This window comes from Vibrio sp. L5-1, assembly GCF_021728315.1.
Classification (GTDB): Bacteria; Pseudomonadota; Gammaproteobacteria; order Enterobacterales; family Vibrionaceae; genus Vibrio; species Vibrio splendidus_K.
Genome location: NZ_JAKKCQ010000002.1, coordinates 746,610 through 803,943, shown reverse-complemented (window position 1 = coordinate 803,943; position 57,334 = coordinate 746,610). Strand labels below are relative to the sequence as shown.

58 protein-coding genes and 1 other RNA gene (2 of these 59 only partly in view) are annotated in these 57,334 nt (G+C 44.1%); 33 read left to right on the top strand and 26 right to left on the bottom strand.

Annotated elements, in window-relative coordinates:
* A protein-coding gene (locus L3V35_RS10450) for a hypothetical protein (RefSeq protein WP_017073556.1) crosses the window boundary here: on the top strand, nt 1-293 show its final stretch. The gene continues 451 nt to the left of window position 1, outside the view; the window shows 293 of its 744 coding nt (coding positions 452-744); the start codon falls outside the window, past its left edge; it ends in the stop codon at nt 291-293.
* 197 nt (nt 294-490) lie between these two features.
* An RNA gene (gene ffs, locus L3V35_RS10445) (signal recognition particle sRNA small type) lies at nt 491-587 on the top strand.
* Nucleotides 588-695: 108 nt separating this feature from the next.
* Here the strand turns inward: ffs and L3V35_RS10440 are convergent.
* Nucleotides 696-1,760, bottom strand: a complete 1,065-nt coding sequence (locus tag L3V35_RS10440; RefSeq protein WP_237299600.1) for a methylated-DNA--[protein]-cysteine S-methyltransferase — start codon at nt 1,758-1,760, stop codon at nt 696-698.
* A 216-nt stretch (nt 1,761-1,976) separates the two neighbouring features.
* On the opposite strand from L3V35_RS10440, the gene L3V35_RS10435 reads away from it, so the two are divergent.
* Nucleotides 1,977-2,900 carry a DMT family transporter gene (locus L3V35_RS10435; protein WP_237299598.1) on the top strand — a complete coding sequence of 308 codons (924 nt, stop codon included), beginning with the start codon at nt 1,977-1,979 and terminating at the stop codon, nt 2,898-2,900.
* A 51-nt stretch (nt 2,901-2,951) separates the two neighbouring features.
* Here L3V35_RS10435 and L3V35_RS10430 read toward each other — a convergent pair whose 3' ends face one another.
* A complete protein-coding gene (locus L3V35_RS10430) occupies nt 2,952-3,290 on the bottom strand; it encodes a hypothetical protein (protein ID WP_081008974.1) in 339 nt (112 codons plus the stop codon).
* A gap of 237 nt (nt 3,291-3,527) precedes the next feature.
* On the opposite strand from L3V35_RS10430, the gene L3V35_RS10425 reads away from it, so the two are divergent.
* The 5 genes from L3V35_RS10425 to L3V35_RS10405 all read left to right on the top strand — a co-directional run bounded on the left by L3V35_RS10425 (nt 3,528) and on the right by L3V35_RS10405 (nt 6,740).
* Nucleotides 3,528-4,361 carry an AraC family transcriptional regulator gene (locus L3V35_RS10425; RefSeq protein WP_237299596.1) on the top strand — a complete coding sequence of 278 codons (834 nt, stop codon included), beginning with the start codon at nt 3,528-3,530 and terminating at the stop codon, nt 4,359-4,361.
* Nucleotides 4,362-4,468: 107 nt separating this feature from the next.
* Entirely contained in the window at nt 4,469-5,203 is a 735-nt protein-coding gene (locus tag L3V35_RS10420) for an AzlC family ABC transporter permease (protein ID WP_237299595.1), read from the top strand.
* A complete protein-coding gene (locus tag L3V35_RS10415) occupies nt 5,200-5,529 on the top strand; it encodes an AzlD domain-containing protein (protein ID WP_016785726.1) in 330 nt (109 codons plus the stop codon). Before L3V35_RS10420 ends, L3V35_RS10415 begins: the two co-directional genes overlap by 4 nt.
* A 50-nt stretch (nt 5,530-5,579) precedes the next feature.
* Entirely contained in the window at nt 5,580-5,885 is a 306-nt protein-coding gene (locus L3V35_RS10410; RefSeq protein ID WP_237299593.1) for an NIPSNAP family protein, read from the top strand.
* An 81-nt stretch (nt 5,886-5,966) separates the two neighbouring features.
* Entirely contained in the window at nt 5,967-6,740 is a 774-nt protein-coding gene (locus L3V35_RS10405; protein WP_017073550.1) for a ribonuclease H family protein, read from the top strand.
* A 180-nt stretch (nt 6,741-6,920) separates the two neighbouring features.
* Here the strand turns inward: L3V35_RS10405 and L3V35_RS10400 are convergent, their stop codons facing one another.
* Nucleotides 6,921-8,066, bottom strand: coding sequence for a glycosyltransferase (locus L3V35_RS10400; protein ID WP_146457155.1), 1,146 nt, complete (start codon nt 8,064-8,066; stop codon nt 6,921-6,923).
* Between the two features lie 293 nt (nt 8,067-8,359).
* Between L3V35_RS10400 and L3V35_RS10395 the strand changes: the two genes are divergently transcribed.
* From L3V35_RS10395 to L3V35_RS10370, 6 genes are all read left to right on the top strand, one after another.
* Nucleotides 8,360-9,286 (top strand): glycosyltransferase, encoded by a 927-nt coding sequence (locus L3V35_RS10395; RefSeq protein WP_237299591.1) that lies wholly within the window; start codon nt 8,360-8,362, stop codon nt 9,284-9,286.
* Nucleotides 9,287-9,302: 16 nt separating this feature from the next.
* Nucleotides 9,303-10,739, top strand: coding sequence for an oligosaccharide flippase family protein (locus L3V35_RS10390; protein ID WP_171314676.1), 1,437 nt, complete (start codon nt 9,303-9,305; stop codon nt 10,737-10,739).
* 139 nt (nt 10,740-10,878) lie between these two features.
* Nucleotides 10,879-11,196, top strand: a complete 318-nt coding sequence (locus tag L3V35_RS10385; protein WP_016768495.1) for a hypothetical protein — start codon at nt 10,879-10,881, stop codon at nt 11,194-11,196.
* A 131-nt stretch (nt 11,197-11,327) separates the two neighbouring features.
* Nucleotides 11,328-11,942 (top strand): LysE family translocator, encoded by a 615-nt coding sequence (locus tag L3V35_RS10380; protein WP_065205630.1) that lies wholly within the window; start codon nt 11,328-11,330, stop codon nt 11,940-11,942.
* Between the two features lie 37 nt (nt 11,943-11,979).
* Complete coding sequence (locus tag L3V35_RS10375; RefSeq protein ID WP_237299589.1) at nt 11,980-12,756, top strand: phosphotransferase; 777 nt, start codon at nt 11,980-11,982, stop codon at nt 12,754-12,756.
* Nucleotides 12,757-12,794: 38 nt separating this feature from the next.
* Nucleotides 12,795-13,229 (top strand): N-acetyltransferase, encoded by a 435-nt coding sequence (locus tag L3V35_RS10370; RefSeq protein ID WP_017073544.1) that lies wholly within the window; start codon nt 12,795-12,797, stop codon nt 13,227-13,229.
* Nucleotides 13,230-13,285: 56 nt separating this feature from the next.
* Here the strand turns inward: L3V35_RS10370 and L3V35_RS10365 are convergent, their stop codons facing one another.
* From L3V35_RS10365 to L3V35_RS10350, 4 genes are all read right to left on the bottom strand, one after another.
* On the bottom strand, nt 13,286-13,753 hold the full coding sequence (locus L3V35_RS10365) for a DUF3429 domain-containing protein (protein WP_237299587.1): 468 nt from the start codon (nt 13,751-13,753) through the stop codon (nt 13,286-13,288).
* Entirely contained in the window at nt 13,750-14,295 is a 546-nt protein-coding gene (locus L3V35_RS10360) for a glutathione peroxidase (protein WP_145563530.1), read from the bottom strand. The genes L3V35_RS10365 and L3V35_RS10360 overlap by 4 nt, the downstream gene beginning before the upstream one ends.
* A 97-nt stretch (nt 14,296-14,392) precedes the next feature.
* Complete coding sequence (locus L3V35_RS10355; RefSeq protein ID WP_237299585.1) at nt 14,393-15,715, bottom strand: AarF/ABC1/UbiB kinase family protein; 1,323 nt, start codon at nt 15,713-15,715, stop codon at nt 14,393-14,395.
* 222 nt (nt 15,716-15,937) lie between these two features.
* Nucleotides 15,938-16,324, bottom strand: a complete 387-nt coding sequence (locus L3V35_RS10350; protein ID WP_237299583.1) for a DUF393 domain-containing protein — start codon at nt 16,322-16,324, stop codon at nt 15,938-15,940.
* 400 nt (nt 16,325-16,724) lie between these two features.
* Here L3V35_RS10350 and L3V35_RS10345 point away from each other — a divergent pair, with 400 nt between their 5' ends.
* Nucleotides 16,725-18,515, top strand: coding sequence for a hypothetical protein (locus L3V35_RS10345; protein WP_054546749.1), 1,791 nt, complete (start codon nt 16,725-16,727; stop codon nt 18,513-18,515).
* A gap of 118 nt (nt 18,516-18,633) precedes the next feature.
* On the opposite strand, the gene L3V35_RS10340 is transcribed toward L3V35_RS10345, so the two are convergent.
* Nucleotides 18,634-19,977, bottom strand: coding sequence for a sigma-54 dependent transcriptional regulator (locus tag L3V35_RS10340; RefSeq protein WP_237299582.1), 1,344 nt, complete (start codon nt 19,975-19,977; stop codon nt 18,634-18,636).
* A gap of 286 nt (nt 19,978-20,263) precedes the next feature.
* On the opposite strand from L3V35_RS10340, the gene L3V35_RS10335 reads away from it, so the two are divergent.
* The 4 genes from L3V35_RS10335 (at nt 20,264) to soxR (ending at nt 24,062) form a co-directional block, all read left to right on the top strand.
* Nucleotides 20,264-20,821 (top strand): DUF1439 domain-containing protein, encoded by a 558-nt coding sequence (locus tag L3V35_RS10335; protein ID WP_237299928.1) that lies wholly within the window; start codon nt 20,264-20,266, stop codon nt 20,819-20,821.
* A gap of 226 nt (nt 20,822-21,047) precedes the next feature.
* Nucleotides 21,048-22,610 (top strand): glutamate synthase-related protein, encoded by a 1,563-nt coding sequence (locus tag L3V35_RS10330; RefSeq protein WP_237299580.1) that lies wholly within the window; start codon nt 21,048-21,050, stop codon nt 22,608-22,610.
* 325 nt (nt 22,611-22,935) lie between these two features.
* Nucleotides 22,936-23,457: an NAD(P)H-dependent oxidoreductase gene (locus tag L3V35_RS10325; RefSeq protein ID WP_237299578.1), complete on the top strand. Its 522-nt coding sequence runs from the start codon at nt 22,936-22,938 to the stop codon at nt 23,455-23,457.
* A gap of 164 nt (nt 23,458-23,621) precedes the next feature.
* Complete coding sequence (gene soxR, locus L3V35_RS10320) at nt 23,622-24,062, top strand: redox-sensitive transcriptional activator SoxR (RefSeq protein WP_004736387.1); 441 nt, start codon at nt 23,622-23,624, stop codon at nt 24,060-24,062.
* A gap of 17 nt (nt 24,063-24,079) precedes the next feature.
* On the opposite strand, the gene L3V35_RS10315 is transcribed toward soxR, so the two are convergent.
* Complete coding sequence (locus L3V35_RS10315) at nt 24,080-24,844, bottom strand: carbohydrate deacetylase (protein ID WP_171329268.1); 765 nt, start codon at nt 24,842-24,844, stop codon at nt 24,080-24,082.
* Between the two features lie 76 nt (nt 24,845-24,920).
* Nucleotides 24,921-26,261, bottom strand: a complete 1,341-nt coding sequence (locus L3V35_RS10310; RefSeq protein WP_237299577.1) for a 6-phospho-beta-glucosidase — start codon at nt 26,259-26,261, stop codon at nt 24,921-24,923.
* A 102-nt stretch (nt 26,262-26,363) separates the two neighbouring features.
* Here L3V35_RS10310 and L3V35_RS10305 point away from each other — a divergent pair, with 102 nt between their 5' ends.
* The 3 genes from L3V35_RS10305 to L3V35_RS10295 all read left to right on the top strand — a co-directional run bounded on the left by L3V35_RS10305 (nt 26,364) and on the right by L3V35_RS10295 (nt 28,265).
* Nucleotides 26,364-27,248 carry a LysR substrate-binding domain-containing protein gene (locus L3V35_RS10305; protein ID WP_237299575.1) on the top strand — a complete coding sequence of 295 codons (885 nt, stop codon included), beginning with the start codon at nt 26,364-26,366 and terminating at the stop codon, nt 27,246-27,248.
* Between the two features lie 77 nt (nt 27,249-27,325).
* A complete protein-coding gene (locus tag L3V35_RS10300; RefSeq protein WP_016768512.1) occupies nt 27,326-27,706 on the top strand; it encodes a VOC family protein in 381 nt (126 codons plus the stop codon).
* Nucleotides 27,707-27,860: 154 nt separating this feature from the next.
* Nucleotides 27,861-28,265 (top strand): globin, encoded by a 405-nt coding sequence (locus tag L3V35_RS10295; RefSeq protein WP_010439685.1) that lies wholly within the window; start codon nt 27,861-27,863, stop codon nt 28,263-28,265.
* A 102-nt stretch (nt 28,266-28,367) separates the two neighbouring features.
* On the opposite strand, the gene L3V35_RS10290 is transcribed toward L3V35_RS10295, so the two are convergent.
* Together L3V35_RS10290 and L3V35_RS10285 are read right to left on the bottom strand one after the other, a co-directional pair.
* Nucleotides 28,368-28,949, bottom strand: coding sequence for a hypothetical protein (locus L3V35_RS10290; RefSeq protein WP_016785703.1), 582 nt, complete (start codon nt 28,947-28,949; stop codon nt 28,368-28,370).
* A 366-nt stretch (nt 28,950-29,315) separates the two neighbouring features.
* The gene (locus tag L3V35_RS10285) at nt 29,316-30,086 is read right to left on the bottom strand and encodes a DUF481 domain-containing protein (RefSeq protein WP_016785702.1); all 771 of its coding nucleotides are present in this window, start codon (nt 30,084-30,086) and stop codon (nt 29,316-29,318) included.
* Between the two features lie 136 nt (nt 30,087-30,222).
* Between L3V35_RS10285 and L3V35_RS10280 the strand changes: the two genes are divergently transcribed.
* The gene (locus tag L3V35_RS10280) at nt 30,223-30,612 is read left to right on the top strand and encodes a DUF4345 domain-containing protein (RefSeq protein ID WP_065103910.1); all 390 of its coding nucleotides are present in this window, start codon (nt 30,223-30,225) and stop codon (nt 30,610-30,612) included.
* A 9-nt stretch (nt 30,613-30,621) separates the two neighbouring features.
* Nucleotides 30,622-32,124: an arylsulfatase gene (locus tag L3V35_RS10275; protein WP_237299573.1), complete on the top strand. Its 1,503-nt coding sequence runs from the start codon at nt 30,622-30,624 to the stop codon at nt 32,122-32,124.
* Nucleotides 32,125-32,257: 133 nt separating this feature from the next.
* On the opposite strand, the gene L3V35_RS10270 is transcribed toward L3V35_RS10275, so the two are convergent.
* The 4 genes from L3V35_RS10270 to L3V35_RS10255 form a co-directional block, all read right to left on the bottom strand.
* A complete protein-coding gene (locus tag L3V35_RS10270; protein WP_237299571.1) occupies nt 32,258-33,289 on the bottom strand; it encodes a LacI family DNA-binding transcriptional regulator in 1,032 nt (343 codons plus the stop codon).
* Nucleotides 33,290-33,488: 199 nt separating this feature from the next.
* Nucleotides 33,489-34,565, bottom strand: coding sequence for a porin (locus L3V35_RS10265; RefSeq protein ID WP_237299570.1), 1,077 nt, complete (start codon nt 34,563-34,565; stop codon nt 33,489-33,491).
* A gap of 306 nt (nt 34,566-34,871) precedes the next feature.
* The gene (locus L3V35_RS10260; RefSeq protein WP_004736372.1) at nt 34,872-35,888 is read right to left on the bottom strand and encodes a nuclear transport factor 2 family protein; all 1,017 of its coding nucleotides are present in this window, start codon (nt 35,886-35,888) and stop codon (nt 34,872-34,874) included.
* Between the two features lie 145 nt (nt 35,889-36,033).
* Nucleotides 36,034-37,329, bottom strand: coding sequence for an MFS transporter (locus L3V35_RS10255; RefSeq protein ID WP_016768520.1), 1,296 nt, complete (start codon nt 37,327-37,329; stop codon nt 36,034-36,036).
* 348 nt (nt 37,330-37,677) lie between these two features.
* Here L3V35_RS10255 and L3V35_RS10250 point away from each other — a divergent pair, with 348 nt between their 5' ends.
* Both L3V35_RS10250 and L3V35_RS10245 read left to right on the top strand, forming a co-directional pair.
* The gene (locus L3V35_RS10250) at nt 37,678-39,219 is read left to right on the top strand and encodes a sodium/solute symporter (RefSeq protein ID WP_237299569.1); all 1,542 of its coding nucleotides are present in this window, start codon (nt 37,678-37,680) and stop codon (nt 39,217-39,219) included.
* 43 nt (nt 39,220-39,262) lie between these two features.
* Nucleotides 39,263-40,633, top strand: coding sequence for an L-serine ammonia-lyase (locus L3V35_RS10245; protein ID WP_237299567.1), 1,371 nt, complete (start codon nt 39,263-39,265; stop codon nt 40,631-40,633).
* Between the two features lie 122 nt (nt 40,634-40,755).
* Here L3V35_RS10245 and L3V35_RS10240 read toward each other — a convergent pair whose 3' ends face one another.
* Nucleotides 40,756-41,241, bottom strand: a complete 486-nt coding sequence (locus tag L3V35_RS10240; RefSeq protein WP_237299565.1) for an Lrp/AsnC family transcriptional regulator — start codon at nt 41,239-41,241, stop codon at nt 40,756-40,758.
* A 122-nt stretch (nt 41,242-41,363) separates the two neighbouring features.
* On the opposite strand from L3V35_RS10240, the gene L3V35_RS10235 reads away from it, so the two are divergent.
* A complete protein-coding gene (locus L3V35_RS10235) occupies nt 41,364-41,963 on the top strand; it encodes a LysE family translocator (protein ID WP_054546734.1) in 600 nt (199 codons plus the stop codon).
* 141 nt (nt 41,964-42,104) lie between these two features.
* Here L3V35_RS10235 and ahpF read toward each other — a convergent pair whose 3' ends face one another.
* Nucleotides 42,105-43,697, bottom strand: coding sequence for an alkyl hydroperoxide reductase subunit F (gene ahpF, locus L3V35_RS10230; RefSeq protein ID WP_237299563.1), 1,593 nt, complete (start codon nt 43,695-43,697; stop codon nt 42,105-42,107).
* 229 nt (nt 43,698-43,926) lie between these two features.
* Nucleotides 43,927-44,484 carry an alkyl hydroperoxide reductase subunit C gene (gene ahpC / locus L3V35_RS10225; protein ID WP_017073520.1) on the bottom strand — a complete coding sequence of 186 codons (558 nt, stop codon included), beginning with the start codon at nt 44,482-44,484 and terminating at the stop codon, nt 43,927-43,929.
* 495 nt (nt 44,485-44,979) lie between these two features.
* Between ahpC and L3V35_RS10220 the strand changes: the two genes are divergently transcribed.
* Both L3V35_RS10220 and L3V35_RS10215 read left to right on the top strand, forming a co-directional pair.
* The gene (locus L3V35_RS10220; RefSeq protein ID WP_029406249.1) at nt 44,980-45,471 is read left to right on the top strand and encodes a VOC family protein; all 492 of its coding nucleotides are present in this window, start codon (nt 44,980-44,982) and stop codon (nt 45,469-45,471) included.
* A 280-nt stretch (nt 45,472-45,751) separates the two neighbouring features.
* Nucleotides 45,752-47,128, top strand: a complete 1,377-nt coding sequence (locus L3V35_RS10215; protein ID WP_237299561.1) for a nucleobase:cation symporter-2 family protein — start codon at nt 45,752-45,754, stop codon at nt 47,126-47,128.
* A gap of 192 nt (nt 47,129-47,320) precedes the next feature.
* Here L3V35_RS10215 and L3V35_RS10210 read toward each other — a convergent pair whose 3' ends face one another.
* Nucleotides 47,321-48,217, bottom strand: a complete 897-nt coding sequence (locus tag L3V35_RS10210) for a LysR family transcriptional regulator (protein ID WP_237299559.1) — start codon at nt 48,215-48,217, stop codon at nt 47,321-47,323.
* A gap of 219 nt (nt 48,218-48,436) precedes the next feature.
* On the opposite strand from L3V35_RS10210, the gene L3V35_RS10205 reads away from it, so the two are divergent.
* The 4 genes from L3V35_RS10205 (at nt 48,437) to L3V35_RS10190 (ending at nt 51,732) form a co-directional block, all read left to right on the top strand.
* Nucleotides 48,437-49,147, top strand: a complete 711-nt coding sequence (locus tag L3V35_RS10205) for an SDR family oxidoreductase (protein WP_237299558.1) — start codon at nt 48,437-48,439, stop codon at nt 49,145-49,147.
* 412 nt (nt 49,148-49,559) lie between these two features.
* Nucleotides 49,560-50,012 (top strand): septal ring lytic transglycosylase RlpA family protein, encoded by a 453-nt coding sequence (locus L3V35_RS10200; protein WP_237299556.1) that lies wholly within the window; start codon nt 49,560-49,562, stop codon nt 50,010-50,012.
* Nucleotides 50,013-50,216: 204 nt separating this feature from the next.
* Entirely contained in the window at nt 50,217-51,230 is a 1,014-nt protein-coding gene (locus tag L3V35_RS10195; protein WP_237299554.1) for a manganese-dependent inorganic pyrophosphatase, read from the top strand.
* 298 nt (nt 51,231-51,528) lie between these two features.
* Entirely contained in the window at nt 51,529-51,732 is a 204-nt protein-coding gene (locus L3V35_RS10190) for a hypothetical protein (RefSeq protein ID WP_004736343.1), read from the top strand.
* 329 nt (nt 51,733-52,061) lie between these two features.
* On the opposite strand, the gene L3V35_RS10185 is transcribed toward L3V35_RS10190, so the two are convergent.
* From L3V35_RS10185 to L3V35_RS10160, 6 genes are all read right to left on the bottom strand, one after another.
* Complete coding sequence (locus L3V35_RS10185) at nt 52,062-52,787, bottom strand: hypothetical protein (protein ID WP_146457207.1); 726 nt, start codon at nt 52,785-52,787, stop codon at nt 52,062-52,064.
* 708 nt (nt 52,788-53,495) lie between these two features.
* Nucleotides 53,496-54,002, bottom strand: a complete 507-nt coding sequence (locus tag L3V35_RS10180; protein WP_054546721.1) for a GNAT family N-acetyltransferase — start codon at nt 54,000-54,002, stop codon at nt 53,496-53,498.
* 113 nt (nt 54,003-54,115) lie between these two features.
* A complete protein-coding gene (locus L3V35_RS10175) occupies nt 54,116-54,601 on the bottom strand; it encodes a TetR/AcrR family transcriptional regulator (protein WP_318276419.1) in 486 nt (161 codons plus the stop codon).
* Nucleotides 54,602-54,895: 294 nt separating this feature from the next.
* The gene (locus L3V35_RS10170; RefSeq protein ID WP_054546719.1) at nt 54,896-55,915 is read right to left on the bottom strand and encodes a response regulator transcription factor; all 1,020 of its coding nucleotides are present in this window, start codon (nt 55,913-55,915) and stop codon (nt 54,896-54,898) included.
* 104 nt (nt 55,916-56,019) lie between these two features.
* Nucleotides 56,020-57,018, bottom strand: a complete 999-nt coding sequence (locus tag L3V35_RS10165; RefSeq protein ID WP_054546718.1) for a DUF2860 family protein — start codon at nt 57,016-57,018, stop codon at nt 56,020-56,022.
* 59 nt (nt 57,019-57,077) lie between these two features.
* On the bottom strand, nt 57,078-57,334 hold the end of the coding sequence (locus tag L3V35_RS10160; protein ID WP_237299552.1) for an amidase. Its footprint extends 1,315 nt past the window's final position; 257 of the gene's 1,572 nt are visible here — the last part of the coding sequence; its start codon lies off the right edge, out of view — the gene reads right to left on this strand; the stop codon is at nt 57,078-57,080.

Here is a 57,334-nt window from a genome sequence, read left to right as displayed (position 1 = left end):
CATTAGGTTTGATTCTTCCATTGTGGATAGCCGACTTACCTTATGCAGCTTTGGTTGCCTTGTGTGTTACAGGCATTATGGCATCGATGGAAACACTGACGCGTTTGAAAACCTTCCGATGGAATAAGCTATTGTGTTGGACATTACCAACGGTCGGTTTTGCTGCTCTGGTGATTACCCCAAGCATTGAGGTTCCAAGCCCGGTATTTGTGGTTTGGTTGTGCCTGTTAGGCACGGCATGGATGACAGATTACATCCTTCGCACCGAAGATAACGAAGACATCGATATCTAGCACCACAGAAACTCAAGCCCTTAGAACGCAGGTAAATGGTGAATTTACCTGCGATTCTCTAGTGGTTTGAATAAAGGATAAGCACTTAGACAGCAATTGTTCAAAAATAGGGTCGAAGAGCTTGCAATGGTTGCTGCGATGCTTAATAATCCAATCACTCTTTGAGGCAAGCCTCTTAGAAAAAGAATCTATGGAGGCTCTGGTCCTCCCGCAACACTAACTTGTGAACTCGGTCAGGCCTGGAAGGGAGCAGCCGCAGCAGGCGACGTGTGTGCCGGGATGTGGCTGGGGCTTCCACCCATATAAAAAGCCGCTCTTAACGAGCGGCTTTTTGCTATCTGAAGCTTTTTAATTGTAGTTTTAAATAACGTCTTCAAGTCTATTGATTCGCTACTCTAGCGCTTACTTGTCTCGTACTAATCGCTCTTTATCTAATAACGCGCGTTTACGTTCCAATCCCCAACGGTATCCACCTAGCTCCCCATTACTTCTCAGAACCCGATGGCAAGGTATCAGCACGCCAATCCGGTTTTTACCACAAGCTGATGCTACAGCTCGAACGGCTTTTGGTTTGTCGATCTCATCGGCTACTTCACTGTAGCTCACAATATCGCCTTCTTTGATGCTCAATAAAAACTGCCATACCTTAATCTGAAATGCAGTTCCTCGAATATCCAGTGGCAAATCAGGTCTTGGGGCGCCTTGACTGATGTGCTGATCGAGTGCTTCTATCCAGAAATCCAACTCGGGCGTATCTAGTGACGCAGAAATTGTCAGTTCGGCTTTTGGGAACTCGCTACTCAATTGCTCTAATAGTGCTTGTTCATTGTCACAAAATTGCACGAAACAGACGCCTTTATCGGTCGCGGCCATCATCATGAAACCGAGTGAGGTTTGGCGGCATGCATAATTGATTGTTTCGCCAGCGCCTCCTGCTCGATAGGCTTTTGGTGCCATACCGATGTTGCGAGTTGCTTCTCCATAGACACGACTAATTGAGCCAAAACCAGAGGCGTAGATGGCGTCGGTTACGCCGTCTCCTTGTTTTAGAGAGCTCTTAAAGTGACGCATTCGAACGGCATCTTGATACGCTTTAGGTGACACTCCGAATGCTTCTTTGAACAGCCTTTGTAATCGTGAGGGAGATAATTCCGCAATTTCACCTAAGCGAGAAAGTGTGAGTTTCTCATCAGCGTGCGCTTCAATGTGACGTGCAACTTCTACCAATTTTTCTACTCGAGAGTTTCCCGGAAAAGGGTGGCAGCGTTTGCATGGCCTGAAGCCTGCCAACATCGCCATTTCAATGCTTTCAAAGAACCTCAAGTTCTCAGGTTTTGCAGGCCTCGCAGAACACGATGACAAGCAATAAACACCCGTAGTGATAACACCATAGAAAAATTGCCCGTCGAAAGACTTGTCTCTGACGGCTATCGCTTTTCTCATTTCGAGTTCTGGTGGCATTGGCATGGCTTAATCTCTACTTAATTACTGGTCTATCACTATCTAACCGCATGTTCGGTGATGGTTCCATCCGTTTCTTGCTAACTAATTTTATTATAAGCACTTGAGGTTCAATCGCTCTTGGATTGAACAATATAGATATAACGCAAAAATCGGATGTTTTGTATTTCTGTGGGTCGCTAAGATTGATCATATACCAATTATTCAAGAGTGAACTGAACCATGACATCGACTATTAATATCTCAATGAATGCCCGTGTGTGGGCAATGCTGATTGTTCTTTCCATGCTATGGGGAGGATCGTTCTTCTTCGTTGGTGTTGTGGTTACTGATCTTCCTCCGTTAACCATAGTCGCGCTTAGAGTGGGAATTGCTGCCATCACTTTGTGGATTATTGCTTTGATGATAGGGCTTCGCCCGCCTAAAGAGTTGCGTGTTTGGGGGGCCTTTTTAGGAATGGGTTTACTTAATAATATCGTCCCGTTCGCGCTTATCGTATGGGGGCAAACTCAAATCGCGTCTGGGCTAGCGTCGATCCTTAACGCAGCGACACCGATCTTCGCGGTTGTGGTGGCAGGAATACTATTACCTGATGAGCGTGTAACACCGCTAAAACTCGTGGGTGTCGGCATTGGTTTTGTTGGTGTGGTTGTGATGATAGGGTTGCCTGCTCTGAGCGGAGGTGGCAGTTTTATTGCTCAGTTGGCAATCATCGCGGCTGCTTTGTCATACGCCTTTGCAGGCGTGTACGGTCGTCGATTCAAAGCTATGAAGATCAATCCGATTATCACAGCGGCAGGGCAAGTAACAGCATCAACGATTGTTTTAACCCCTGTTGCGTTAATGGTGGATGGCCCACTTGGTGTTGTAGCAATGAGTGGAGATACATGGGCGGCTATCGCTGGGCTTGCAGTTTTATCGACAGCGGTCGCTTATGTTCTGTACTTTAAAATTCTAGAACTGGCAGGGGCGACCAATGTTTTACTCGTTACCTTGTTAGTGCCTGTTTCCGCCATCTTGCTTGGTTCTCTGTTCCTCAATGAGTCGTTAGAAGTTATTCACTTTGTTGGCATGTTGTTGATCGCTATTGGCTTGTCGGCCATCGATGGAAGATTGTGGCGCCGTATTAAACTGGCAAAGGTTTGAGTGGTATATCGCCCCCAATCTTCATCACAAAGCCGTTTTTAGTAAACGGCGTTAATTCGCAGGCAACACAACAGCAGACGCTTCTTCGTCTGAATCTTCTTTGTCTTCTACTTGGTCAGCAACCCAATCAATTGTCTTTGTTAAGTAGAGCTTGTTGGTTTCTATATCACACCAACTTTTTGACAGCCCTCGGCGATTAAACTCACTGCCAATCGCTGCGAGTGTTTGGTTGCTTGAGCGCCCGTAATACAAGGTGTCGCACAGTTGCAGGTTCGACATCGATTGAGGATACGTATTGACTGACGAGGAGTTCATACTTAAAGCTTTGGATTGATTGTGTGTGCACCCAGTTAGGCTCAGGAAAAAGAAAAGGATTAGCGTATTTTTCATGGTGTATCAGGTCTGTTGCCGATGATTAGAAGAGAGTATTGCCATGATTGCCACACTAATTTGTCAATTTCTCGCCAACTAGTTATAGACCAAGACTTTCCTCCCAGTTAGAAAGCGTTATTAAGCCAACGACGAAAACGGTATTAACGACTTAATGCGCAATTTTGTACAAAAGTTGTGAGAGCCTATAGAGTAGACTGATAAGTCGCTCGATAATTAAAAGGCTTGGGGATGGTTATGGATAACAAAAAGCGTTCTAAAGAGAAAGCCGAATACAAGATCACAGAAGAACTCGGTGGCCTTGAAATCCTCAATGCAGAATATGAAAAGCAAAACTTCTCACGTCACAGCCATGAAGGTTACACTCTCGGTGTGATTGAGCAGGGTGCTCAGCGCTTCTATCGAACGGGAGGGCATCATGTCGCGCCTCAAGATGCCATCATTCTGGTTAACGCTGATGAAGTTCATAGCGGTCATTCTGCTACCGAAGGTGGTTGGGCGTATCGTGCAATGTATCCACTGCCAGAACAACTTGTCAAAATCACGCAGGAACTCAATCTGCCGAATTACGGGGCTCCTTACTTCCCTAGAGCGGTGGTTGAAGATCCTGAACTCGCCAATCAACTCAGATTAGTTTTCAACACGATTGATGAATCAGATAATCGCCTGCTAAGAGAAACCTTAATGTACGGGATGTTGGTTAAACTGATTAGCCGACATGGTAAATCGAGCCTTAAACCTCAATTAGATGGAAAAACTCAACGGCAACTTATTCTAGTGAAAGAGTTTTTAGACGATTTTCCACAAGCGGATGTGTCATTGGAAGAATTGTCGAAGCTTGCGGCTTTAAGCCCATTTCACTTGGTGCGCTCCTTTCAAAAAGAATTTGGTCTTCCGCCACATGCATATCAAATTCAATCCCGACTCAGGCTTTCGCGTAAGTTGCTAAAGCAAGGGCATTCGATCTCGGACACTGCTCAAGAGTGTGGCTTTCACGATCAAAGCCATTTTCATCGACATTTTAAGAAAGCCAACGGTTACACCCCAGGTCAGTATATTAAGATGCGTTGATCTGATTGCTTTTAACTTTGTGCTTTGGCGATAAAGCAAATTTGTACAATCGAATAAGTGAGTGCTCTTTTACAGTGGAAAACCAATGTAACGAGAACTAGGAAAATATGGATAACAACAAAATGGATAAACGTACGCAGTTATGGAAAGGCGTTATGGCAGCGATGCCGTTAAGTATTGCCGTCATACCGTGGGGCATATTAGCGGGCTCGTATGCGATAGATGCTGGACTGAATCAGCTTCAAGCTCAGGCTATGTCTGCCATTTTATTTGCGGGTTCAGCTCAGCTGGTGGCTGCGGGTATGTTTAAAGCGGGCATTGGTTTAGGGACTATGTTGTTAACCACGCTGTTTATTACGTCAAGACACTTTCTTTATAGTGTCTCTATGCGTGACAAAATTAGTCATCTGCCAGCTCGTTGGCGTTTACTGCTTGGTTTCTGGCTCACTGATGAGCTGTTCGCGATTTGCAGTGGGCAATCCCAACAAGAGTTTAATCGTTGGTATGCCGCAGGCGTGGGCGGCGGATTTTACCTCGTTTGGAATATTGCCAGCTTTGTCGGCATTGTCGCAGGTAGTCAAATTCCATCACTTAACGAGATTGGCCTCGATTTTGCGGTCGCCGCGACTTTCATTGCTTTGGTTTTTCCTTTGATTCGAACACTGCCAACGGTGGTGTGTGTTGTGGTGTCATTGGTGACCTCTGTGGCAATGGCGGTCAATCAGGTTGAAGGAGGGCTGATGATTGCTGCGATTTCAGGTATGTTGGCGGGCTTCATTAGTGAATCATTTGTTGAACGTAACAATGGTCAGAAACAAGCCAATGAAGGAGAGTCTGCATGATTTGGTTATCGATCGTACTCATGACAGCGATTGTTTTTTTCAGTCGATATGTGTTTCTAGAACCTACAATTCCTCTTCGACTAAATAGCACAGCGAGGCGTCTACTACGTTATTCAAGCCCTGCGGTATTAACGGCTATTTGGGGGCCGATTGTATTCGCTCCTGAGCAATCATTCTGGCCAAGCCTCGAGAATCCATATTTGATCGGTGCTCTTGTGACTGGGTTGTTGATATGGAAAACAGGAAATGTGCTGTTAACGATTGGAGTCAGTATGGCCGTGTTTTTGTTCTATAACCTAGTCGCGGTGGATTACCTTTTCTCTTGAGCTTCTACTTAGGTTTTATGTTTCTCCCATGATTTAAGGGCTGTATAGATATGATTACTTGTTATGTTCGATATGTGATTGATCCTAAGAAAACAAAGGAGTTCGAAACCTACGCTAAAATGTGGATTCCTTTGGTCGCTAAATTTGGTGGCCAACACAATGGTTATTTCTTGCCGTCGGAAGGGGCGAGCAATATTGCTTTGGCATTGTTTTCCTTTGAAAGTTTGGCGGCTTATGAAAAATATCGGATTAAGTCATTGAGTGATGCGGGATGTATTAAAGCATTTAAATTTGCAGATGAAGTTGATTGCATCGTGAGTTATGAGCGAAGCTTTTTTAGACCTGTTTTTGACTGATTGACCTTGCAACGTATGACATGGTGGCATCTAATGTACCGATTCACTGTTTGTGTTTTAAGGTTCTGGTAAGGAGTTAGTTTGGCTAAGAAATATTATGTGGTTTGGAAAGGTCGTACACCGGGTATTTTTACCACTTGGAATGAGTGTAAATCGCAAGTTGATGGTTTTGCTGGTGCGAGATACAAATCGTTTCCTACATTAGGCGAGGCTGAATCTGCTTTCGGTGGTAAAACGTCGTCTGCGTCAGGTTCTTCGGCTACAAAGCCAAGCTCTGCGGGTAAGGCGACTAAAGCGAAGGTTCCGCCTCTATCTCAACAACAAATCACTGATATGCCTTTTGATATCAAGATCTTTACTGATGGCGGTTGTGAGCCAAACCCAGGTGAAGCCGGTACAGGCTTAGCGGTGTACCTGAACAACGATTTAACTGAGTTGTGGTATGGTCTTTACCAACCAATGGGTACTAACAATACCGCAGAGCTACAAGGTTTGAAGCAAGCATTTATAATTGCAAAAGAGAAACTGCAAGCCGGCTTGTCTGTTGCAATTTATAGTGACTCAAAATACTCGATTGACTGTATTACTAAGTGGGCAACGGGCTGGGAGAAAAAAGGTTGGACGAAGTCGGGTGGTGAAATCAAAAACCTCGATATCATCAAGCCAGCTTATGCGATGTACCAAGAGCTCGCTTCTCAAATCACTATCCACCATGTTAACGGTCACGTTGGTATTGAAGGTAATGAACTTGCAGATCGAATGTCTATCGTTGCGATTGCTTCTAAAGAACAAGACCTGAATCGATATACAGAGACAGACGATCTTACTGAGATATTAGCGTTGCGAGCGGGTTAAGAAAGCTCGGCGAGCTGTTTTTTAATCACGGAAGCAAGTCTAGCCCAGCGTAGGGCTAGTTTTATCCAAACTCATACCATATTAAGCGTTACAGTGCGCATCAATGTAACGCTATGGTTTGTGTCTTTCTCTTCTAGTTTCAAATTCATTTCACATCTATTTGCGTGTTTTTAGATAGTCTTAAACTGGGTTTTCTATCCAATGAGACAGCTGTTGAGCTTGTTTAAGAGAGTTAAATCGCTTCTCTACTCTGGTTCTTGCCATCATCCCCATTTCTGTTTTGTCCTCGCTACTTAATTGCGCAAAACGCTCAATGCTTTCTCTTAACTCTTCGACGTTTTTTTCATTCACTAAAAATCCGGTATCAGGTGTGACAATTTCCTTACAGCCCATAATGTTGGTTGTAATCACGGGAGTCCCGACTGCCATGGCTTCTTTTAGTACTAACGGTCCAGTATCGACACAACCTGTTTCTGAAAAGCAGAAAGGAGCGACTAAACAATCGTAGCTCGGTAAGTGCTCTTTTACCCACCCATGAGGCTTTGAACCAAGAAAGCTGACATTTCGAGTTAGCCCTTGTTGTTCGACTTGCGCTTTTAACTGGGACTCTAGATCTCCAGTACCGACGATATCGAGATGAATGTCGAGAGGCTCGGCTATGGGTGCTAAGGCATCAATGAGAAAGTGGATACCTTTTTGTTCAACTAATCTTCCAAGGAAAACAAAGCGAAGCTGCTTGGTTTCGGTCTTTGGGTGTAGTTGAAATTGCTTGGTATTTACACCGCAATGCAGGAGCTTAATATTACCTTTTGCCATGTGATTAAAGTCGGTGAGCATGTCTTTACAGACCGCGACCACAAAATCGCTCGATGTAATCTTATGTTCAATATCGTAAGCGAACTCGTAAACATCATGGCCATGGGCGACAAACGAGCAAGTGATGTTGAGAAGCTTAGCGGCGACAATAGCGTGGGCAGTGGTGTGTTGGCAGAAGTGAGCATGGACATGGTTAACGTCTTTTTCTGCGAGTTGTAAAGCCAACTTAAATCCATAAGCGAAAAGTGACTTCTTCGGCATGCTAGTCTGCTTAGATACAAACGAAAGCGCTTTGACAAAACCCACCCAGTTGATGCTAGTTATCTTGCCCGCCCGAACATCCTTGCCAATCTTCACGATGTCATAGTCGAAAGCTTTTTCACTTTCTTCTACTTCGAATGCCATTACGCATACCTGATGCCCACACGCTTTCACGGAGTCGACTTCTGTCTGAATGAATGTCTCGCTCAGTACAGGGTAGGTAGGCGCTATAAATGCTACTTTTTTCATTTTTTGCTCCTTTTACTGGCCACTAAAATGGATTAAGCAAGATACGAACCAAGATGAAAGAGTATTTTTTCGGCGCTTCTTAATGGTTTTCTTGTGGTTATCGTTAGGTTGCTACTGGTTTTCTCAAAATGGCATTCAAATTGGAGATTTGAGTATTTCTGCAGGCAGCGCTTGGTCGTCATTTTGCGAACAAGCACGTAGGCTGCTGATATAAAGCCAGTTTAATAGTGAGGAATGCTCGGCACAGGATATGCAGAAGTAGCTGTACAACGTATAAATTTGAGAGCGTCACTATGGCTAAAGTTAGTATTGTTATTCCTACTTATAATTGTTTGGACTATCTGCCGAAGGCAATCGGCAGCGTACTCAAACAGACTCATCAAGATATCGAATTAATCATTATTGATGATAACAGCAATGATGGAACGTCAACTTATCTCGCATCCATACACGACGAACGCATAGTTAAAATAGCGACTCTGGGTGTAGGTGCACCTCAAGCCAGAAACCTAGGGATTGAAAAGGCGACCGGTGAATTCATCGCTTTTTTAGATGCCGACGATTTCTGGTATCCAGAGAAAATCGAGCAACAGATCGAGTTCCATCAACGAAACCCTGAGTTGGCGATGAGTTTTACCAATTACGAACATCTCACTGAAGACTACCAAGTGATTATCGACTGCTTTAGCTATTGGTCACAGTTCCAAGAGAAAGATGAGTTGTTCTTCAATATTGAAAAGCCACTAGAGTTCATTATTGAAAACAACGTGATTGGTACATCGACAGTGATGGTTAGAGCTGATGTGTTCTCTCAAACAGACAGTTTTAATGCTGATATAAAGTATGGGGAAGATTGGGAGTTGTGGCTTCGACTAAGTGAGAATCATCAGATTGGTGTGCTGAATTCAGTGCAGGTTGGTTATTTAATGAGGTCGAGTTCCGTCACTCAAACTGAAAGCTTCAAATTGAGGAATTTGCAGTCTATAGAGACTATTCTTCAGCGTTACCAAAATGGCAGTGAACGTTGGAACCTGCCTTCTTCTAGCTTTAAAATCGCAAAGGCGAGAATACTAGAAGGCTACGCTGACTATTATCGAAGTCTACACCACAACAAACAGGCGGTTGCTTATAGCTTTCGATCTTTGGTTATGGCCCCTCAAAAGCGAACGTTACGACACCTAATCGGTGACTGTAAGAGTTTCCTAAAACCCGCATGGTAAGGAACAGGTGATTGCTATGGGGTCTTTAAAACAGTCAGCCTATTACGCCATTGGTATTGTGATGATGAAAGGAATATCACTAGTGATGATTCCTTACATTACTCACAAAATGACGCTAGCAGAATACGGTTCTCTAGAAGCGATTGTTTTGTTAGCCGATATTGGAACGATATTGTTTAGCTTTGGTATCGTTGAGGCAATGTACCGTTATGTGGGCGTGGCTGATGGCGATGAAAAACGGGAACTCATCTCGAACTGTTTTACGTTAAGTGTTTTGGTGTGTGTACTAGGAGGGCTATTAATTGCGCTCAGTATGCCGTTGTTACTCTTAATGTTGCCCGTCGAATTTCAACCCTACCAAATTTTACTACTGCTTATTCCTACGATGCTTGATGGGGCAATCTCTATTCCTCTTACCCTAATGCGAATGAACGCGATGGCGAAGCGATTCTGCCTGCTTAATGTATTGAAAGCGGGTGTTCAAGCCTTCATGACTTTTGCGTTGCTTGAGGCCGGATATGGTATTGATGGTGTGTTGATTTCGGCTGCAGTCTCTAGTGTGCTGCTAATGATCTGTTTAGTCCGCTATCAATGGCAAGAGATGGGAACATTTGGTTGTTTTAAATACTCCACTAAGATCTTGAAGTTTGGGTTACCCGCTTTGGTCGGGGGGGCATCAATGTACATGATCACGGGTTTAGATCGTTGGGTCATGGCAAGTTTCGTTGGAGTCGAAGAGCTGGCGATTTATGCAGTCAGTGGTAAATTTGCGTTGATTCTTGGATTGTTATTACAACCCTATGCACTTTGGTGGTTCCCAAACCGTGTCGCCATTCTTCAACAAACAGGCGGCAGTAAACATTGTGCTGATAAAGCCTTAGTCGGCGTTAATTTTGCCATCGTATTGGGTGCTTTGATGATTCTAACTGTTCCAGGTTTTATCGCTCTAATTTTGCCTAGTAGCTATCAATATGCGGGTACGATTGTTGTCGCATTACTTGCCATTAGTGTTATCAAGAACGCAGGTGACTATTTGAATCTTGGCTGTTTCAGTGGAAACTCAAGTCAATCACAAATGTGGATTCAAGGCGGATGCGCGATCTTAGCCGCTATTGGTTATGTCACCGTAACGCCCATTTATGGCGTGTGGGGTGTTATTGTTGTTCTCTGTGGCACTTACATATTGCGATTACTACTTTTATATTTCGTTAGTCAAACAATGGAGCCGTTACCCTATCAGCACAGTAAGTGGATTGTAGCGCTCAGTATTGCGGTAGTTGCGGTCACTTGTGATCGATTGCTCGGGTTGGTGCTCGTTGATGTTCATGACTTTATTTTAGGAAGCTTTATGGCAGTGATGACGCTTGTGGCCTTTATTAAATACTCGGTCATCATGATCCCTCAGGCGGTACTTGATAGGTTCACGTCAAACAAACCTTCACAGGTAAGTTGATATTACCTCCTATTCAGAACTTGAATGTTTCTAAGTCAGTGAATCAAAAGTCTTAGAAGTTTCAAATAAAACACTGTTCATAATGTTTATGATTAGATAGTATTTATAGGTTTGATGAATATTAACTATGGAAAGAATTATGAATAAGTGGATTGTACTTTCAGCTCTGTTTTCGACCTTCTCTTACGGTGCCTTAGACCTTTCTAACTCTGATTTATCAGCGGGAGACTTTGATGTACCAGAAGCCATCTCGTTGGAACAACAAAACATCGTATGTGAAAGTGTTGTTTGTAATTCTGTCTCTGAACCTAAATCTGTTCCGGTTGTTGGCGACGTACCTGAACGCGAGCCGAATCAAACGTTAGAAACTCTCGCGAGTGCGATTTATATCGTCGGTGAGATTGGGGTTGCGGAAAACCTGTCGACTCCAGAATACGAGCAATTCTTCGAAAACTAATTCAAGGGGTGTGGCAGAGTATTGGCACAGCTTTCAAGTGTTACTATAAAAGATTTCAAATGCTGTTATAAAAGGTAATATTGCGGTTAAACGATTCAATAACCTTGGCATATTGTAACTAGGAAGCCCCAATGGAAATATGGAAGTTGCTGCTGTTTATCCCTGCTTGTTTTGCGCTCAACATGACGCCAGGCCCAAACAATTTGTTATCAATGAACAACGCTCGCTGTTATGGATTTCAAGCTGCTTTAGTTGCTGGGTTAGGAAGAATTGCTGCCTTTTCTGGCATGATCGCGTTAGCTGCATCGGGCTTAGCCGTTGTGCTTTATACTTCTGAAACCTTGTTCTTTCTCATCAAGCTGTTTGGCGCCATGTATTTATTGTGGATTGCGTTTAACTTATGGCGCTCACAAGCCAGCCCTATTGTTGGAATTGATCGTAACAAAAATTGGTTCGGCCTAGTCAAACAAGAGTTTACACTCGCAGCTGGCAACCCTAAAGCCATTCTTATCTTCACCGCATTCCTTCCTCAATTTGTCGATGTTTCAGCGAACGTAAATGCTCAATTCTTTGTTTTAGGAAGCACGTTCCTTGTGTTAGAAATGCTCGCTATTTCTATCTATGCTGCTTTTGGCTTATATCTACGAAATTGGTTTTCAAAACCTCAAATGGCCAAGCGCTTCAATAAAGCCTGCTCTGTGTTTCTTGCTCTATCTGGTGCGAATTTGTTAGTGAGCCGTCAGTAGGGTTCGTTCTGCTGTTTACACGGATAGAAGGAATGCGATGAGTAATCAAGACCTTTCACAAATGGGCGCTGCGCAGGTTTCTTTAACTGAGCGTAATGGCTTTCCTTGTATACATAAACAAGGGGCTGGCGAGGTTGAAGTCGCTTTTTACCAACACGCAGCGCAGCATCTTGATGGAGTGAATACGCCTCAACTTCTTGCGGTCGATGGTTGTGATCTTTATCTCGAATACATTCCTCATTCGGTTTGTCTTGCCGAGCTACAAACGACAAGTGATGTGTTTCAGCAGCTCGCTAGTATTCACTGTTCTCAATATCGACCAACATTTGAAGTTAAGCGCCATCAATGGAGTTTAGATGACACCACGCCGGCTTTATCTTCCCTACAATTGCCTCAAGTTACGCAAGACAGTCTTAAGTATATTCAATCGCAGAGTGATGCGATTTTTAACCATGACACGTTAATTTCGGGTGACTCCAATGAAGGGAATTGGGGGAGAAGAGATAATGGACAGTTGGTCCTATTTGATTGGGAGCGTTTTGGTTTTGGCAGCCCTGCGATAGATTTGGCACCACTCGTTTCGCGAATGGGTTCCTTGTCTGATTATGAGCGCATTGTTGAACGGTATCTTTGCCATAACACCTTGATTCCGCGTGAAGAATTAATAAAGCAATTGATCATGGCTAAAAGCTGGATTGTAGTCGAAGTCACGAATATATTAGTCACGCGTAACAACCCTGAAGCTTCGAAATACATCAATTGGTTTAGAGAGCAATTGCCAACTTGGCTGGTTTCAGTTGAAGGCAGATTGTAGCTGAAGGGCGGTTGTAGTTAATCTATGAAGGTCTATCTATGAATATTGTCTGTGCGGAAAAACAAGAACTGGCTGATATCTACCAGCTTGAACATGCTTTGTTTGGCGACCACGCCTATCCGCAGTTTTTCTTTCGTCAGGCCTTTGATTGCTGGGGAAAAGGCTTGTTGGTTGCGAAACAGGATTCGCAAGTTGCGGGTTATGTGTTGATGACACCAACAGACAAGCCACAAGAATATTGGATTTTGTCACTGGCCGTTGATGGTCAATTTCGAGGTATGGGGGTGGGACGTTCGTTGATGGAACAGGCGATCACGACGCTGCCTAAAGAATCCAAGGTGTTGCTTACCGTTGATCCAAATAATGCGTCGGCTTGTGCGCTTTATGTGTCTATGGGTTTTGTCACTATCAAAGAAGAGTCAAATTATTTTGGCGATGATGAGCCAAGGTTGGTGATGCAGCTCATCGTCTAGTTTCTTGCTAACGTTGTTTATTCAAAGGCGCACACCTTAATTAAAGGTTCACAGACCTAGGTCAACATCACGATACCGTGCATCAACACCACGCTAGATGTCAGTCGGGTTCGCATATCAAAATAGCCATCGGGGCCTTCACTTTGGTTCTCTTCTCTCATCGACCTTTCCGCCCGCCAAACCGCAATATAGCCGATGATAAGAATCAGGGTGGTGAGAAACTCTTTTTGTTCCCCAAGTAGCACCGCTACCCACGCGGCTAGCACAATCACGTTGCTTAGAATTAGCGCTTTGTTGCTCGATTGGCTTTCGAAATTTTCGATGCCATTTCCCCACAATATACCGGACAAAAAACTCAAGATAACCACACTGTAGGTGATGAAGAGTGTCTCGCCGCTGAGGTCTAGGAATTGGCTGTCGGTCAGAGATAGCAGTAGGCCAAATAGAAACGGTATTAGCCCCATGAAACCGAGCTTGGCCATGGTATTGCGGGTTTGAGTTGTCGCCATGTATTCAGATCTCATAACTGCTGCTCAATTGCATTTTTGAGTGTCGCACTTACTGGTGATGTCGAGCTAGGGAAGGTTGCCACCACTTTACCTTCTTTATTGATCAAGAACTTGTAGAAGTTCCATTTGGGTGTCACACCGGCTTGCTGTTGTATCTCTGCAAACACAGGGTTAGCGCTACTGCCAGACAGCGAAGCTCTCGCCATCATTGGAAAGGTAACGCCGTAGTCTAGGTAACAGATTTTAGCTGATTTTTCTTCGCTTCCTCTGTCTTGACGAAAATCATTGCTCGGAAAGCCGACAACCGTGAAACCTTGGTCTTTATAGGTTTGATGCAATTGCTCGAGTTGTTCGAATTGAGGAGTGAAACCACATTGGCTGGCTGTGTTTACAACCAAAAGAGTTTTGCCTTGAAACTCTTCACACAGCTCTATCTCTTCGTTCGAATTTAGTAACCGTTGTTTACCGTTGAGTATCTCAGGGCAACTTGATGCAAAAGCTATAGAGCTCGTTAGGCTTGCAATCAGGGCGGTGGAGCAAAGCAGTGAAGATTTCATGGGTTTGGCTCATTTTAGTTGGCGTAACTGTTAGTACTCTTGCGCAGCGCGAAATGATCACTTTTCTGGTCATTAACCGTCACTATTTATGAACTAATCAAGTGTCATCGCTGATGAGATACGGAGCGACCAAACGACTTATGTTCACCCTTGCGCCAAGGCGAGCGGCTAACAGATACATGCCTCCGATTTTACGGTGTAGGAACAGGGCGTCTGCTGGTGGTGTGTGCCAATACTCTTGTTCCATGCTGAGTATAGTTCCGGCTTCGCGTAGCTTTTGAGCGAGTCCACTGGCTTTAAAATCGTACTCTTCGTCGACCAACATAGGTTCACACGCCATTGTCACTAAGTTGAGAATGGCTTGGCGCTGATCGGGGAGAATCGTCTCGCTAAAGAACCCAATTTGCTCTAGCGCCTTGTTGAGGCCTTGTTCATCGTGATTAATCACAGAGGTAAAAGCCAAGCGATAGCCATCACTGAAGCGGTCGGTGTATTCACGGGTTGCTCCAAAATCTAACAGCCCAATCTGGCGCGTGTTTTCAACGTAAAGGTAGTTGGCAAAATTAGGGTCGGTCTGCACCATCTGCAAGTCGAACAACTCCCTGAACATGAGTTCGAGCAAGCTGCGCATGACAAAATCACGAGTACTTTGATCGTAACCTTCTATTTGCTCTATCGAGACGCCTTCAATGAAGTCCATCGCGAGCACTGACTCTGAAGACATTTGAGGGTGAATCTTAGGTACAACGAAGTGAGCGTGTTCTTTCAGTGCATGATAGTAACGAGTCGCGTAGTCAGCTTCGCGAGCATAATCTGCTTCATCATGGAGCTGTTTCTTTGCTTCTTCTAATAAGCTTTTGTAATCGACAGACTTGGGTATCAAACCGACGATGTTAAGCAATGTACCAACGTTGTCCACATCACTGTCGATGCTTTTTCGAATACCGGGATATTGGACTTTGATGGCAAGTTTGTCTCCCGCATCACTGTAGGCTTGGTGAACTTGGCCGATGGACGCACTGGCGATAGGTTTAAAGTTGAAGGAAAGGAATTCGGCTTTCCAGTTGATGCCGAGTGAGCTTTCTAACACTTGGTTGAGCTGCTTTGTTGGCAGTGGGTCGGCGTCTGAGCGCAGGCGAGAAAGAATGTCGGCTAGTTCCGGTTCGAGGACATCGCCCGCGTCCATTGATAACATCTGCCCAAGCTTCATGGCAGCACCGCGCAGGTGGGCGAGTTGATCAGTCAGGCGTGCAATGTTCTGCGGGGTGAGTAATAAGTCTTTTGCTTTGGGCCTGTTGCCTTGTGCGAGTTGCTTGGTACCTTCCGTTATCACATTGCCCGCGACTCTTGTTGCCAGTGATGCAAACTTGCTGAATCTTGAAATACGATGTGTAGGAAGGTTTCTCTCTTTTGCCGACATAAAGGTTCTCACTTAGTTATCAAGACTCACTACAAAGTTCTATAAATCATTACCCAACCGAATGTTTTGTTGTGGTAACTTGTCTCGCGAAACAGTAAACAGAATTTAAAGGAAAAAACATGAAGTTTATTTGGTTAAAAGTCGCGGTTACCGTTTTAGTTTTTGCTGCGTTGTTTGGTGTGGTGTATTACAAAGTTGCGAATGGTATGTCTTAACCAAGCACTATTTTGTGCAGCTGTTACCATCGCAGCGCGACTTTCCGGTTAACCAGAAAGAGACTTTATATCTATTCTTGGCAAATCGTAGATAACACCAGTCGGCCATTGGCTTGAACATCGCCCAGCGCAATGGAGCATATAGCCAACCTTTGCCAACCAGCTTCCACGCTTGGTAAGTTACGTCTAAGCCCAGCAGTAATTTTCCATTCTCATCGAGTGCATGCAAAATCGTATTGGCTGCCTCTGCATCTATCTGCGGGTAGTTTGAAAACGCTTCACTGTAGATATCGATGGTTTGGATCTTGTTCTCGACATCATGCTTGGCAAGTGCCGCCATCTCTTTTGCGCACAATGGACATGTCCCATCATAAAATATCGTAAGTTGTGTCATCGCCTGTTCGCCTATCATTTCACGAGTGAACGTTCAGTTACCCGTTAAGTCGGCACCCGTCAATTCAACCGCTTGTTATTCAATAATCTAGCAATGGCTACGTTATTGCACCTTTTAAAGATCACTTACCTTGTATCAAAGCTCTAAAAATGTCTGACGTAGACACTTTGTTCATCCTTTCAAGTCCTTGATTGTTTGATCAAATCTCTGGTTTATGGACAAATGATAACAAAGCGTCCAATAAAGGTGTGCCTTCAATATATAAATATCAATCAATTCAATAAGTTGAACTTGGCTTGGAATATGCTCTATCGAACCTACGAATTGCTAAAGGATTTTCTCTAATTTGGGCATGGCAGAAAACCCTAAACGCATAAGTATGGATAAATGGAGAGAGAACATGAAGGTTATAAATTATTTACTTAGTGTGCTTTTGTTGTTTAGTAGCCCCCAGTTGGCATGGGCTACGGTTGATGTTATGGAACTCGACGGTAACGCGACCAGCGATAATAGTGGTATTGATTGGGACGATGTAAATAACCCCAACAGCATGGTCGGGATTGCGGAGTTTTTCCAAAAAGACCGTAACGGTGTGGATCAAATCTTTTGGAAGGGTGGATCAAAAGATGATTCTGACATTACGGATTGGGCATTTCGAAGTGCGTCACCACAACCGAAAGATGACTTTACCAATGCGTATGCCGCTGCCTTTGAAAGCGAAGGTGACTTGCTGATTTACTTTGGTGCAGACCGATATGCGAACAATGGAGATATGTACATTGGCTTCTGGTTCTTACAAGACCAGGTTGGATTGCCGGATGGGAAAACTAAAGGCGACTTTGTTGGGCAACATGTCAATGGAGACATCCTTGTGCTGATTTCATTCCCACAAGCAAGTGGCGGTAATCCGTACATAGAAGTGTTGCAGTGGGATTTGAATAATGGTGATGTCACCGACAACATGACGAGAATTTTCCAAACTGACGGTGACCCTAAATCGAATGATTTTGTGGGGGCAAGATGTGGCAGTGGCGCAGTCGGCGTCGAGAAGATCTGTGCGATTTCAAATGATGATTCTATCGGTGCAATTGCTCTACCCAATGTACAAGGTTGGGACTATCTAGCTAAAACGGGTGAAACAACCTCTATTCCAACCGAGAGCTTTGTGGAAGGTCGATTAAACTTGTCAGCTCTGTTGAATGATGAGTTTGGTATTGAGGATATTCCTTGTTTCAGTAGTTTCTTAGTGGAGTCTCGAGCTTCTCGTTCGATTGATGCATCTTTGGCTGACTTCGTTGTCGGTTCATTCAGTTTATGTAGCATCAATATAGCGGCGACTTGTAACACAACCAGCTTTACGGTTGATGGCATGTTCAACATCGATTACACCGTGACGGTAACCAATACCGGCCCTGGTTCGTTAGGCACCAATGGTGATTACGAAGTGGCCTTTTTATCTGAGTCACCAATCTTAGGTGCGCTTCCTGTCGTGGGTAACGGTGATGAAGTGTGGAGTGTCGGCGAGTCATTCTCATTCATGGGGAATTATCTGTCTGTAAATAACGGAGCCGTCGGCGTGATAGATGGTGCGGTGGATCTTGATGGGCTTATCGTGAATGCTCAAGCGCCAGTGGCTTACAATTGTCCACCAATAGACTTGAGCCCGATGGTTGAGATTTCTAAGGTGTGTAATAGCTTCTTAGAGGTTGATGGCGGCCAAGTTGTGCTTAAGAAAACCTATGATGTTGAAATATGTAATACCGGTGATATCCCATTGGCCATTGAATCGCTCGTGGATTCTAAGGATGACTCTTTGAGCCGTTCTGATTTACCTACTGAAGTAGTCAACAGCAGTTATTACCTCGACTTTGCTTTACCTTGTGATGATCTCGAGGATGTGACCACATGTGGTGCTGGTAATATGTGTAGTGCATTAAGTGCCGACCCTGAGCTGTTTGCTTGTAAAACGGGTGAAGGAGAGTGGATACCGAACTTTGGTGATGCGATTGGTCAAGTGTGTACACAAGTAAGTAAAACTTATGCACCAAATGTGTTACCAACCGGAACTGCAGGGATGCTATCTAATCAAGTGACAGCAACGTTTGACTCGTTGTTCTTGCAACAAGCATTTATGGAAACATCGAACATTGCAACCTGTGATGTTTGTCCATTTACTGTACCTGAGCCTTAAGTACTCTCATTAATTGAGTACAACTAAACTCCAAAGCAGCCTAGTTCGTTAGGCTGCTTTATTAGTTTATTAGTTTATTAGTTTATTAGTTTATTAGTTAGTTAGTTAGCTAGGCGACTTAAATTACTATCTGATGTTTTTTTATCAGCTTATATAAGGTCGTCCGAGAAATAGATAACGCTTTGGCGGACTGGGAAATGTTGTAGTGGTGCTGCTGAATCACTCGACGAACATTTTTTGAAGAAAGTCGAGTATCATTTTCTACGTCGGGCGACGCGTCTTTCAATTGAATTCCCATATGACGAGTAGAGAGGGCGCTTGAATTAGAAAGAACGATCGCCCTTTTTATGCAGTTGAATAACTCTCTGACATTGCCCGGCCAATGGTACTGTTTCATTTGCTCAAGGGTGTCACTAGGCAGTTTGGTTTTGGATGCGTAATTGTGCTTCAGCTCAAATCGAACCAAATCTTCAATGTCTTCTTTGTGATCATTGAGTGGCACTAGGTCCAATGGAAGTACATTGATCCGATGAAAGAGATCCTTTCGAAATTTACCTGCAGCAACGGCTTGTTCGATATTGACGTTGGTGGCGAAAATCACACGGCAATCTATGGGTAATTGGTTGTTACTGCCTAATCGCTCTATCAAGTTATTTTCTAGAAAGTGGAGTAAGTAGGTTTGCAGCGACAGTTCAAGGTCGCCGATCTCATCCAAAAATAGCGTGCCACCATTCGCTCTTTCCACGTGTCCGACGTAGCGTTTGTTTGCTCCCGTGAACGAGCCTTTTTCAAAGCCAAATAACTCTGAGTGAATCAAGGATTGTGGAATTGCGCCACAATTTACAGCGATGAAAGGTTTCTGACTGCGGGCAGAGGCTTCATGTATCAAACGTGCGCATAGGCTTTTTCCTGTACCGGTTTCCCCTTGAATCAGCACTGGGAAATCGTTGTTAGCGATCTTGGCTATCTTCTTTTTAAGTTGCTGGATGGTTCTGGATTGCCCCACCAATTGACATTCATTGCACGAGACAGGCTTAGGTTTAGTTTGCTTAGTGTCTACCATGCCATACGCATGCCCTAAATTTCGACAAAGCCATTCTGTATCAATAGGTAGGTGGTAATAATCCCAAAAGGTTTGCTTAATGAGCGATAAGTTGCGGCTTGGTGGTTGGTTGCAGATAGCGATTGCTTTTAAACTTGGAGAGTGAGCCTTCAGCGTTGATATTTGCTCACATTGTTTGTCTATTGAGGATGATGCTAGACAAGAAACCACAATTGGTGTGTAGCTGTCGCTGCGTTTATCGAGTAAGTGAATGGCCTGTTCGGTCGTTTCTGCAACTTGAGCTGCCCAGTTATGGAGACGCAGTTCTCCCACCCACTGATTATGGTGCGGGCATGCGGTGTTGCATAACAAAATCACAGAACGAGTTATTGGCTCAGGTGATACTCTTTTTGATGGCATTGTGCTCACTCTTCATGCTTCGACTCCATGATGAAACCTTCAGTAAGCCCCCTAAATATCCCATAAGCTTAGAAGCAAAATTCAATTAATTCGAGTACACAAATCTGATGGCGCTTGGCTGACAAGTGCCATTCTCTCAAGCGGGAAAGCCAATCTGGTGCTTTACTTACTGATATTTATGCTTATTAATAAAGGTATTCACGAATATCGTGTTTTTACTGTTTTGTTTATTGATGATCACACAGTAAACTCCGCGCTAGTCACTAACGATAAAGAGCTGATATTGATGATAATTAACGTAGCAAAAAAGTTCATTGTGGCAGCTTCTGCGCTGGTGCTAGGTGGTTGTGTTAGCTATAGCGTGACTGAACAAGAAATGACGAACTACCTTCAAGATTCTGTGATGTTAGAGCAAGAAGTCGGTGTGCAAAACGTTATGTATGCGCAAGTGGCTGTCGATGACTTAGCGGTAAAAATTGGCCGAGCTGATGCCGAGCGCGTTTCTGTTCTGGCGAATACCAATGCACAAGTTCAGGTGTTTAACGTGCCGAACATGAGGTTGGATCTTGATATCGAGTTCAGTGCGATTCCTGAATATGACAAAGAGAGTGGCGAGATTTATTTGAAATCACTGCGTTTAGAGCGCTTTGAAGAAAAAGATAAACAGCTTTCGCCTGAGGTCGCCAAACTACTTAAGCCTGCCGTTTCTATGATTGGCTTTGCTTTGTCCCAGTCACCGGTTTACAAACTGGACAGCAATAAGGTTCAAGAGTCATTGATCAAGTCATCGGAACCTAATCTTGTGATTAAAGACAACAAGCTGGTCATCGAGTTATTCGATTAACCATTAGCATTTAGCTTAAACTTAGATTTAAAACACAATGGCTGCCGATTTAGTGGCCATTTTTGTTTGCGTTGAACAAGTAATGCTTCTGTTTTTGGGCTGTCTATTAAGCTTGTTTTCTCAGGCCCATTTATTGAATTCGCTGCGTATCTAATCTTTACTTTACTCTTGTGAGCAAGTCATCGCTTCAGTCATCAAATCATAAGAAAGAAAAGGTGAGCGAACTATGAAGAATCCAGTGATAGCGGATACCAAGCCAGTCAAAGTAGAGCTAACAGAAGGGGAGGAGTATTACTTCTGTACCTGTGGGAAATCGAAAAACCAACCGTTTTGTGATGGTTCTCATGCAGGAACGGGCTTCAAACCGAAGAGTTTCGTGGCCGAGGAAAACGGCGATGCTTATCTGTGCCGCTGCAAGTATTCAAACAATCTCCCTTTTTGTGATGGCACCCACAAACAGTTTACGGCCGAGCAAGTGGGTCAAGAAGGCCCCGATATTCATATCCAAGCAGCAACGCCCGATCTCTCGCCAGCGGCTTCTGCAACCAAAGAGGAGCCCACGGTTGAGTTCATTCATCAATTAGCACGAGATGGTTTATCTAAGGTTGGACACCACGGGCCGATGACCTCAATGGGCGTTCCAAGATATCTATTGCCTCACTGGGATGACATTCAAGTGATGGTTGCACAAATGGCGACCAAACCTCTGTTGGAACATGTGCCAGTCGGTACTGAGCTTATTATTGGGCCAAAAGCGAAAAAGCCGCTTAAATTGAACATCTCCTTGTTTGTATCTGACATGAGTTTTGGTTCTTTGTCTGAAGAGGCGAAAGTGTCCTTGGCGACGGGCGCGGAGCTTGCGGGAACGGGGATCTGCTCGGGAGAGGGCGGAATGTTGCCCGAAGAGCAAGCCGCGAATTCTCGCTACTTTTATGAATTAGCCAGCGCACAATTTGGTTACGACGAATCTAAGCTCAAAAACGTTCAAGCCTTCCATTTTAAAGGCGGGCAGGGTGCCAAAACTGGAACCGGCGGTCACCTACCGGGGGTCAAAAACATTGGCAAGATAGCAGAGGTGCGCGGCATTGAAGCGGGTACAGCGGCGATTTCTCCACCCACCTTTGTCGATCTAAAAACGGTCGAGGATTTCAAAAAGTTCGCCGACCGGGTTCGAGAAGTGACGGGCGGGATCCCAATTGGCTTCAAGTTGAGTGCCAATCATATTGAGGAGGATATTCAGTTCGCACTTGATGCCAGTGCTGATTACATCATTTTAGACGGTCGAGGCGGCGGTACAGGCGCGGCGCCAGAAATGTTCCGTGACCATATTAGTGTGCCCACCATTCCAGCACTTGCTCGTGCCAGAGCTTATTTAGACAAGCAAGGTGTAAGTGACAGAGTCACCTTAATCATTACCGGTGGACTTCGCGTTCCGATGGACTTTGTAAAAGCGATGGCGCTTGGCGCAGATGGTGTCGCTATCTCGAACAGTGCCATGCAGTCGATAGGTTGTGTTGCCGCCCGAATGTGTAACACCAATAATTGCCCGGCGGGCATCGCGACTCAAAAAGCCGATTTACGCCAACGCTTAAATGTCGAAAAGGCCTCGAATCAATTGAAGAACTTCTTCGAAGCCTCGACTGAATTGATGCAAGTGATGGCGAGAGCATGTGGTCACGACCATTTGAATCAATTTAATCCTCACGATTTGGCAACATGGAATCGCGAAATGGCCGAGCTATCCGGAGTCGCTTACTCTGGTGTCAGTCCATTAAATCAACTTCAGTAAATAATACTTCGATAAAGCACACTCACTGTATTTTGGGTGTGCTGACTTTTTCCTGTGTAATGCCAACCTATGTTTAACCTTTCGTAATTAACTGCTTTATAAGTGTTTTTAAATTATTTCCTATTTTTTGAAAATATCGGTTTACCTCAAGTTAACTTGAGGTTTTATCATCATCTCCAATCTAAAAACACAATCTATCACCTTGTCGCCTAGTGCAGTTTTTGATGTTATCAAACAGAAGTTACGAATCTTCAGTTATGAACTTTGAGCTCCGTAATTGAAGTCATGAATGCATAAAGGTGAGAAAAATGAACAAGGATCAACAATGAAAGTATTAGCGATTGGCGCGACCAACAGTAAAGCATCGATTAACCAACAATTGGCAGCGTACACCGCAAGCTTAGTTGAGGGCGCGCAAGTAGAGGTGCTCGATCTTAATGATTTCGAGATGCCTATTTACAGTGAAGACAGAGAAAAAGAGTCTGGCGTTCATCAACATGCGCAGCGCTTTTTTAGCAAGATTGGCGAAGCAGATGCTGTCGTCATCTCTTTTGCAGAGTACAACGGTTCATACACCGCAGCCTTTAAGAATGTGTTTGATTGGACATCACGAATCGACATGAAAGTGTACCAAGGCAAACCTGTTGTGATGCTCTCCACATCACCAGGCCCAGGTGGCGCAAGCTCTGTGTTGTCGTCTGCGGTAAATTCTGCACCTTACTTTGATGCTGATGTGAAAGGCTCTATGTCGGTACCAAGTTTCTACGACAACTTTGATGTAGAAACGGGAGAGATCATCAATGCCGAAATGGCCGAGAACTTGAAATCGATCATGAGTCAGATTTAGAAATCGAATGACACCTGATTCAACAAAGCAATTATGATCGTGGCTGATTTTCGTTGAGCTCTCTGTCAAAGTTTAAGGTTAATCATTGGTGAGGGCTGGAATAGGCCGCTATTCTAAAGTTAAAGTAAGCTTTAAATATTTATGATCTCAAGGATAGTGTAACAATGAGAAACATTGTATACCTCACCATAGGCCAGTTGGCAGAGCGCAGTGGCGTGGCTCCTTCTGCCTTACGTTTTTACGAAACCAAGGGGCTGATTGCTTCGATTCGCACTAACGGAAATCAACGTCGTTATCAGTCGGCGATGTTACGACGAATTGCGTTGATCCAAGTCGCGCAGTCGATAGGTTTCACGCTGGAAGAGATCACCGAAGAATTATCGACACTGCCAATGAACCATACCGCGACTAAGCGAGATTGGGAGCGAGTTGCGAAGAAATGGCAGGGGCAACTGGACAGCAAGATGGCGCAGATTAAATCGCTACAAGAAAACCTAACCGGTTGTATCGGTTGTGGCTGTTTGAGTATGCAGAAATGCCACTTGTTGAACCCTGAAGATATTCTGCATGACCAAGGGCAGGGCGCACAACGGATCGTTGAGTAGCCCTGACTTAAGGTTCCCTATTTGAGATCGTCGAATCCAATGCACTCAATCTGATGGTCAGCTAGCCACTGTTTTAGCTCTGGGCTAGTGAGAAGCTGATGCTCTTCGATGCGTTTATCACTGTAGCTTGATAGGGACTTAAGCTGTTCACTTGCCACTGATGAAGGGTGGCACATTAACTCAAGCACACCGTCAGGCATCATAGCTTGGTAGCTCAGTAATAAATCTTGCAGGCCATTCAGCGATACGCCTTCGTCAAAGAAACGCATGTCGAAAGCATCTGGTGTTGGCACTCGCAGTGCATCTTGGCCACTTAGGATGTTATCGATTCGTCTAACTGGGAGACCAATGTGATTCACTGTGCGCGTAAACGCCGCTTTGAGAGGTTTAAATACGCCCCCAAAATGATGGCTATCGATATGGTTGATCTTTAAACCTGCATTGATAGCCGCTTGATATTGCGCGTTGAGCTCGAGCATCACCTCATCTTCATTCACATCTGATTTATCGAATAGGGTGACGTTGCAAAAGAAGTGGCCGTGTTCGTCGACTAAGCTCGGAACCTGCTCTGGTGGCGTCAGTGGTTTGCCTGCGGTGACCGTAAAGTGCAAGCCTACTTCCGGAACCAAACCTTGGTGATAAAGCTCAATGGCGTGTTGGGTTCCAGGTTGGTTCATCATGATGGTGGTTGACTTCACTACGCCTGCTTTGAAGCACTCAACAATGCCATGATTTACCGTTTCAGTGAGGCCGAAATCATCGGCGTTCAGTATTAGTTTCATAGTGACCTCTGGTAACTAAAATGGATTGTGAACAACTTGAATTAATCTAATTTCGATTGAGTTAATGTACATAAGGTTACTGCTCACTTTGTGCTAATCGATGAGCAAACGCAGGCATGAAGTCTAAGTTCTCTCGAATCGTTTCTAATAACGCCTCATCAATGTGTGAGCCGCTATCAACAATAGGATTAAGGATCAAAGCGCGTTTAGCTAATGCAATATCCCCCGTCATCGCGGCCTTCACTGTTAAGGTTTCAAACTCTTTCATTTGTTGGATTAGGCGTAACGTATCGCTATCAAAAGGTTCGACATTCAATGGAAGGATCGCGCTGTTAGTAATAACTGAGCTGACTTCTACCGCGCAGTCATCAGGAAGCCCTTGAATCGCGCCATTATTGCGAGTGTTAACGTGCATGATAGAACGCTTGTTGTTGTGAATACTGCTCATTAGTTCACAAGCTGCTTCAGAATAATGGGCACCACCTCGTTCTTCTAATAATTTCGGTTTGGTATCCAGCATCGGGTCTCTGTATATTTCGAGCAATTGTTGTTCAACTTTTGCAACCAAGTCGGCGCGATTAGTGCTGTTTTCAGACGCAGCAAACTCTTTGTCTAAGATGTCTCTGGATTGGTAGTAGTAACGTAGGTAAGCACAAGGAACGATGTTCAGAGAACGAATCAGTTCAGCGTCCCATTCAAAGGGTGGGATGTTTTGAGGCATCATTTGGTCATTGCCTCCGAGGAGTTGGTCTATCACTTCTTGGAGCTTGTCTTCGCCGTTATGAAGTACTTTTCGGGCCCACACTAGATGATTCAAACCTGCGATTTGCATGGTGATGTCTTCGCGTACAGCGCCAAGCATTTTTGCTGCTCCGCGCTCCATGTTCACGGGGATATTGCACAAGCCGACCGTCTTGATGGTTGAGTGCTTAATCAAGGCCTCGGTCACCATACCTGATGGATTGGTAAAGTTGAGCAGCCACGCATTGGGGCAAAGTGTTTCCATCTCTTTGGCGATCTTTAATGCAATTGGTATGGTTCGACAAGCATTAGAGAAACCACCCAATCCGTTAGTTTCTTGCCCTATCATGCGATACTTTAAAGCAATTCTTTCATCACGTAGCCTTGCTTCTAATCGGCCTGCCCTAAACTGAGAACAGACAAAATTCGCGTCCACAAGCGCTGCTTTTCGGTCTGTCGTGAGGTGCACTGTGATGTCACAGTTCGCTTTTCTAATCATTCGCTGCGTCAAATCTGCAATCACTTGAGCTTTTTCCATACCTTCTTCGATATCGACAAGCCAAAGATCAGAAATAGGTAATTCGTGATAGCGTTTTAGTAAGCCTTCGATCAGCTCAGGGGTGTAACTTGATCCACCACCAATGACCGTAACTTTGAGTTTTTGTGCTTGCTTCATTTGACTCACCATTATTATGTAGATTATATGGTTTAATCTATATGATGAGTCAGTACGTCTACAAACCAGTATCGATGATTTATGAATTAGTGAGGTTAATCTATGGGGCTGTTTGAAAATCGCCAACAAACATTGTCGTTGTTGCACACCTTCAGTGTGGCGGCTAAACATTTAAGCTTTACCCTTGCCGCCGATGAACTATTTTTGACTCAAGGTGGAGTCAGTCATCGCATCAATAAACTTGAGCAGCAGCTTAAATTTAATCTGTTTGTGCGTAAAACAAGAAAGCTAGAATTGACCCCAGAAGGACAACGCGTTCTCTCGATGCTGAGTGTCTCATTCGAATCTATTTTCTCTGAACTGATGGACATTCAAACTGGAGAGCTAAGTGGGGAGTTGTACATCGCGACATCGCCTTATTTTGCTTCTTCGTGGTTAATGCCACGCTTGCCAGAATTCAGACGCTTGTATCCGAATCTAAGCATCAAATTACAAACCAAACAGAACCAATCTGACTTTCAGTTTGAACCTTATGACGTGGCAATTTTCTACAGCGAGGGTCACTATCCGAATCATTATAGTGAGCGACTATTTTCAGGAATTAGAACGCCTGTATGCAGTCCTGAATACGCGAAGAGGTTCAATCTTGAGAAGGGCTTGCAACAATTGGATAGTGTGCAGTTTATTCATAGTGGAGACGTGACGGCTTGGCAGCGTTGGTTGGAAGCGGCTCAAAGTGAGGTTGATTGTACTCTAAAGTGTGATTACTACAGTGACAACCGTATAGCGATGGACGCGGCAAGGTTATCGATGGGTGTAGCACTAGGAAGACTTGAGTTTGCGACAACTCAAATTGAACAGGGTGGGTTGGTTGCTCCTTTTATGAGTATTGAGTCGGGTAAAGGTTACGATCTTGTATGTCCGAAAGGGATGGAGCAACGGACTAAGTTTCAAGTGTTTACTCAATGGGTTAAGCAGCAGTTATGACAGAATAGCATGCCTAGACAAAAGCGAATTTAAGGTCTAGTTTGGGGGTTCTTTCTTTCAATAAAAAGAGGTGAGTTATGTTCAGCCATGTTTTTCTCGGAACCGAAGATATTGAACGTGCGAAGTCGTTCTATGATCCAATTATGAAGATGCTTGGTTACAACGAAGGCTCAATCGATCCCAAAGGGCGTTGTGTTTACGTGAGCAAAACGGGTGTACTAGGTTTAACCAAACCGATTGATGGTCAGCCAGCGACTTATGGCAATGGTATGACGGTAGGATTCTTGGCGAGTTCACCAGAAATGGTGGATGAATGGCATCGCATCGGCGTCGAAAATGGTGGTACTAGCATTGAAGGTGGCCCCGGAGCGAGAGGTTCTGACGAGCGTCGCTTGTACATGGCTTACTTGCGAGACCCTGATGGAAACAAGATTTGTGCAACTCACTTTATGCCATAGTTTACGTTATGCCACAGTTCACCTTATGTCATAGTTAACTTTATGCCACAGTGGCGTATAATTAAGTCATATTGATTGTTCAGGGTTAGTTTATGATGCTCTGAACTAACCCGTTATTTTAAAGACTGGCTGACTATTGCAAAGGACTTGCTAGATGAAACCGAATGAACTGTTTTATGAAAGCTTCGAGCGTTGCCGGATTGATCAAGAATTCTTGGAAAGCTTTCTGGCAGACTTCTGCGAGCATAACCCAAGGTTTTCAGAACGTTTTGAAAAGATAGGGTTAGAGCAGCAAACTAAGATGCTTAAGGCCTCGATCATTCTTATTTATAATTCCTCTGGTCTGCCAAGTGTGCGGAACTCGGTCAAGAAACTGGGTAAAAGGCACAAAGATTTGGGGTTGGACATTTCAGAAATTGAATTAAACGAATGGTTTAATTCGTTGCTCAATACGGTTAAAAAGTACGATCCTCATTATGATGAGAACGTAGAACGAGCTTGGGCAGAAACGCTGGATGCTGGTCTAACGATCATGAAAAAAGAGTGTGTTGAAAAATAAGATAAGCTTCGCATAACAACACGAGGTTTATCTTATTTTTAAATGATGGCTTTTAATTTATTGCCCTAAATGGTTTTTATTCAGGGTAATGAATATGTTGGCTTAAAAGGTAAAGCCAGTTTGAATACCTAAAGTTGTTTCCTTGGTATACCAATCATTTGAACCTCCGAGCTCATACCAATCAAACCCTACACGAGTCAACAGCTTGGAGTTGCCAAACAATGGTTTTGATGACTTGTACTCTGCGCCGATACCGTAAGTTAAGCCAAAATTACCATGAGAACCTTTATGAACTTCATTTCCTTTGCTAGAGCTATATACCAACTTTGTATCTGAGTGTGAATAGAAAGCACCAAACTTGCCCAAAATAGCAAAATTTTCACTGAAACTGTGTTTGTACACAGGCGTCAACGAGAGCATTAAGGTGTCGAACTCTTCCTTTCGTTGTACTGTCTCGTTGTTGCTGTAATCAACGTAACTGTCTTTGTCATCGACGCTGGTAATAAACAATGTTGATTCTACATACCAGTTGCTTTGTGCGATCTGGCTACCCAGTGTGAACTGGCCACCGACATCATCACTATCCATACCAACACCACCTAAAGCATACATTTCATTTGCTGCGAATGCTGAAGAGCCCGTAACTGATGCAATGGCAAGCGCCGCTAAGACTAATTTTTTCATTTTATTCTCTAAGGTTCGTAAATTTCGGGAGAGGATTCTAGCGATATTTTCAAAATAAAAAACACTGTTCGAATGAGTGGAGAGACGATTAAATAAAGATTAAATATATCAATAATGAGGAGGGTAGGTTTGAAGGCTCGGATTATATTTTTTTAGGTATGATAGGGAGTGTTGAACCTCAATTTAATTATTGATTTTTAGCATTTTTATTGGCTTTCGGATTATTTGTACCTCAATGAAAAAGCCCTAGCGGTGAATCTTCGCTAGAGCTTCATTTAGATTGAATTAGAGAGCAATTTAATAGAGATTAAATACTAGGGATGACTAGTCTTTCCGCTTGTGCGTAAGGGTAAAGTAACCAGTGGCTTAAAAGTGAGCAGCCCAGCCAACCAGGAAGCCTTGTGAAGCGGTATCGTATTCAAAGGTACCTTTGTTTTCGTAATCAACCCAGGTCGATTTGTAGGCGACATTTAAGTCAGACCAATTGTTTATCTGGTATCGCACGCCAGTTAATAGAGATGAGGTAAAGTCGGTGTCACTGCCAAGCCCTGCATCAATAGTTGCGTGAAACTTCCAATCCTTATTGATCTGCGTTATCCATCTCACACCTATTTGGTAGTCAACCCAATCTTCATCGAGTGATCGGTCTGCACTTAGATTACCACCTGAACCGTAAAGCTTGGCATCAATGTCGTTATCCCACCAACGAAGCCCAAACAGATAATCAATCGTGCCAAAATCGTACTGGTAGCGCTTAAAACCCTTCACATCTAAAACACCTTGTCGGATATCAAGGTTGCCCCTCAATACCTCTAGGTTGCTACCTAACACTGAGTTTGTTTTTCCGCTTAGCTTCATGAAGCTATAGTCAATGTAATAGCCCCACTGATTGTCATAGATACCCTCTAAACGCACCATTGCGGTCATATCAAGGTGATCCATGATGAATGCAGGATCAACATCGACATCTGCAGACAAATCACCAATGGTGCTGTCTCCGCGGATGTTGAGTGCGAGCGCGTAAATTTCGAAGCTATGTTGCCACTTTTTTGTATCCGCTTGTGCGCTTGCTTCCTGAGCATTTACGGTTGAACTCGCAGCCAACACTGATGCGATTAGATAATGCCATTTAGCCATATTGATATCCTTATCTGGTTTGAAGAGTGCACACTATAAATGTATGTATTAATTAGCCATTTTCTATATATGCAACTTGTATATCCCTGATTGTAGACTATGTTTTTTTTAAAGAGCCAAATTTTGAGAGAAGGGTATGAAGCCACAAAGTATTTTCTTGTTAGTCGCGGTTGTGGGCTTAACACCCATCGCTCTGTCTTACGGTTATGCACCGGTTATTTCTCTGAACTACCTATTTGAAATCGACGCGAGTCCGATCAACGTGACTCATATCTTTCGCGCTGTGATGGGGTTGTACTTGGCATTGGCGTTATTTTGGGTGCTTGGCGCACTGTTCAAAAAGTATCGACTACCAGCGCTCTATAGCTTGGTGGTTTTCATGTTGGGTTTGGCTGCTGGCCGAGTCATTAGCTTGGTATTAGATGGCATGCCTCATTGGCTACTTTTTGTATATCTAGTCTTGGAGTTGGGCTTCGGTTTAGTCGGTTTAAAAATGATTCATAAAGAGCAATCTGAAACAGTATAAGGACATTGTATGAAAAGGATTTTCCATCTTCTTATCCTGAGTGTGTTGAGTAGCTTTTCGCTATCGGCATGGTCAGCTCAAGAGCAGCCAAATATCTTTGTTATCTTTACCGATGATGTCGGTATTTCGAACTTGAGTGCCTATCATAACGGCGTGATGAGCAGCGAAACGCCGAACATCGACAGCATTGCCGAAAAGGGCATGTTACTTACCGATTATTATGCTCAGCCTTCATGTACAGCGGGTCGTTCTGCATTCTTAACTGGGCAGTTACCGGTGCGAACAGGGATGCACTCTGTTGGGCTACCAGGTGGCCCTGTGGGTTTAAGCGCAGATACCCCAACGCTTCCTGAAATGCTCAAGAGTATGGGTTACATGACTGGGCAGTTTGGTAAAAACCACCTAGGCGACCGAGATGAATTCTTACCGACAATGCATGGTTTTGATGAGTATTGGGGTTGGTTGTATCACTTGAATGCGATGGAATATACCGAAGATCCAGATTGGCCAAAAGATGGATCTTTGGATGCCTTTGCACCTCGTAATGTTATTTACGCAAAATCAGATGGCAAAGGTGGCCAAACGATCGAAGACGATGGTGCATTGTCGATTGAGCGTATGCGTACACTCGACGATGAAGTAAATAAGCATGCTATCAACTTCATTGAACGAGCCGTAGAAGCGGATAAACCATTCTTTACTTGGTACTGCCCATCTCGTGGCCATGTATGGACGCACCTTTCTCCTGAATATGAAGCGATGCTTGGCCAAAACGGTTGGGGGCTGCAAGAAGTGGTCATGAAAGATCTTGATGACCACGTTGGGGAAATGATGGCGAAAATGGAAGAGTTAGGCATTGCCGATAACACCATTATCATTTTCACTGCAGACAACGGCCCTGAGATCATGACTTGGCCTGATGGCGGCATGACGCCTTTCCATGGTGAAAAAGGTACGACTTGGGAAGGTGGCGTAAGAGCGCCTGCACTGGTGAGTTGGCCGGGTAAAATCCCTGCAGGTAGCGTAGGCAATGGCATCTTTGATGGTATGGACTGGTTACCAACATTGGTTGCAGCCGCGGGTGGTCCAACGGATCTAAAAGAGAAAATGCTCAAGGGTCACGATGGCTTTAAAGCGCACCTTGATGGTTACAACCAAGTGGACATGCTGACAGAGAAAGGCGATTCAAATCGTAAAGAGATTTACTATTACGAGCGAGATAAGCTACAAGCGGTTCGTATTGGTGATTGGAAGGCGCACTTTGTGGTTCAAAATCACGGTTGGAGTGGTCCGAAAGAAGAGCTTAACGCACCGTTACTCTTTAACTTACGTCGTGACCCATATGAGCGAGCGGCAGAAGAGTCGGGCATGTACTTGAAGTGGATGGGGCAGAAAATGTGGGCATTTGGTCCTGCACAAGCTGCTGTTCAACAACATCTAGCGACCTTCCAAGAGTGGCCCCCAGTGACACCAGATTTACCAGCTGAGAAAACAGGTGGTGTGGGTAACTAATACGCACTTGTCTCAAGTAGCTGGGACAGTAAAGGCTGAGTAGAAATACAAAATCCCGTTGGAGACTCTAATCGTCGCCAACGGGATTTTTTTCCGTATTCACGCTACTATTTTGTTTCTACTTTGAACGAGTTTACTTAATCTTCAGCGTGGTATTGCGCTCTATAAATTGAACAGGAACCATTAATTTTACTAAGCTGGTGTCTTGTTCTTGAATTTGGTTAACCACAATTTTCACTGATTCACGCGCAAGGCGTCTAAAATCCTGCTTGAAGGTGGTCAGTTGGTAGTTGAGCCATTGAGTCTGCGGGATATCATCAAAACCAATCACTTGCAGGTCTTCTGGGATACGAAGCCCAAACTCTAAACGAGCTACATCCATTACCGCCATCGCAAGGTTATCTGTCGCACAAAACACCGCTTGCGGATGCGTTGCTTCGTTGAACATGTCGCGGATGATCTCTAACGAATCAAGGTAGTCGTAATCAGCTTCAATAACTCGAGCCTGTTTGCCTGTTAAGTCTTCAAATTCTGTGCAGAAACCGACTTGGCGCTCGCCATTAGTAAACGTTGGCACATTACCCGTCACATAAGTCGCAGTCTTGATACCAAGTTTATGAAAGTGTTGCGCTGCAAATTGCCCTGCCGCGTAGTTATCACTCACAACATGGCTACTCTTCGTCCCTTCAACAACACGCGCGAACTGAACGATAGGGATGTCAAACTCTTCACACTCTTCATAAAGTGACTTATTGAATGTCGCAGAAGCAGCAATCACACCATCAACACGATATTGGAAGATGTTCGGAATCGAGTGGATGTCGTTACCGTCGATTTGCCAAGGGATAAGCACAGCAGAATAGCCCTGTTTTTGTAACTCAGTAGAGATGAGTTGCAGGGTTTTCATGTGAATTGGGTAATCAGCATCAGGGAAGACCAAACCAATCAACTTAGATTCATTTGTCGTTAGGCTACGAGCAAAGGCATTCGGGCGATAGTTGAGTGCTTTTGCGGCTTCGAATACTTTCTGTTTGGTCTTTTCAGATACCGAACTGCCCGGAACAAATACGCGAGAAACGGTAGATTGAGAAACGCCAGCCAGCTTAGCGACATCTTTTGAAGTAACGGTTGGTTTTGACGCCGTGGAGTGTTTTGGAGAGCTCATAGAAGATACTTTTGAACTAAATTGACAGTGCACAGAGTACCATAATTAGGTACGTATTCAAAAATACAATATGCCATGATGGGATGAAAAATAAGGGTTAATAGAGAATGTTGGATATTATTCTGGGTATGACCCAAAAAAAGCTCTGCATTAAGAGCAGAGCTTTGTTTAGCGAATTTGTGACTCGATTAACTGGGCGTTAGAAGTAGTAACGAATACCCGCAGCGAATTGGTCATCGCTGTTTTCGTAATGGTTACCTACGGACTTGTCGTTACCATTATCGAATTGGTATTCAGTCCATACTAAGAACTTGTTCTTCTTAAAGTGGTATTCAAGACCAGGGATAATCAACTGACGATCGTAGCCATTAGCGTTGTCGTCTGTGTCCGTTAAGTAGTTAACGTTAAAGGTTGGACGCAGACCGTTTTCAAAGTGGTAGTAAGTGAAGAATTCAGCACCACGGTGGTCGTAAAATTCGGCTTTGCTGGTGGTTTCCCAATTTGAACCTTGGCTGTAGGTGAAACCAACGAATAGGCCATTATTGGTGTAGTTCACACCCAATAAAACAATACGTTGTGTATCGCCATCTTTGATGTTTTGAACGCCAGCATCGACATCGTCAAATTCATTCTGATGGTAAGCTAAACCAATGGTTAGGCCGTCAGTGATGGTGTAAAGCGTTGAAGCGCCCATACCGTTTTTCAGTGTTGCGGTTAAACCGTCAGCAAGGCCAACATCTTCACGAGTTGTCTGATAAGTGAAGCCGTATTTCCAGTTATCGTTGATGTTGTTGCGGTAAGTGATCGAGTTTTCCGCGCGGCCTGTACCAGAAGCAATACCCCAGTCAGAAAGGTTGTAGTAACCAGAACCACGTGAACCAAACACACGACCCATATCGGTAAACCAAGCTACATCGTAGAAGGTAGACCACTGTTTAGTACCCGCAGCGATCTTGCCGTATTTGTTGTGCTCTATACCTGCGTATAGAAGTCGGTCGTAAATATTGTCGCCGTTAGCACCCGAGTTGTAACCCCATTCGGCATGGCCAAAGCCAGTCCAGCCGTTGTCTAACCCCATTTGACCTTTAAGGCCGAAACGAGAACTACCGCTGTTCCATTCGCCATTATGATCGCCACCTTTATCTTGGTAACGAACGTCAAAACGGCCATCTAGAGTGAGGCTATCGCCTGCGTCATTGGTAAAAGTATGTGCAGCAAGAGCAGAACCCGACGTAAGCGCAGTCAGGATCACTGCTGAAAGAATCGACTTTTTCATTGTTATTCTCTTTATTCGAGCCGTAGAAAGCCGCCGTGCTTTCAAGCTCGTTATATTAGTAATGGTTTGGCAGGGTGTACCCCATCCATGAGGCACTAATTGGATCAATTATTGGTGGAGCAATTATTGATTGATGAAGCAATTAATTGGTAGAGCACTTGCTAGGAGCAAGAAGGATCTTCTAGCAAGTCATAGCAACCCAAATTAGATGTCGACTTGGGTTGCTATTGTTTGGTTTCTATCTTTTGGCTTTTATCGCTAGGATTAAGGCGTTTTTATTAAAGCACCTGTATTAAAGCACTGGGATTACAGCGTTGGGTTCATGATAGATGAAGTGCGTTCGAACACGTCTAGACCTTGCTGCTGTAGCCAGTAAGGAAGGTCAATAAGAACCCAGTTCTCAGACAACTTGTCACCGTCACGGTAGTAAACGTCAACCACTTGCATGTTTGCGCGTACTTCGCCGCCAGTCATACCTAGGAAGCCACCTGTAGGGGTGTTTGATAGGTTTGGCCAACCGAAGAAACAAGAGAAGTTACCTTCAGCGAAACGACAAACATGACCGTTGAATTTCTTGTCTTTCAGGTTGTTACGGAAAGGAAGTTGGTGCTGTTGTTGGTAACGAGGAATCGTGTAAGACGCGCCGATACCACAAGGGCCGTACCAAATCATGTCTTTTGACCAGCTCTTCGCTAGCACTTCTGGTGGGCAACCCATTGCGCCACTGTCGTTAAGTGCAGAAAGGTCATCAACCATCTTGTTTACAAGAGCAAGAGTCGCAACGCCTTCTTCTGGAGCCGCATCTTCAAACAACAGACCATCGTGGTTACGTGGGCCAGGGTAAACGAAGTGCTTACCAGTTGATGGTGGAAGTGGGTAGCAACCCGCTTGATCCATCATGCCTAGAAGGTCTAGGAACAGGCCTGTCTTAGTGATTTTGCCATCAACAACACAGTTAAATTCTGCGTAGCGAACGTTCATGATCTTGCCAGTAGGGCGCATGCCTAGGTATTCAGCGTCGAACAGACCCATGAAGTGACCCATGCTCATTACCCAAATTTCATCAGGGTTAACTTCGTTGTTACCACCGATGAAGATGTCTTGACGACGCTGCATGCGTGTCATTGATTTCATCATTGGAGCCCAGAATACGTCAGCCGCAGCTTGAGCGCCTTCTTGCTCACGGAATGGGTAAACACCACGCCACAAGTAATCTTCAGAAGTGTGTGCTTTTAAAACTTCAGCCACGTTTTCGTGAGTAGCGTTTTCGATAGCGTCAAAGTAGTCACGAACAATGCGTTTAGCTTCTTGATATTTAGACATAGTAAATTCTCTTTTGTGTTGTCGAGCCAACATTCGGAACAGGACTCGATTTGGATTTTGTTACCGGCTGACTTTCTCAGCCGGATTGATGTTTATTTCGTGTCTTTCGAGGTTTTCAACTTTTAGAGGTTTCAACTAAAGGGGATTAAGCTTTTGCTGTTTCCGCTTTTTTGCTCTTGTCGAAAATGCCGCCTTTCAATGTTTCTGGTAGAGATAGCCACAGTAGACCAGCCAGAATCCATACGATTGGTGAACCCCACATTGCTGTCGCAAGGTCGCTGCGCTCTTGGATGAATACCAACACCATTGGAGCCCACATGCCGATAATACGACCACCGTGGAACAGCGCTGCACCGAAGCTACGTAGGTGAGCTGGGAACAATTCAGAGAAGTAACCACCCCATACTGCAGAAGCAGACAGACCGAAGTTGTAGATAAGACCTAGGATAGCCAGCATGTTTAGGCTGCCGATCATCACGTCGCTTGGTGCGACGAAGAATACTGAAGCCATGACACCCGCAAGGATGAAACCAAAAGCGTTCACTTTACGGCCGTATTTATCGGCGATTGCACCCCATACCCAAGCACCGAATAGAGAACCGAATGCAGAGATAGAGAAGATGATGCCGATAGTTGCACCGTCGAATTGACGAACGTCTTTTAGGTACGTTGTCACGAAGCCAGAGAAGAATTGGTAGCCGTAGAAGTTAAGACCAGCCAGTAATAAACAGGTAATCGTTAGCTTGCGGTAAGGCGCGCTTAGCATTTCACCCCAAGAACCTTTCTTCGCTGGTGCGTTAGACGCTTCAGCAGCGGCTTGCTCTTCTTCACCATAGGCGATCACTTTCTTGTCGCTAGGTAGGATGAAGATCATCAATGCAGCAGCAACCAGAGGAGGAATACCACCTACCCACATTAGGCTTTGCCAAGGTGCGTCGATGCTAGAAATGAATGCTGCATACGCACCCATTGCCATCAGAGCAACCGAGAACATAGAAGAAGCGAATGCCGTTAACTTACCGCGAACGCTTGGTGTGAATAGGCCAATCATCAGGCTTACTGCTACTGTGAAGTAGCCACCCAAAGAAATACCGATGATGAAACGCATTGCTGCCCACATCGCGTAGTCAGTAAACATCATGTTGATGATGGTTGCGCCACCATTCAGTGCGGTGATGACAATAAGAGTCGATTTCTTACCAAAGTTTGATGCCACCCATGCACAGCTTAGAGCACCAATCAGTGCGCCAACCGACTGCCATGTATAGAACTGAGCGGTATCCGCCAAGTTAATACCATCGTACGCATCAACGATGTAGGGGCGTACGTAGTCAATAATTACAAAGTTATAACAATAGAAAAAGTAGCCAACTAGAATTGCTAGATAAGCAGCTACCCTTTGAATCATAGGAACTTCGCTCATGTGTTTTTTAGTAGTCATGACCGATAAACCTTTATTTATTATAGGGTGTTTTTAGTTTTGATTATTGTGTAGTGGTCATTGATGTTCACTACACCGTCTTCGTTTCGGGAGAGATAATAGAATTTTTGTGGTTATTAGATCCGTGATCAAGGTCAATTTTAAAATGAGTGCGTACCCATTTTGTGCATTTTGGTGATCTGGATCCCATTAGATCGTTGTTTTGGGACTTTTTGAGCATTTAGAGTGTTTAATCATCTATCTTAGTGACAATACTCACACTTATTGTGGGTTTTTGAGGGAAAGTATCCATTTTTGAGTAGTATTAGCGGCGAATGAATTGCGAAATATAATAAACGGAATCTAAAAATGGTTACGTACTCAAGTTTTGTGGTTATTGCTTTGTATGTACTAACTACTCTATTTATCAGTTACTTAGTGAATAAGCGTTACAGCGTTGGTGGCGATTTCTCCACGGGCGGAAAACAATTTGGTTGGTTTACGGCAGGTGTGTCGATTCTTGCAACCTACATCAGTGCGATGACGTTCGTGGGCATGCCGGGTTGGGTTTATAGCTCAGGCATGGAAGCGATGAGCGTCCATTTGAATTACCCGATAGTGATCTTTTTCGCTGTGGTTTTCTTTGTCCCAGTGTTTTACAAACTCGGCCTTACCTCGATTTATGAATACCTAGAGCACCGCTTTGGCGTTGTTGCTCGCACGATCAACTCAATCGTGTTTATTGTGGTTCAGTGTATTTCGGCTGGGGTAATTTTGTATGCAGTTGCACTGATCTTGGTGCAAGTGTTGCCGGTGAGTATCTCCGAGGCGATCATCTACATCAGCTTATTTACGGCTTTGTATACTTATGCGGGCGGTATTTCGACCGTCATATGGACAGATATGCTGCAGTCGGCGGTGCTGATCATTGGCAGCATTGCGATCTTTGCCTTATTGCTGATGAAGATTGATGCGGGCGAGGTGTTGTCTCCTGAACATCTGAATATCATCAATCTCGATTTCGACTTGGGAGTTGATACCACCTTGTGGGCGGGTGTGGTTGCCGTGAGTTTCTTACATCTGAGTGTGTATGGCACTAACCAATTGATTATTCAAAGAACATTGGCAACAAAAAACGTTGAGACGGCACAGAAATCGATGCTGCTTTGTGGTTACGGCGCCTTCTTTATCTACCTGTTTTTCTCTGTAATGGGCGTTCTTCTGAGTGTCTTTTATCAAGACCAAAGCTTTGAAAACAGCAATGAAGTGATTCTCGATTTTGTATTCAATCATACCAACCCAATCATTGTTGGACTGGTGATTTCAGCTCTGTCGGCAGCGGCAATGTCGACCTTGGATTCAACCTATAACTCAATGGCAACGGTCGCTACGTTCGATTTCTACAAGCGATTTTTCCGTAAAAAAGCCTCTGATGCACACTATGAATCGGTGGCAAGAAAAATGAGCCTTGTCGCGGCGGCTTCGGTTGTTGTGCCCGCTTTATTGGCCGTTTCAAATGAATCAGTGCTCAAGACTATCGCTAGCCTGACTTCCATTTTTGTCGGCATTCGTCTTGGCTCTTTCATCCTGGGTTTGTTCTTTAAACGAGCTAACGAGAGCGGCGTAATTGCGGGCAGTATTGGCAGTGTGGCTGTGGTGTTCATTGCAAAATACTATGGCATATCTTGGCCTTGGTTCGCCTTAATCGGCACTGTGGTTTTCTTAGTGCTAGGTGTTGTCGTTAGCCATTTCTATGGGCAAGTAACTGAACAACAAAACGAATTTATCGCCAAGCAAAAACACTTGTTTGCAAAACCTACGGCGAGCCATTACGGCTTGCTAGTGTTCGCTGTCGTCACGATTGCGGCTTGTACTGTTATTCCTGATTGGCTTTATGCCGCTCTTTCTTAATGAGTAAATCTTCTCAACTGGCTAATTTTTAACAGGTAAATGTATGCTGTCCATTTTTGATATCTATAAAATTGGTGTTGGGCCATCAAGCTCACACACTAACGGCCCAATGATTGCGGGTTTCCATTTCACTCAATTAGTCGCGGATAAAATCACGGACGTAGTTCGTGTTCAGGTCGATCTTTATGGTTCGTTATCGTTAACCGGAATAGGGCACCACACCGACAGGGCAACCATTCTAGGTCTGCTTGGCAATAAGCCAGACACGATTAAGATCACCAGCGCTAATGAAGCGATGCGTCTTGCTATCGATAGTGGTGAAATGCAGTTGAGTGGCCATCACACCATTGGCTTCAATTATCAAACCGACATGCTATTCCACGAAGATAATCTGCCTTTGCATGAGAACGGCATGATGATTACCGCGCTTGACCAAAGTGGAAATGTGATTGTTGATGAAACCTATTACTCCATTGGTGGTGGCTTTATAGCAACCGCGGATGAACTACAGAATGGCACTAAAACCCAAGTAGTAGAAGTCCCTTTCCCATTCAAAAATGCCGATGAAATGCTGAGAAAAGCAGAAGACAGCGGCATGAGCTTGGGTGGCATGATTCTGAAAAATGAAGCGGCTTTCCAAGGCGCTGATGTTATTTCAGAAAAGGCCGATCAAATCTGGCGAGTGATGACTCGTTGTATGGAACGCGGCTTTGAAACGGAAGGCATTCTTGATGGCGGTTTGAACGTGACACGTCGTGCACCGAACCTGCTGAAAAAGCTGGAAGCAAATGCGGCCGTTGAAAACGACCCAATGGAAATCATGGACTGGATTAACTTGTTTGCTTTTGCGGTGAGTGAAGAAAATGCAGCCGGCGGTCAAGTGGTGACATCACCCACTAATGGTGCAGCGGGCGTTATCCCTGCGGTGTTGATGTATTACCATCGCTTCATTAAAGAACTCGACACCAAGCAACTGAAAGATTTCTTAGCGGTATCGGGTGCGATTGGTATTTTATACAAAACCAACGCTTCTATTTCTGGTGCGGAAGTAGGGTGCCAAGGTGAAGTAGGCGTGTCGTCTTCTATGGCGGCAGCGGGTTTAACAGCGTTACGTGGTGGCAGCAATGAGCAGATCTGCATTGCGGCCGAAATCGCGATGGAGCATTCGCTCGGTATGACGTGTGATCCGATTGGTGGCTTGGTACAAGTGCCATGTATTGAACGAAATGCGATGGGTTCCATGAAGGCGATTAATGCCTCACGAATGGCACTCAAACGTAACAGCAAGAGCCTGATCTCATTAGATAAAGTGATCGCCACCATGTATCAGACGGGTAAAGACATGAATAAGAAGTATCGTGAAACGTCATTAGGTGGTTTGGCGCTGATTCATTTAGCTCACCCTTGTGAATAGAAAGCGTAAATAAACGATATCCGTTTCAAAATAACAAAGCCCGGCGCATCTAGATTTTAGATACCTTAGATAGCTGGGCTTTTGTTTTCCGCTTAAAGAAAAGGGCCGTATGGCGAAGTGAACTAGTCTTCTAGAGGAAGCAGATAGCTGTTTTTCAACTCTTTAACCGAGATATTAGACTGAAGCGCGCTCACGCCTTTGACTCGCCTGATCGAGCTAATACGCTCAAAGTACTCTTCCAAATCTTTAGCCAACACTTGCACCATATAGTCAGCACCACCTGCAATGCAATGACACATCGGAATCCAATCGGTTACTTCAACAAATTCTTCAAACGGTTCGGTATTTTCAACTTCATGGTTGCCCAACGTAACTAAAGTAAAGCCTGCTACGTGCAAACCTAACTTCTTGCGGTTGAGTTTGGCGGCATAACCATCGATATAGCCGGTCTCTTCCATGCGTTTCCAACGACGCCAACATGGGGTTTCGCTGAGGTTAACCTTTTCAGCAAGCTTACTGTTGCTCATGCGTCCGTCTTGTTGGATATGTTCTAAGATGGCGATATCAGTGTCATCTAACACTTCTTTGGTGGATTCTTTCTGTTTCATGGCTTTTTTAGAAAAGTCTTGCTCAAATTTGCATTAATATTAGCCTATATAGCAATTTAATTCCTAGTCGAATCTGTAAACTCTCTCCGTATAAATACTTTACTTATTAGGAGTGAGAGGAAATGAGCTCTCAGTTAATGCTGGCGTTCTTGCTGTTTTCAATATCTATCGCAATTACACCTGGGGCAGGCAATATCGCATTACTTGGGATTTCAAGTCGTTATGGGTTTGCTGCGACTTTACCTTTTATCTCTGGGAACGCTGTTGGTATCATCATCGTACTGGCGGGTTCCAGTGTCGGTTTGGTGAGCCTATTCACCCTTTATCCAGAGCTATACAACATTTTGAAATACGCGGGCGCAGCTTATTTGCTGTTTATGGCGTGGTCGATTGCTAATATGCAAATCGAAGAAAGCACTGTCGACAATCGCTCGGGCTTTATGTCTGGCGTATTGGTGCAGGTGTTAAACCCTAAAGGTTGGATTGCGTCATTAACTGTATTCTCACAGTTCATCACTCCAAACGCAGACTACCTGATTCAAGTAGTGACCATTATCGCGGGTATGGTTATTACCGGTGTGCCGTGCATGTTGGTGTGGGCGTATTGCGGCACCATGCTTAAGAAGTTACTGCAATCACCAAAACAGATGATGTTTGTGAACCGTTGCTTGGGCGGAAGTTTAGCGATGGTGGTTGCCTTTATGCTTTATCAACCAGCATAAAGCCTCTCTACAAATAAAAAAACCACTCCTAAATCCATAGGAGTGGTGTCTAAAAATCGACTAAGTGGTTAACAATAATTAGTAAGTTACTAATAACTCGCAAGTTAACAAGAACGTTTTAAGGAATGTTTGCTTAAAAGATTAAGCGGTTTCAGCTTCTTTAACCGGAGCTGAGTTACGGATTAGGTGGTCAAATGCACCTAAACTTGCTTTAGCACCTTCACCCATTGCAATGATGATCTGTTTGTAAGGTACTGTTGTTACGTCACCCGCCGCAAACACACCTTTCATTGATGTTGCACCATGAGCGTTAATTTCAATTTCACCGCGTGGTGACAGCTCAACTTTCGAACCCTTCAACCATTCGCTGTTTGGCATCAGGCCGATTTGAACAAAGATGCCGGCAATGTCGACTTGCTTCAGTTCATCGGTGTTACGATCTTTATATTCCAAAGCCGTTACACGGTTGCCATCACCAATCACTCGCGTTGTTTGCGCCATCTTGATGATTTCGATGTTTGGCGTTGCGTTTGCTTTGTCGATAAGCACTTGGTCGGCACGCAGTGTGTCTGCAAATTCAAGTACGGTTACGTGTTCAACGATACCAGCCAAATCAATCGCCGCTTCAATACCGGAGTTACCGCCACCAATAACCGCTGTTTTTTTACCTTTGAACAGTGGGCCGTCACAGTGTGGGCAGTAAGCAACGCCTTTATTGCGGTACTCTTGCTCACCCGGAACGTTCATTTCACGCCAGCGAGCACCAGTACTGGTGATTACCGTGCGAGATCGTAATGTTGCGCCGCTTTCTAGCTCAACGTGGATGTAACCGTCTTCTGTGTCTTCGGCTGCGATGATGTTCGCAGCGCGCTGCTCAGTCATTACTTCTACACCGTACTCTTTTACGTGCTCTTCTAAGCTTGCGACTAACTTAGGACCGGTGGTCGCTTTTACTGAGATAAAGTTCTCAATCGCCATGGTATCCATCACCTGGCCACCGAATCGGTCAGCAACCACACCGGTGCGAATACCTTTACGTGCTGCGTAGATAGCCGCTGAAGAACCCGCAGGGCCACCGCCTACAACCAATACATCAAACGGTGCTTGTTGGTCTAGGTTTGCCGCTTTCTTTTCTGCTGCGCCTGAATCGACTTTGTTCAAGATTTCAGCCAGAGACATACGGCCTTGGCCAAATAGTTCACCGTTAATGAATACGCTTGGTACTGCCATGATGTCGCGAGACTTCACTTCATCTTGGAATGCAGCGCCATCAATCATGGTTGTCTTAATTAGCGGGTTAATCGCTGACATCATGTTGAATGCCTGAACCACTTCTGGACAGTTTTGGCACGATAACGAGATGAAAATCTCTACATTAAGCTCTTGGTCTAATTCTTTAATTTGCTTAATTACGTCAGCTTCAAGCTTGATAGGGTGACCACCACTGTGAAGCAGTGCCAGTACCAGAGATGTGAACTCGTGACCCATTGGTAAACCCGCGAAACCGATCGCAGTGCCTTTCTCTTGGTTCACTACCTGCATGATAGGGCGGCGAGTGCTTGCGTTATCATCTCGAATTACTTCAATTTTGTCGGTGAGAGAGGCGATATCGTTCGCCAGATCTTGAAGTTTGTTCGCGGTGTCGCTGCTATCAAGGCTCAGCACTAACTGAACATTGGTTTTTAGGTTTTCTAAGTATGCTTTTAGCTGCTGCTTCATTGCTTGATCTAACATAATCGTGCCTGCTCTTAAATTCTGTGTCTTGGTATTGACCAATACCTTCTTGCTGAAAAAGGAAAAATAAAAAGGGGGCGCAAGTCGGCAAATATTGTGGTGTTGATGGTTTGAAAGGGTGGCGCGCAACTGCCCTTTAGGAGGGAGGCCGAAGCGCGCCTGTAGAACCGTTTAACTGTTCTGTTTTACTTGTTCTTTCTTAGCAGTTCTTGTTTGAACTCGGCTTTGATTAAATCTTGCCTACTAGGTCTAGAGATGGCGCTAAAGTCTCTTCGCCTTCTTTCCATTTGGCTGGGCAAACTTCACCTGGGTGAGCGGCTACGTATTGTGCTGCTTTAACCTTGCGTAGTAAGTCTTCAGCGTCACGGCCAATACCTTCAGCAGTGATTTCCATTGCTTGGATAACGCCTTCAGGGTCGATTAGGAAAGTTGCACGGTCTGCAAGGCCTTGACCTTCACGCATAACGTTGAAGTTGTTTGTGATGTTGCCTGTTTGGTCGCCTACCATGAAGTATTCGATAGTGCCGATTTTGTCAGAAGTATCGTGCCATGCTTTGTGAGAGAAGTGAGTGTCAGTTGATACTGAGAAAACTTCTACGCCGCGAGATTGAAGCTCTGCGTATTTGTCTTGTAGGTCAACTAGCTCAGTTGGACATACAAACGTGAAGTCTGCTGGGTAGAAGAAGAATACAGCCCACTTGCCTTTAACGTCTTGCTCAGTGATTTCTACGAACTCGCCGCTTTTGAATGCTGTTGCGTTGAATGGTTTGATTTCTGTGTTGATCATGATTCGACTCTCTTTCTAATTTGTAGTGTTTAACGCTATCCCGCGTCGATGGAGATATATTGCATTCGCACCGGAAATTAGTGAAATCGGACATTTCTATAGATTCAATAGGTAAATCCTATCTTTGAAAGAACAAGACTATCGATAAAAGCTATCAACAGAACTTATCAACAAAAGCTATCAAAGTGGGCAGGGCTCTATTTGGGTAGCTATGCTCTTTAGGCTGTTCTTTATTTCGGCTTATCTCTATTCACGTAAGCCTCTATGTATCTATGTATCTAAGTATCTAAGTAGGTAAGTAGGCAAGGGCAGGCATGGCTTCTTTCAGCGAGCTGGGATTTGATGCTAAATCTGTAAATAACAAAAAATTATCATTAATATAATTTATGATAATTTCAGTTAATCGTCACATCTCCATATACTCTCTCCATCGAAACGAAACATCGAAGCCAGTCTTCGAAACGCACAGAATTAAAAACGAATTTGGAGCAAGTTATGAAAATGAATCACGTAGGCATCATGGTTGGCGACATGGACAAAGCAGTCGAGTTTTACACGAAAGCGCTAGGTCTAAGAATCGTAATGAACAACACTAAAGTGATGGAAGAGCGCGAATCAGCAATCGGCCGTATGTGTATCGCAGTATTTGGTGAAGGCTTCAAAGGCTTCAACATTGCACACCTAGTCACATCTGATGGCATCGGTGTTGAGCTGTTCGAAATGAAAGATCGCCAAGAGCGTCACGAAGTTGATTTCTCTCGCCTAGGCATCTTCCACTTCTGTCTACAGCTTCCAAAAGAACAGTTCCATTCAGCAATCAAGCGTGTTGAAGAGTATGGCGGTAAGGTTCGTATGGACATCATGCGTTACCACCCAGAAGACGAACTAAAACAAGCACAAATGGTTTATCTAGAAGACCCGTTTGGCAACCTATTCGAATTTTACTCACATACGTACGAAGACACGTACGCGACTGATTACGAGTAATAGCGTTACTGCCTTCCATAGGTAGAAAAACCGAAACACCCCCTAAAGAGGATTGGTAGCGATACCAATCCTTTTTTTGTGTCTGTAGGGCTTAATTTAGGAACATCGGATAAACTATCGGTTGCACTAAAACAAGCCGACATTGTTGCTCTATAGTGCAATGTTGGACTGATTGAAAACTTAACTGATTGATAAGTATGATGTTAAACCATTGGCATATATGTTGCTCTATTGCCTTTATGTAAATTGTATACAATAAAAAATACATAAAGGAAGTCACATGGAACAGAACAGTGAATTGATCTACGGATTAGACGATCGACCATCAGTTAAAGCAGCCAGTTACGCGGCGCTGCAGCATGTATTAGCCAGCTTTGTTGGCATTATCACACCAACGCTCATTATTGGCGGTGTTTTAGGGTTGGGTGAACACATCCCTTATTTGATCAGCATGGCACTGATGGTGTCTGGGGTTGGCACTTTTATACAAGCTAGGAAAATAGGGCCAGTTGGCGCAGGGATGATCTGTGTCCAAGGGACCAGCTTTGCGTTCTTAGGTTCTGTCTTAGGTGCGGGTTTTCTTGTTAAAGCGAATGGAGGTGGGCCGGATGAAATGCTCGCCACCATTTTTGGTGTCTGCTTCTTTGGTGCATTTGTCGAAATCGTCCTATCGCGCTTTATCGAAAAACTCAAAGTAGTGATCACGCCCGTTGTGACCGGTATCGTTATCACGACGATTGGTGTCTCTTTGATTAAAGTCGGCGTCACTGATATCGCTGGTGGTGTTGGCGCAGAAGATTTTGGTTCTGGAAGCAACCTGATGTTGGGTGCGATTGTGCTCGGAACCATAGTGGCACTTAACCTAAGCAACAACACCATGGTAAGGCTGTCGTCGATTTTAGTCGGATTGGTTGTAGGGTGGGGCGTTGCTATTCTGATGGGCAAAGCGCCAATGGTTTCTTTTGCATCTCAACCGCTATTGAGTATCCCTGTCCCATTTAAATATGGTTTCGCTTTTGATTGGCAAGTCTTCCTCCCTATTGCTTTTATCTACTTGATTACTGTTATTGAAACGACGGGCGACCTTACCGCCAACAGTATGTTCTCAGGACAGCCAGTTAAGGGGCCAAAATACATCAATCGACTCAAGGCGGGCGTGCTAGGTGACGGTGTGAACTCGCTTATCGCCGCTGTATTTAATACTTTTCCGAACACGACTTTCAGCCAAAACAATGGTGTGATTCATTTTACCGGAATCGCGAGCCGCTACATTGGCTACTTCATTGCGGCAATTCTTTTTCTATTAGGTCTATTTCCCATCTTAGGCGCGGTATTAATGACGATTCCAAAGCCAGTATTAGGCGGAGCGACATTGGTGATGTTTGGTACGGTTGCTGCGGCGGGTATCAAGATTATCGCTAGTGAGAAGCTGGATCGTCGCAGAATCATGACGATTGCCATCTCATTAGGTTTAGGACTGGGGGTAATGCTGGTACCGGATTTATTGAAAGAAGCCCCCACGCTAGTGCAAAGCATATTTGGCTCACCAGTAACGATGTCGGGTGTTGCTGCTCTGGTGATTACAGGGCTGATGTCTTTGGTTCCAGAAAACAAAACCAAGCCTGTGGCAAGTTCGGTACAAACCAGTAAAGCGTAACTTATACAGCCGAGAAGAAACGTAGGTGACTGATTACGGACAATTGCGCTTAAGGCAGAAAAGTCGAAACATCTCTTAAAGAGGATTGGTATAGATACCAATCTTCCTTTTTGGGTTGTTTATGATAGACATGGTTCGACTTATACATCGTCATCAGCTAAATACCTTCTGCTGACGTACGAGATACAAAAACTAAAGAGTAGTTCCGAAATGCTCAGTGAGGAAATCCAAAAACACTCGAACCTTGCTCGGAACTAGCTGGCGGTTTTGATAGATTGCGTATGTGCTGGTTTCATAGTTACATGGGCTAAACGTAAACTCAGGAAGCAATTGCACCAATTTACCTATTTTAAGTTCTTCTTCAATCGCCCATTGTGGGAGCAGGGCAATACCACCACCGTTTAATATCAATTGCTTTTGCCCGTTCACAGAGTCGACTTCCATGTAATAAGAGATGTCGATTTTTTGCGGTTTTCTATCCAATACAAACCAATCATGCCACCCCTTGTAGCCATAAACCAAGCAGTCATGTTTTGCTAGATCTTCAAAATGTTGAGGGGCTTTGTTTCTTCTTAAATAGTCAGGACTAGCACAAAGAACAAAGTTGTTTTGGACGAGCTTCTTAGCGATCAAATTAGAATCAGGCAGTCGGCCACTTCGGATAGCGATATCCACATTTTCCTCGATCAAATCGACTACTCTTTCTGTGATTTCAATTTCAACGTTTACCTCAGGAAAAGCAGCCCGAAAGATAGGAATAAGTGGCAAGATTTTGCTCTCCCCAAACGCGACGGTCGTGCTTATCTTGAGGCTTCCTCTTGGTGAGTGATGCAATGCGCTGACGACTCGTTTCGCTTCATCAAACTCGCCCGTAATTCGCTTGGAATATTGATAGAACAATTGACCTGCTTCAGTGACCCCTACGTTGCGTGTCGAGCGCTCTAACAGTCGCACATTGAGTTCTTCTTCCAACGCCGAAAGCTGTCGTGAGATAGAAGAGGGCTGAATATCAAAAATCCGACTGGCTTTGGAGATACTTCCTTGTTCAACCACGCAGTTGAAATAGGCAAGACGATTGAAAAGGCTCATGTGTATTCCTCATTAAACGACGGTTTCAGTTCTTTCAAAATGCAGCCTTCTAAATAAGATGGTTGGCGCCCGCAGCATAAGTGACATAGATGTTTTAACTGTTCTTTAATGTTAGCTTAATTGCTTTTAAAGCAAAACTGAATTGCTTCTCGGCAGATTCAAACCTTAGGTTGTTGTCTTTATGATTCTCCACATCATTACCAACAACGAGCAATAATCATGAATGCAATTAAAACAGCCACTATCGCAGCCTGCTTTTCGGTAACAGCCCAACATTTGATAGAGAAGCTCATTACGAGCGGAACCCGTGTCGTCGCTTTTGGGCGTATCGGCGATGAAGCAAGAGCAAAAAGCTTAGAAGATAAGTATTCAGGTCATCTGACCGTGTTACTTGGAGACCTTACGGATGAAGTGCAAAGCCAAGCGCTTGCTGCTGAGGCATCTGAAATCTTAGGTCATATAGATGCTCACTTTCATTGTTCTGGCATTTATACCTGGAGCCATTGGACTGACGTGGAAGTGAGTAAAATGTCTGACTTGTGGAATGCGAACTTTATGACGGCGTTTGTCTTCGGAAGAGAAATATTCAAATTAATGGAATCGCAGGGAGGTGGTTCACTGATGTTTGTTTCTGCCCGTGATACCGCGCGGAATATACCCGCAGGGTTTGGCCCTTACATGGCGTCTAAAATGGCATTAAACGCGTTGGTAGAGAGCCTCGCGGCAGAGGGATCTTCATCCAATGTTCAAGTGAATGCGGTATTGCCGACCATTGTTGATACTGAAGTGAATCGACAAGCACTTCCTGAGGCTGACCACTCTACATGGGTAGATCCAGCCGATTTGGCAGAGTTAATGATTGAGCTGACTCAACCGAGTAAAACCTATCTAAGTGGCTCGCTAATAACCGTCAACAACAAGATGCATTAACAGTAGGCTAATAGGTTAATAGATTAATAGTAATAGGTTTGGATGGCGTTGTGCTATCTGCAACAAATTAGAAAGCTGAAACAGCTTCTAAAAAGGATTGGTAGAGATACCAATCCTTTTTTGCATTTTTTTGGGGGAGAGGAGGACGGCACTTCATTCGAAGTGGGACACAAATGATCTTGTCTTCGATTGCTGTTTGAGTTGGGGTTATCTGCACTGTGTGGTTAATAAGTAACCAAATTTAAGGCGTTGTTAAAGTTGACGTTTTGACGATAAAACCTTTCAGGAATATGACGGAAGAAATCATCGTTCATGAAAACATTGGTAAATCATACCGAATGGCAGCCTTGACTGAGTAGCGACTATACTCAGAAACATACGGCTGAACCAACAATAACGAAAACAGAGAAACATGCAGAGATTAGCGCAACCAAATCACATGAAAAAATCACATATTATCTTTACCGCTCTTATTCTTATGATACTAGCCGGATGTACCTCAACGTCGGCTGTCGGCAGTTCTAAAACAAAGGAATATGCCAAGTCACATGCTCTTGCTGGTAAAGCTTCTTGGTATGGCGATAAATTCCATGGAAGGCTCACAGCAAGTGGTGAGACGTATAACATGAATGCCAATACTGCGGCTCATAAAACCTTGCCCTTCGGCACTATCGTGAGAGTGACCAATACAAACAATAATAAGTCTGTCGATGTGAAAATTAACGATCGAGGCCCTTATGTAAAAGGCCGCGTTATCGATCTTTCGCACAAGGCGTTTGCAAGAATCGGCAATGTTAAGCAAGGAACCGTGCCTGTCAAAATCGAGATTGTTGATGACAGCAATACCTTTAGGTACAAACACTAATTGTCTCTAAACCTGTATTGGTTTGTGAAACTCAAAGGATTGGTAGAGATACCGATCCTTTTTTGTTTTTTGGGCAAACCTAACGAGATCCAAATTACATTTCGTTACTTACTGAAGTAAATCTGAAACATCGCTGACATGGTTTTGAAATTTTTAATAGCTAGCTTATTGGGTTCTAAAACGAATCCAGAAAAGGAAATACCCGTGAAGCTAACACCTGTCGTTGCTGCCGTAATTATGTCTTTCAGTTCAGCAAGTTTTGCTTTCAGCTTGCAGCAATCTGCCAACGAAAACAGTGAAGATCTCGTATGGACGGGGCACCTTAGCCCAGATAGCGACACGGTAATGTCTGCGATGCTCGCGGCTCATATTTATGGTGGTACGGCGACAGTGCCTGAGCCTATCAACCCTGAATCGACGTTTATCTTGAACTACTGTAATGCAGAATCGCCACGAGTAGAGACAGATTACTCTCCATATAGAGTAGGGCTGGTGGACTTCAACCAAGTGACTCAACTAGCGCCAACCATCGACCAAGCATCTATTGTTGCTGTGGTCGATCACCATGCGATTGGTGGCTCACCGGTTAATACGCCACAAATTGTTGAGATGGATATTAGAGGCTGGGGATCGGCTGCAACTATTCTGGCTGACAACGCTGAAAAGCTTGATGTGACTTTACCTAAGCACCTTGCTTGTGTCGGCTTAGGCGCGATTCTTTCTGATACCGTGGTGTTCCAATCATCAACCACGACTGAGTACGATCGTGAATACGCAGAGAAACTGGCAAAGGTTGCAGGCATTTCAGACATCGAAGACTTCGGTCAACAGATGTTGATTGCTAAATCAGACCTTAGCCACCTTTCATCTGAAACCATCCTGACACTGGACTACAAGAACTTTAAGTACGGTGGCAAACAAGTGGGCATCGGCGTTGCTGAAACACTAACCGCTCAACAACTGATTGACCGTAAAGATGAGCTTTTGGCAGCGATGAAGTCTTATAAAGAAGAGAACGGCTTAGATCATCTGTTCTTCTCAATCACAGACACTAAGAACAAAGAAGCTAATTTACTGTGGGTGGACGAAAGCGATTATCAAGTCATCAAGTCGGCTTTCAACGCTGAACCAACAAGCGATATGCTGACTTTGGAAGGCGTCACTTCTCGCAAGCGTCAGATTGGCCCAGCGGTTCAAAAGGCAATTGAGAGTTTGTAGAGAGTAAGAGCCGTTATTTTATAAATAAATTCTGAAAGGGATTGGTAGAGATACCAATCCCTTTTGTTTGGGTGTCTAAATGGGATTTGGACAGAAATGAGTATCGGAGAACCAAGTATTAGCAAATCACGAATTAGCATAAGTATGGAAAGTCACTAAGCTCACTGTCCAGTATTGATGGTGCACATCATTGTCTTGCTTTTACACAAATCTGACATTGATGAATGCCATAAGCTATCGATATAAATATCAACATATTGTATTATTACATCCGTATTTATACTTATTAGGATTTTCTATGTTGATTCACGAATTTTCGAATAAGGACGTTACCGCTGAGCATGTAATTTTGGCTCAAGCAATACTAGCAGGGACTGCTCAAGGTGATAAAAGTAAAGCACAGCGCTTTATGATTTTTGTAAATGAGATTCCCGATGCGCCGACTGTGCAAAACCTGATTCCTCGCTTTAGTCAATTTATGAAGCGCTTTAAAGCCAGCTGACATTCAGAATACGTTACACAGGGATGTGTAATTAAGATCACCAATTCCCCCCTAACCACTACCTACTTTTAAACTCTATCTGACCCTATGCTCGCTCTATATCTAGCTATTATTGTCGGAGGACAATAGAGTTTGATCAATTTTAAAAACGTTTCTGGACATAAATGTGTCAGCTGGTTTGCTAATTTAGTAAATCATCAATAACTACAGATATGACAAATCTCGTTGAGATGAGCTAGTACGATGAGTAAAATCGCACTAGCAAAAAAGATTGGAATGAACTTTCACTACGCATTAAGTGTCGCGACACCTACTCTATATCATTGTATTTAAGAACGAATGTCCGTAGCAGTAAACGTTATAATGCCATGTTTTGCCTTATGTTTTCCTTTGATGAAAATACCTCTAACAGTAAAACCCGAAAGGAAATCTCGCTCAGATATCGTTATTGTTTGAAGAACATCTACAACGGTGGACTCATTTTGATTCACAATTTCAAATTCATAGTTAGAACCAATACTACCTCCAAACCTTAAAGCCCAAGAATTACTTTTGTCTGCTTTTGTCTCGTTTGTGTGGATACCAAAAAACTGGCCTTTTCCTAGTAAGCCCCAACGGCGACCTGTCTTAGCCCCTTCAACTTGTACTAATGGTTGGTCGGTAGCGACCCTATTATTCTCATCCAAAATAACGCCTATAGAGGCGTTGTAATATTTTGGAGTTGTATAAACGAACAAGTTATCTTCTGTTCCATCATCATACTTATAAGTCGCAGCCCATTCAGCTGGCGTAGGGAAGTTACGGTTCGTAGGAGCTTTAAATCTAATGTATTCAGTTTTTTCAATTACTTTTACATATTTGTCGTAGACAAACATTATTTCACCAATAGAAGCTTCTCGTTCACTTGTCACGTCTTCGAAAGATGAATACGGTATTTGTTCGATAGATGATAGGTTTTTTCGTGCAATTGGAGTATCCAATTTCTCAGTATGGCTAGTGTAAACACAACCAGAGAGAGCCATCGAAAATACAATAGATAATAAGATTTTTTTCATTAGATAACTTAGTTCCTTCGAGTGGGAAATTAGCCAAAGTGATACATACAGCCATTTGACGGGAAATTACTTTATGTGAAATTGGTAGTTTGTGTTTGGTTTTTACAAGTGTGATTCTACTAGAAATCTTCATTTACTAACAATTGCTTAGCATTAAAAGAAGTTACTTTCACACGAAAATGTATGTGGAACAAAAGAAGGTGCGGTTTGCTTAAAATTAGAGCAAGGTTGTTTGGGTGTTGATAGATAGTCGAATTTACCACCGAGATACAACAGCGAGAGGTAACAACGATCTGCATTAGAAGAATGGATAACTTTTTGTAGGGACAATTTATGAACAGGTTACGATTGAGTAAAAGGTCTGAGTGATTTTGGGGCAATTCTGAGTTAGCCTTACCCCAAGAATCCTCTCTTAGCCTCCCCTTAATCAGCATCTTCGACCCATTGTATTTCGTGGAAAGGGGAGGAATAGAATGCCGGTCGTTACATGCGCAGTTACACATTCAGCGCCAAAGAAGGTTCTCCCCCCTCGGTCATAAATCGAAAGGGGTTGATGAACTTAACATGAGGGGGAGGGTGTTCGAAATCAGCCCGAACGCACGGGATATCAACGTTCTCAATTCAGACAAGCATTACACTTCACCCAAACAAAAATGGAACGCCTGAGCGTTCCATTTTTTACTTATATTTTGTTTAAATCAGCATCTCTTAAACTTGCTCGCTTGGGTGCCCCCACATTAGCTCGCTTGCGTAAGGGCCAGTGACGGTTGAAGTAGATTCTCCCACGCCGTCTAGTGCGCCAGGGGTCAGTGCTTTAGCGAACCAGCACTCAAGAGGTGCAAGTGTTCTTACTGGTGGAAGCACGTTGTGTGGCGTGTTGTAACGGTTGCCGTAGTGGAACGGTTCGCCCATCACGAAGATAACGTCAGCGTCGAGTTGCTTCTCGGCTTCTTCCATCAATCGAGTCGCGTAGCCTTTGCCTTGGTATTCTGGCAATACAGCTAAAGGGGCAAGCACATAACACTTCAGGTGTGGTGCTGCGTCTATTGTGATTGGTGTGTAGCATGCGTGTGCTACGCCTTCATGCACGATAGAAAAGCTGCCATCGGCAATAAGATCGTCGGCAAATTCTGCGTACAGTTTTGCATGACGTTCGTCGTAAAGCCCGCCTGCAGCGGCGAAAGCTTGGTATTGAATTTCATAAGGGGTTTTCATTTGAAAAATTCCTAACTTAAATTATTTGTTGCTAGCGTTCTCTGATAGATATCTTTAGATAGAGAGTTACTTTAGATAGCCAACAACGTTCTATTGAGCTTTAAGTGAGGTACTTATAAATCCAGCAGCAGTAAATACTTAGCTATGAAGCGCTCTTTAATTTGTTCTAACGGGTAATCACCATCCGAGAACAAGTAATTGAGTGCGATACCATCGATATCGGCGATTAACATGTGGCCGTCGACAATGCTGTTGGCATTTGGGATGTCACATAGAATAACTTCAAAAGAATCCATCATCAGTTGGTAGCGTTCGTCCAACAGGTCTTTTAATATCAGCCTTAACGACGGCTGACATTTCACTTGGTAATCAAGTTGATAAAACAGTTTTTGTTGTGGGTCGGCCATCGACAAGAAGATGTGCTCAATAAGGTTAATAAACCTCTCTTTTACCGACATTCCCTCACTAGACAAGTCAACACTTTCGCCGACTTCATTAATGATCTCTGCCATGCGAACAAACACCTGTCTTAGTAGGTCATCTTTATTTTTGAAATGATGAAAAACTAAACCCTTCGATACTTTTGCCGTTTCACACACCTGTGCGATAGACGTTTTTTCAAAGCCTTGTGTCGCGAATAATTCAATCGCGGCTTGGATTGCTTGCTGCTTCTTGTCCATGGGAATCACTCAATTATTTTACAGACCGACTATCCGGTCTGTAATTTGTAGTGCGGATAATATACAACATAAATGAGGATCACAAGATCTTTAAAGATCGTTGAATTTGAGTAGGTATAGGTTTGGGAGTAGTCGGCTCAAGATAGGCAATTATCTAGAGCCTAGGTGTTCAGCGTACCCATCAGTGATATTGGCATCATCAGCACTGTAAGCCTACGACTTTAGTCCGGTAGGAGAGTGCCCAGTCCAATTTTTGAATGCTCGACTGAATGCGCTTGAGTCTGAAAAGCCAAGTTCGTGAGCTACATAGGTAATATTGCCGCCGTTTTGATTCAGTAACGTCATGCTCAGTTCAAGTCGGTATTTATCGAACAAACGACGAAAGCTCACACCTTGTTGTTTAAGCTTACGATTCAGGGTTCGAGGGCTGATGTGAAGATTGTTCGCCACGCTATCTAGGTTGGTGTCTTTCACCGCGAGCACTTTGAACGTTTCATTCACTTTGTAGATCAGGTTAGTTTTTAATGTTTTTTCCATCTGTTGATCGGCGATTCGTACTAACTCTGCATGAAAGTCAGCTTGGAATTGGCGAGGTTTCGCCTGGACAAGATCGTTAGGAAAAAGGAGATAGCGGGCGGGGAAGCCTTCCTTCATTTCAACATTAAAGACACGCTCATAGATGCTCAAGAACTCATCACCGATGGTGTTCTTGTGGATGTGAATGGCGAGCTGTTGATTCGGCGCATTAAGGTATCTGCGAACGAGCTTGATCATAATACTGAAATAGAGCCCCAAGCTGATGTGTGTCATCAGTGTGGTTTCGTCAATGTACTCGGGTGTGACGCCCCAAAGCTCAATTTCGCCACTCTCTGTTTCACGACTGAATATTTTCAGTAGCGGATGTATATGAATGGAGTAGCGACTCAGCAGTTGGCAAAAGCTGGCGAGATCTGGCGCGGTGAGCATGGCCATTACCGGCGCGCCCATTTCAAGCTCATCGAAGTAGCGAGCCGATTCATCAAATAAGTCGATCAGCTCATGATCAAAATGTTGGTAGATATTGTTGATGGCGGTTTGAAGCTGATAAGCCGAGATCGATTCGGCGGAGCAAAGTTGTTTATAGGCCTCTGCTCCCGACCAGATGTCGCTGCTGTCTCCAATTCTAGCCTGAATAGCAGAATCTAAAGTTTTAAACCAGAATATGGGCAATTGAGTACTGAAACTTTCCACCATAACTCCCTGTTATTACTGGTGATTGAAGAGTGTTCTTCTCGTTAATATGCCCAAATTAAAGGATTTGTTTACGGGTTACAAGCAATGAAACTCTCAGTTCAACTTTAGAATTTGTAATCAACACCTACTGAAACCACGTATTGCGATGATTGGTAATACTCAATATTCGAATTTGTTGTCTTGGCGCCAAGTAGTGATACCAAAGACCAGTTTTTTGTACCAAAGATATTGGTGTATTCATAAGCAACGAAGGCTCCAAAGTCTTTGTCTTCACGAGTCTCATTAAAGATTGGATTCTCTTTATCATAGCTGCGTTTTGCTGCATTGAGTGTAAAAGCAAGGCCATGATTTCCAAATCTTTTCGCTAGGTTGATTTCCGCGCCAAGGCTCAAGAACGATAGTGCATCACCCTCAGAGTCTGATGAGAAAACATTCATTGAAGGTGTGAGAATGCCAGAGCCATCTTTCAAGAAATACTGGTAACCAGACTTGAGATAAAAATATTTTCGTTCTCGAATCATTAGTGCGCGTTCTTCTTCAGTTAAACCAAGGCCCTTTAGGCCGGTGTTTTCTTTTTTAACGTCGGACTCACCAGAGGCGACATCGAGATTAAAGTTCGAGCCCATTATTCTTGAAAGCTGCATTCGAACGACATTACCGGTGAGGTCGGTTTCTTTTCTATTTGAGTCAACGGCATAAGGGTCATCCCATACTTCACCTGATATCAGAGTTGGTAAGATAGAAAATTCAACCACCATACCGTTCTCGACTTGCTGCCTATATCCAATTTCAAATGCCAACGTACCTGTGATGATGTCGTCTCTTGAGGTACCTAAGAAAAACTGTTTGTGATTCAAAGCGCCAAAGGTGTATTGCATTGAACCCAAAACAGCGACCATTCCCTCTGCTTCGGTATTACCCGACGACATTAAATCGGCTTGAGATTGATGATTGCTTTGCCCAACATCTAGGTTGCTTGAGTTTGCGGTGAAGCCTGTTAAGAAGGTCATGTTGCCACTGAAGCCTTCGCTTGGTGCTAGAGCTGCGTATGAGTAAGGTGCAAGCGTCAGACTCGCCAAAAATAGGAAAATAATATGTTTCATCAATAGACTCGTACTTGAATGATTTTCTAAATTGAACTGCTTCGAAAGTGAATTGCTTGTTAAAGCGCAATCGGGGCCTTTCTGTTTGCCCAAGGTTTGGCGTTTTCTAGTTGATAGGCCAATTCAAATAACAGGCGGTCGTTGCCCCTTGCTGCAGAAAAATGGCTACCGACGGGAAGGTTCTGCTTGTTCCAATACAAGGGAACCGACATGGCGGGATTACCTGCCACGTTTTCGATAGGCGTGTAGGACATTAACTTTTCTGAACGTGTCCATATCTCTTTCCCTGAGTGCGCTTGCTGGTCGAAATATTCGA

Coding starts and splice junctions, on each gene's coding strand:
- L3V35_RS10345 (WP_054546749.1), top strand. CDS start 16,725: ATGAAGGTTATAAATTATTTACTTAGTGTGCTTTTGTTGTTTAGTAGC.
- L3V35_RS10365 (WP_237299587.1), bottom strand. CDS start 13,753: ATGAGATCTGAATACATGGCGACAACTCAAACCCGCAATACCATGGCC.
- L3V35_RS10255 (WP_016768520.1), bottom strand. CDS start 37,329: ATGACTACTAAAAAACACATGAGCGAAGTTCCTATGATTCAAAGGGTA.
- ahpC (WP_017073520.1), bottom strand. CDS start 44,484: ATGATCAACACAGAAATCAAACCATTCAACGCAACAGCATTCAAAAGC.
- L3V35_RS10260 (WP_004736372.1), bottom strand. CDS start 35,888: ATGTCTAAATATCAAGAAGCTAAACGCATTGTTCGTGACTACTTTGAC.
- L3V35_RS10375 (WP_237299589.1), top strand. CDS start 11,980: ATGAGTAATCAAGACCTTTCACAAATGGGCGCTGCGCAGGTTTCTTTA.
- L3V35_RS10360 (WP_145563530.1), bottom strand. CDS start 14,295: ATGAAATCTTCACTGCTTTGCTCCACCGCCCTGATTGCAAGCCTAACG.
- L3V35_RS10190 (WP_004736343.1), top strand. CDS start 51,529: ATGTTGATTCACGAATTTTCGAATAAGGACGTTACCGCTGAGCATGTA.
- L3V35_RS10410 (WP_237299593.1), top strand. CDS start 5,580: ATGATTACTTGTTATGTTCGATATGTGATTGATCCTAAGAAAACAAAG.
- L3V35_RS10400 (WP_146457155.1), bottom strand. CDS start 8,066: ATGAAAAAAGTAGCATTTATAGCGCCTACCTACCCTGTACTGAGCGAG.
- L3V35_RS10165 (WP_054546718.1), bottom strand. CDS start 57,018: ATGAAACATATTATTTTCCTATTTTTGGCGAGTCTGACGCTTGCACCT.
- L3V35_RS10285 (WP_016785702.1), bottom strand. CDS start 30,086: ATGGCTAAATGGCATTATCTAATCGCATCAGTGTTGGCTGCGAGTTCA.
- L3V35_RS10340 (WP_237299582.1), bottom strand. CDS start 19,977: ATGCCATCAAAAAGAGTATCACCTGAGCCAATAACTCGTTCTGTGATT.
- L3V35_RS10235 (WP_054546734.1), top strand. CDS start 41,364: ATGAGCTCTCAGTTAATGCTGGCGTTCTTGCTGTTTTCAATATCTATC.
- L3V35_RS10370 (WP_017073544.1), top strand. CDS start 12,795: ATGAATATTGTCTGTGCGGAAAAACAAGAACTGGCTGATATCTACCAG.
- L3V35_RS10355 (WP_237299585.1), bottom strand. CDS start 15,715: ATGTCGGCAAAAGAGAGAAACCTTCCTACACATCGTATTTCAAGATTC.
- soxR (WP_004736387.1), top strand. CDS start 23,622: ATGAGAAACATTGTATACCTCACCATAGGCCAGTTGGCAGAGCGCAGT.
- L3V35_RS10335 (WP_237299928.1), top strand. CDS start 20,264: ATGATAATTAACGTAGCAAAAAAGTTCATTGTGGCAGCTTCTGCGCTG.
- L3V35_RS10420 (WP_237299595.1), top strand. CDS start 4,469: ATGGATAACAACAAAATGGATAAACGTACGCAGTTATGGAAAGGCGTT.
- L3V35_RS10350 (WP_237299583.1), bottom strand. CDS start 16,324: ATGACACAACTTACGATATTTTATGATGGGACATGTCCATTGTGCGCA.
- L3V35_RS10395 (WP_237299591.1), top strand. CDS start 8,360: ATGGCTAAAGTTAGTATTGTTATTCCTACTTATAATTGTTTGGACTAT.
- L3V35_RS10430 (WP_081008974.1), bottom strand. CDS start 3,290: ATGAAAAATACGCTAATCCTTTTCTTTTTCCTGAGCCTAACTGGGTGC.
- L3V35_RS10385 (WP_016768495.1), top strand. CDS start 10,879: ATGAATAAGTGGATTGTACTTTCAGCTCTGTTTTCGACCTTCTCTTAC.
- L3V35_RS10200 (WP_237299556.1), top strand. CDS start 49,560: ATGCAGAGATTAGCGCAACCAAATCACATGAAAAAATCACATATTATC.
- L3V35_RS10415 (WP_016785726.1), top strand. CDS start 5,200: ATGATTTGGTTATCGATCGTACTCATGACAGCGATTGTTTTTTTCAGT.
- L3V35_RS10315 (WP_171329268.1), bottom strand. CDS start 24,844: ATGAAACTAATACTGAACGCCGATGATTTCGGCCTCACTGAAACGGTA.
- L3V35_RS10310 (WP_237299577.1), bottom strand. CDS start 26,261: ATGAAGCAAGCACAAAAACTCAAAGTTACGGTCATTGGTGGTGGATCA.
- L3V35_RS10265 (WP_237299570.1), bottom strand. CDS start 34,565: ATGAAAAAGTCGATTCTTTCAGCAGTGATCCTGACTGCGCTTACGTCG.
- L3V35_RS10205 (WP_237299558.1), top strand. CDS start 48,437: ATGAATGCAATTAAAACAGCCACTATCGCAGCCTGCTTTTCGGTAACA.
- L3V35_RS10210 (WP_237299559.1), bottom strand. CDS start 48,217: ATGAGCCTTTTCAATCGTCTTGCCTATTTCAACTGCGTGGTTGAACAA.
- L3V35_RS10435 (WP_237299598.1), top strand. CDS start 1,977: ATGACATCGACTATTAATATCTCAATGAATGCCCGTGTGTGGGCAATG.
- L3V35_RS10245 (WP_237299567.1), top strand. CDS start 39,263: ATGCTGTCCATTTTTGATATCTATAAAATTGGTGTTGGGCCATCAAGC.
- L3V35_RS10380 (WP_065205630.1), top strand. CDS start 11,328: ATGGAAATATGGAAGTTGCTGCTGTTTATCCCTGCTTGTTTTGCGCTC.
- L3V35_RS10280 (WP_065103910.1), top strand. CDS start 30,223: ATGAAGCCACAAAGTATTTTCTTGTTAGTCGCGGTTGTGGGCTTAACA.
- L3V35_RS10215 (WP_237299561.1), top strand. CDS start 45,752: ATGGAACAGAACAGTGAATTGATCTACGGATTAGACGATCGACCATCA.
- L3V35_RS10250 (WP_237299569.1), top strand. CDS start 37,678: ATGGTTACGTACTCAAGTTTTGTGGTTATTGCTTTGTATGTACTAACT.
- L3V35_RS10305 (WP_237299575.1), top strand. CDS start 26,364: ATGGGGCTGTTTGAAAATCGCCAACAAACATTGTCGTTGTTGCACACC.
- L3V35_RS10440 (WP_237299600.1), bottom strand. CDS start 1,760: ATGCCAATGCCACCAGAACTCGAAATGAGAAAAGCGATAGCCGTCAGA.
- L3V35_RS10240 (WP_237299565.1), bottom strand. CDS start 41,241: ATGAAACAGAAAGAATCCACCAAAGAAGTGTTAGATGACACTGATATC.
- L3V35_RS10325 (WP_237299578.1), top strand. CDS start 22,936: ATGAAAGTATTAGCGATTGGCGCGACCAACAGTAAAGCATCGATTAAC.
- L3V35_RS10185 (WP_146457207.1), bottom strand. CDS start 52,787: ATGAAAAAAATCTTATTATCTATTGTATTTTCGATGGCTCTCTCTGGT.
- L3V35_RS10270 (WP_237299571.1), bottom strand. CDS start 33,289: ATGAGCTCTCCAAAACACTCCACGGCGTCAAAACCAACCGTTACTTCA.
- ahpF (WP_237299563.1), bottom strand. CDS start 43,697: ATGTTAGATCAAGCAATGAAGCAGCAGCTAAAAGCATACTTAGAAAAC.
- L3V35_RS10300 (WP_016768512.1), top strand. CDS start 27,326: ATGTTCAGCCATGTTTTTCTCGGAACCGAAGATATTGAACGTGCGAAG.
- L3V35_RS10170 (WP_054546719.1), bottom strand. CDS start 55,915: ATGGTGGAAAGTTTCAGTACTCAATTGCCCATATTCTGGTTTAAAACT.
- L3V35_RS10220 (WP_029406249.1), top strand. CDS start 44,980: ATGAAAATGAATCACGTAGGCATCATGGTTGGCGACATGGACAAAGCA.
- L3V35_RS10180 (WP_054546721.1), bottom strand. CDS start 54,002: ATGAAAACCCCTTATGAAATTCAATACCAAGCTTTCGCCGCTGCAGGC.
- L3V35_RS10330 (WP_237299580.1), top strand. CDS start 21,048: ATGAAGAATCCAGTGATAGCGGATACCAAGCCAGTCAAAGTAGAGCTA.
- L3V35_RS10295 (WP_010439685.1), top strand. CDS start 27,861: ATGAAACCGAATGAACTGTTTTATGAAAGCTTCGAGCGTTGCCGGATT.
- L3V35_RS10425 (WP_237299596.1), top strand. CDS start 3,528: ATGGATAACAAAAAGCGTTCTAAAGAGAAAGCCGAATACAAGATCACA.
- L3V35_RS10290 (WP_016785703.1), bottom strand. CDS start 28,949: ATGAAAAAATTAGTCTTAGCGGCGCTTGCCATTGCATCAGTTACGGGC.
- L3V35_RS10275 (WP_237299573.1), top strand. CDS start 30,622: ATGAAAAGGATTTTCCATCTTCTTATCCTGAGTGTGTTGAGTAGCTTT.
- L3V35_RS10390 (WP_171314676.1), top strand. CDS start 9,303: ATGGGGTCTTTAAAACAGTCAGCCTATTACGCCATTGGTATTGTGATG.